Genomic DNA, 57,671 nt, shown 5'->3' with positions numbered 1-57,671 from the left:
AGCACTGCAGAGCCCGCAGCGCCTCGACGGCGCGCGACAGTTGGGTGACGGTGGCCACATAGATCATCAGCACGCCGCCGGGGATGAGCAGCCGCGCGACCGACTCCAGCACCTCCCACGGCGCGAGCATGTCGAGCACGGCGCGATCGAAGGATCCATCAGGCAGCTCGGAGTCGGCCACATCGCTGACGATCAATTCCCAGTTGTCGGGCGGCTCGCCGCCGGCGAACACCGACACATTGCGTTGGGCGTGCTCGGCATGGTCGGCGCGCTGCTCGTAGGAGACCACCCGCCCGCCGGGCCCCACGGCGCGCAGCAGCGAACAGGTCAGTGCGCCCGAACCGGCCCCGGCCTCGAGCACCCGGGCGCCGGGGAAGATGTCGCCCTCGTGAACGATCTGAGCCGCGTCCTTCGGGTAGATCACCTGCGGGCCGCGGGGCATCGACATCACGTAGTCGATCAGCAGCGGCCGCAGCACCAGGTACGCGGCGCCGTTACTGGACTTGATCACGCTGCCCTGCTCGAGCCCGATGACCGCGTCGTGCGGGATCGACCCGCGATGGGTGTGGAACTCGGCGCCCTCGGCGAGCACCATCGTGTAATGCCGGCCCTTGGCGTCGGTGAGCTGCACACGCTCGCCCACGGTGAACGGGCCGGTTACGGACACGCGGTCTAGCGTGCCAGTCGACTCGCCCCCACGGGTCCTTGGGGTTGTCGGAGCCCGGTCATAGGCTTTCGACATGATCGTCCAGCCGGAGGCTCCGCAGTCGGTGACGGGCCCGGCGAGGCAGGTGTCCCGCCCGGCGCTGTCACCGTCGCGGGCGGCGGACTTCAAGCAATGCCCACTGCTGTACCGCTTCCGGGCCATCGACCGCCTGCCCGAGGCCCCGTCGCCGGCGCAGCTGCGCGGGTCCCTGGTTCACGCCGCCCTGCAGCAGCTTTACGAGCTGCCCGCCGCGCAGCGCGGCCCCGACACCGCCCTGTCGCTGGTGCAGCCCGCCTGGGAGCAGGTGATGGCCGCGACGCCGGAGATGACTGCGGGATTGGACCCGGCCCAGCGCTCCCAGCTGCTGGCCGAGGCCCAGGCGTTGCTCGCCGGCTACTACCGCCTCGAGGACCCGACGCGTTTCGACCCGCAATGCTGCGAAGAACGCGTGGAGGTCGAACTCGCCGACGGCACGCTGCTGCGCGGATTCATCGACCGCATCGACGTCGCCGCCACCGGAGAGCTCCGGGTGGTCGACTACAAGACCGGCAAGGCGCCACCGGAAGCGCGGGCCCTGGCCGAGTTCAAGGCCATGTTCCAAATGAAGTTCTACGCGGTGGCCCTGTTGCGTTCGCGCGGTGTGCCGCCCACCCGGCTGCGGCTGATCTACCTGGCCGACGGTCAGGTCCTGGACTATTCGCCGGATCACGACGAGCTGCTGCGCTTCGAGAAGACCCTGATCGCGATCTGGCGCGCCATCCAATCCGCCGGCCAGACGGGCGATTTCCGTCCCACCCAGTCACGATTGTGCGACTGGTGCCCCCACCAGCAGCACTGCCCGCTTTTCGGTGGGACACCGCCGCCCTACCCGGGCTGGCCGGAATCGTTTGACCCGCAAAGCGATTCGCGCTCGAGCGAGCCGGCGGCGTAGCGCCTAGTCCAGCGGCGACATCTCCTGCAGCACCGTCGGAATGAGCTCGCTGACCGTGGGATGGATGTGCATGGTGCGGGAGAGCGTGGTGTACGGCGCGTTGGCCGACATGACGTCCAGGATGCAGTGAATGGCCTCGTCGCCGCCGACCCCGAAGACGGCGGCGCCCAGGATCTCCTTGGTTTCGGCGTCGACCACGACTTTCATGAAGCCTTGTGTCTCACCCTTTTCCACCGCACGGCCGACTCTGGTCATCGGCCGCTTTCCGACGAGCGCCTTGCGCCCCGACGCGCGGACCTGCTCGACGGTCAGGCCGGCGCGCCCCAGCGGCGGATCGATGTAGAGCGCGTAGGTGGTGATGCGGTCGCTCACCCGCCGCGGGTCGCCGTCGAGCAGGTTGGCGGCGACGATCTCGAAGTCGTTGTAAGAGGTGTGGGTGAACGCGCCCTTGCCGTTACAGTCGCCCATCGCCCAGATGTGCTCGACGCTGGTCTTGAGCTGGTCGTCGACGACGATGTAACCGCGGGCGTCGGTCCGCACACCGGCGGCCGGCAGGCCCAGGTCGTCGGTGTTGGGGCGCCGGCCCGCCGCCAGCAGCAGATGACTCCCGCGGATAGGCGTGGCGCCATCGCGCGGGATGAGTTCAAATCCGTTGTCAGTCTTGGTGACCCGCACGTCGTCGGCGTCGACGACGATGTCGATGTCCTCGGTCCGCAGGATTTCTTCGATGGTGGCCGAAACATCCTCGTCTTCCCGCGACGCCAGCCGCGGACCCCGCTCCACCACCGTCACCCGCGCCCCGAAGCGCCGGTACATCTGCGCGAACTCCAGCGCGATGTAGCTGCCTCCCACGATGACGAGATGTGTTGGCAGTTCATCGAGTTCGAGGATCGACGCGTTGGTGAGGAAGTCGACCTCGTCCAGGCCCGGAATGTCGGGCACCACGGCGCGGCCGCCGACGTTAAGGAAGATGCGGTCGGCGTGCAGCACGTCTTCGCCGACCCGCACGGTGTGCGGATCGGTGAATACCGCGTGCCCGCGGACGACGGTGCAGCCGTCCATGCCCTCGAGCCAGTCTTCGACACCCTTGCGGTCGTCGAGCATGATCTCGTCCTTGCGGGCCTTGACTTTCGCCATGTCCACGCTGATCTCGCCGGTGCCGACGCCGTAGTCGGCGCCGCGGCGCGCCAGGTGCGCGGCATGCGCGGAGGCCACCAGCGTCTTGGTCGGGATGCACCCGGTGTTGACGCACGTGCCGCCGATCAGTTTGCGTTCGACGATCGCGACGCGCTGCCCGGCTGCCGTCAGCCGCCCCGCCAACGGCGGGCCCGCCTGGCCCGCACCGACGATGATCGCGTCGAAATGTTCTGTCACTTAACCGCCGTCAGCAGGTACTCCGTCAGCACGTGGCCCGTCACGGCCACGATGACGAGTCCCCCGACGATCGCGACCGCGTCCTCGAGCAGCGCGATGGGCAGGTCCCGGCCCGCCGCGGCGGCCAGCCGCTTGCGCGCCTGGTAACCGCCGAGCGTGCCCAGCACCGCGCCGATGACGCCGGCACCGAGCGCGGTAAAGGTCCAGTGCGGCCAGGCGCCCAGCGCCGCGCCCGCGAGGCCACCCATCACGATGCGGCCCGCGAAGATCGGTGCCGCCGTGCGAGGCGGGGTCTTGGGCAGCTTGTCGTTGATCAATTCGCCGACGGCGAGGACCGTGAAGACGACCACCGCGACGATGCTGGCCATCCAGGACGCCCACGTGCCGTGCAGGTCGATCCACCCCAGGAGGGCGGGGGCGGCGGCCCAGGCGACCACCGCGGGCGCCGTCAGCGAACGCAACCCGGCAACGACACCAATCAACAAAGCCAGCAACACAACAAGCGCGTGAGTCACGAAGACCTCCTGGAGGACGAAACAGCCGGCGACCTTTTCAGGGACGGCCCATACGCCAACCCGGGCAGTCCCCCGAGGCGGACGCTAACACAGCCGCGGCGATCGCACCGCGTGTGCAATCAGAACCGGCAAAACCTGATATCGGACGCCAGGATCGCCTTGGCGCCGATGGCGGCCAGCTCATCCATGATTTCGTTCACTCCCCGGCGCGGGACGAGCGCCCGGATGGCAACCCAATCCGGATCGGCCAGGGGCGCAATCGTGGGCGACTCCAGCCCCGGCGTGATCGCGGTGGCCTTGTCCACCACCGAGCGGGGGCAGTCGTAATCGAGCATCAGATACTGCTGGCCGAACACCACACCCTGGATGCGCGCCACCAGCTGATCGCGCGCGGCCTGCGTCCCGGAGTGGCTGGCCTGGTCGCTCTCAATCAGCACGGCTTCCGAATCGCACAGCGGATCACCGAAGGCCACCAGGTTGTGCAGGCTCAGGGTGCGACCGGACCCGACCACGTCGGCGATGGCGTCGGCGACGCCGAGTTGCACCGAAATCTCCACCGCGCCGTCGAGTCTGATGACGGTCGCCTCAATGCCGCGGCCCGCCAAGTCTTTTCGGACCAGGTTGGGATACGCCGTAGCGACCCGCTTGCCGGCCAGATCGGCGATCTTCCAGTCCCGCCCGGCCGGGGCAGCGTAGCGGAAGCTCGACGAACCGAATCCCAGCGCCAATCGTTCCCGCACCGGGGCGTCGGAATCGCCCACCAGGTCGCGCCCGGTAATGCCGAAATCCAGCTCTCCCGAACCCACATAGATGGCAATGTCTTTGGGCCGCAGGAAGAAGAACTCCACCTGATTGGCCGGGTCGATGACGGTCAGATCCTTGGAGTCGGTACGGCGCCGGTAACCGGCCTCCGCCAAGATCTCGGTGGCCGGCTCGCTCAGCGTGCCCTTGTTGGGAACCGCAACCCGCAGCATGGTCACAGCTTCCGATACACGTCGTCGAGGGACAGCCCGCGGGCGACCATCAGCACCTGTGTCCAGTAGAGCAACTGGCTGATCTCCTCGGCCAGCGCGTCGTCGGGTTCGTGTTCGGCGGCCAGCCACACCTCGCCGGCTTCCTCGAGGATCTTCTTGCCCAGCCCGTGGATGCCGCCGTCGAGCGCGGCGACCGTCGCGCTGCCGGCCGGCCGGGTGCGGGCACGCTCGCCCAGTTCGGCGAACAGATCCTCGAAGGTCTTCACGGCCAGCGATTGTTTCACGCGGCGGTCGGCAAAGTCACGGCGGTTTCGTTCAACACTGCCTGGTTCAGTCGAATCCGGCGAGGGTGAGCCGCAGCGCTTGCTCCAATTGCTCGTGAAAAGGCGGACTTTCGCCGACATCGGAGGTCAACCATCCGTCGAGGACGAATTGGACTGTGGCCAAACTGGTGTGGACCAACAACGCGGGTCGAATGTCGGCCATCGCATCGACACCCATCCGGTGAGCGACCTGCTGGATCAGGTTGCCGTGGTCGGTTTCGCTGATCAGCACGGATTTACTCAACAGGTGCGGCGCGGTGGCCACGGCGAGGCGCCAGGTGTCCAGGTTGTCAACGTCGCTGACGTCCCTGGCGTGCGTGACGAACAGTTGGATCAGCGCCTCGACGGGCGACTCGTGTGGCGGTCTCGCACTGTAGGAACCCACGATCTCGGCGGCCGCATCCCGGACAGGGTCGACCAGCAGGCCCTCCTTGGTGGGCGCGTACCGGAAATAGGTGCTGATGGAGATCCCGGCGGCCGACGCGATGTCCTCGGTCGTCACCGCCTCGAATCCCCGCTCGGCGAAGAGCTGGTGCGCGGTCTGCTGGATCTGGGACAGCAGCTCAGCACGGCGTCGGTCCCGCAACGAACCGGTGTTTGCTGAGGGCATGCCATCACCTTCGTCAATCCGACAAAACAACCCCGCGGTGCGTCCAGCGACGAACTCAGATGAGGGACTCTACACTATTGAAAGTCCCTATCAAATAGGCTAGTGTGATGCAGCACACACCGATGAACTGCAGAGACTGGGCGCTTGTTGACACTATTTTAATAAAGTTAGCGTCCAACGGCCGCCCAACGGCCTCTGCTCGGCACTCAGGACTTAGGGGTGGGAAGAGGGCCGATGACAGCGGTAGCTGGTACGCGATGACCTATGCCATGGGTTTGCTAGGCCGACCGCAGGTCGCGCAGCTATGACGACGGCACAGCTTGACGGCGTTGTCGCCATCCGGGACTGGTCCGTCGGATACGTCAAACGTCATCCGGTCGCCTCCCTGACGACCGTGGGCGAACAGTTCGTCCTGGGTGTGCGCACCGTTCAATATTTCTTCGTCGACCTGATCACCGGGCGGTTCCAATGGCACGAATTCGTCCGGCAGGGCGCATTCATGGCCGGCACCGCCGTGCTGCCGACGATCCTGGTCTCGCTGCCGATCAGCGTCACCCTGTCCATCCAGTTCGCACTGCTGGCCGGCCAGGTCGGCGCCACCTCGCTGGCCGGCGCGGCCAGCGGACTCGCCGTCATCCGCCAGGGCGCGTCGTTGGTGGCGGCGGTGCTCATGGCGTCGGCGGTCGGGTCGGCGATCACCGCCGATCTGGGTTCGCGCACCATGCGCGAGGAAACCGACGCGATGGAGGTGATGGGGGTCTCGGTGATCCGGCGGTTGGTCGTCCCCCGCTTCGCAGCCGCCGTGATGATCGGTGTGGCGCTGACCGGTGTCGTGTGCTTCGCCGGATTTTTCGCGAGCTACATGTTCAACGTATACTTCCAGAACGGCGCGCCGGGCAGCTTCGTGTCGACGTTCGCGTCGTTCGCGACGACCGGTGACATGGTCCTGGCGCTGCTGAAGGCGATCGTGTTCGGCGCCATCGTGGCCATCGTGTCAAGCCAAAAAGGGTTGTCCACCAAGGGCGGACCGACGGGCGTCGCGAACTCGGTGAACGCCGCCGTCGTCGAGGCGATCCTGCTGCTGATGATCGTCAACGTCGCCATCAGCCAGCTCTACATCATGCTGTCGCCCAGGACGGGGCTCTGACGTGACGGCCTCGGCGTATGTGCCTTTCGCACCGATTTCGACACCGCTGGTCCGGCTCTACCGCAGGGGCAAAGTGCCGATCATCCGGCTCGGCCATCTGCTGGTCTTCTTCGTCCGGGCGGCGGTCGCCGTGCCGCTCGCCGTGCGCCAGTACAGCGGCGAATTCTTGCGGCTGCTGTCGAACATCACCTGGGGCAACGGCTCGATCGTGGTCGGCGGCGGCACCGCGGGCGTGGCGGTGGTGCTGGGCATGACGGTCGGCGCACTCGTCGGGATCGAGGGGTATAACTTCTTGGACCTGCTCGGTCTGGGGCCCGCCACCGGGTTCGTCTCGTCGTTGGTCAACACGCGCGAGCTGGCTCCGCTGATGGCGTCGCTCGCCTTCGCCATGCAGGGCGGCTGCCGCTTCACCGCCCAACTGGGATCCATGCGCATCGCCGAGGAGATCGACGCGCTGGAGTCGATCGCGATCCGCCCCATTCCCTACCTGGTGACCACCCGGCTCATCGCCTCGGTGGTGGCGATCATTCCGCTCTACGCCGCCTGCCTGGCGATCGGCTACCTGAGCACGCAAGTCGTGGTGGGCATCGGCAGCGGCGGTTCGACCGGGTCCTACCTGCACTACTTCACGCTGATGCTGGCCGGCCAGGACATCGTCTATTCGTTGATCAAGGCCGTCATCTTCGTGTGGATCGCCTCCACCATCCAGTGCTACTACGGCTATTACGCCAGCGGCGGACCCGAAGGCGTCGGGGTCGCCGCGGGACACGGCATGCGGGCCAGCATCACGGTCGTGATCATCGTGAACATGCTGCTCACCATGGCGCTGTGGGGTGTGGACTCCGGCGCAAGGTTCGGCGGGTAGGCCCGTGGCGAGGTCGGTGGAAGATGCCCAATTCCCTTGAGCTGGACGGACGCGGCCCCTCCGAGCGCCAGCTGTTCGGCGTCGGCATCGCCGTGGTGGTGGTCAGCGCCCTGGTGACGGCCATGATGTTGGTCAAATCCACCGGCAGGCTGAACGATTACGTGCGGGTGGTTGCCGATCTGATCAACGTGGGCGATGGCCTTCCGCAGAAGTCGGACGTCAAATACCACGGCGTGCTTGTCGGGATGGTCAATGACGTCGTCCCGGCGGCACACGGCGAACCCAACTATGTCCACATCGACCTCAAACCCGAATACGCCCAGGCGATTCCGGCCGCTGTGACCGCACGCGTGGTGCCCAGCAATGTGTTCGCGGTGTCGTCGGTGCAGTTGGTGGGCTCCCCAAACCAAAAGGGACCGGGGGCGAAAATCCGCCAGGGCGCGCATATTCCGGAGGACAAGCAGTTGCCGACCGTGTTGTTCCAAACCACCGTCAGCAAGTTGCGCGACCTGCTGGCCGCCGCGGGGCGCGGTCGCGACGACAGGTCGGTGGGGATCTTGGCCGCCCTGGGCGCGGCCACCGACCACCGTCGCGTCAGCCTGCTCAATGCCGGCGCGCAATTGAATCGCCTTCTCGACCAGCTCAATTCGATCGTCAGCACCGATACCGGCCCGTCGACGGTGTCCGCCCTGCTGGATGCGACGACGGGGCTCGCGCAGACCGCCCCCGATCTTCTCGACGCATTGCATCAGGCCGTCGAACCGATGCGGACGTTCGCCGAGACGCGCGAGCAGCTGGCTTCACTGGTGTCGGGTGCGGACTACACGGTCGGCACGACGCGCCAGTCGTTCGACAACCACATCGACCAACTCATCCGGATCACCACCGATTTCACGCCGGTGCTCGGCGTGCTGGCGCAAAAGTCGAACAACTTCGTTCCCGCCGTGACCAAGCTGGACAACCTGGCCAACCAGTTCATGGAGCAGGTCTGGAACCCGGAGAAGAACCTGGGCAACATGCACGCGATGCTGACGTTCACGCCCAGTTCCACCTACACACGCGCCGACTGTCCGCACTACGGCGAACTCAAGGGGCCCAGCTGCTTTACGGCGCCGCTGATTCCGGTGCGCCCCGATCTGCCCGAGGTGCTGCTGCCGCAGAATTATCATCCGCCCAAGGATCTGGCGCCCCCGCCGGGCACGGTGATCGGGCCGGACGGAAACCTGGTCGCGGTGGGCCCGCCGCTGATCAACCCGACTCCCAATCTGACCGATCCCAATCCCCCGCTGGCCCCGGGGATCACGCCGTCGCCGCCCGTGCCAGGGAGCGCGAATCCCGACAACCCGTCGCCGGGGGCGCCGGCGACTCCGCAGCCGCACCAGCCGTGGGTCGCCCCGGTGGCGCCCAAGGCGCCGTGGATTCCCCAGTCCGCCTTCGGGGGCTCTCGATTCGGGGGGAACGTGGGGCCCGTCGGGAGCCAGTACGAACGAAACATGTTGGGCGTGATCACCGGAACGCCCGCCTCGCCGGCCACCGAGCTGCTGCTCGGACCGGTCGCCCGTGGCAGCACGGTGTCGCTGGGCCGTCCGGCCGGGGAGGCCCCATGAAGTTTCGCGGTCCACTCATCGCGCTGGCGCTGTTCATGGTCGTCTCGTTGACGCTGACCTGGCTGGTGTATGTGAGCCTGCGCCGTGACGTGGCCGGCGACACCGCACGGTATTCGGCGGTGTTCACCGACGTGTACGGGCTGCGCGAGGGCGACGACGTCCGCATGGCCGGGGTGCGCGTCGGCCGCGTCGAAAAGGTCGAGCTCGACGGGAAACTGGCGAAGGTCTCGTTCGTCGTGCAGCAAGAACAGCGGTTGTTCGGAAACACCCTGGCGTCGGTGACCTACCAGAACATCGTCGGCCAGCGTTACCTCGGACTGTCCTTGGGCAAGGAAGGGAGTCCGGAGCTGCTCGCGCCGGGCAGCACCATACCGGTGGAACGCACCGAGCCGTCGTTCGACGTCACCACGTTGCTCAACGGCTACGAGCCGTTGTTCAGCCTGCTGAACCCGCACGACGCCGACAACCTGACCAAGGGCATCATTCAGTCGCTTCAGGGCGACACCTCGTCGCTGGCCACGCTGGTCGGCCAGACGTCCACGCTCACAGAGACATTCGCGGGCCGGGATCAGGCGCTGGGCAGCGTGATCACCAACCTCAACAAGGTGGTGGGCAACCTCGCGGCCCAGAACGACGATCTCGACGGCGTCATCACCGAGACCCGCAGCGTCGTCGGCGAGCTCGACCGACGGCGCCCCGACCTGGTCGCCTCCGTGGGCTCGCTGGCGCGGGTGACCGGCCGCCTGTCGACCTCGGCGTCCGACGTCTATCCGGCGCTGCGCGAATTCATCGATCGCAAGCCCGGCGTGGCCCGGCACATCATGGACGTCGAGCCGCAGGTGGCGTTCTTCGGCGACAACATCCCGCTGCTGCTGAAAGGACTTGTCCGGGTCGGCAATCAGGGCGCCTACGGCAACGCCTACGTGTGTGACGTGAACTTCCTGGGATTCTTCCCCGGGCTCAACGATGTCGTGCCGATCATCATCAACGCGGCCACGCCGGGAAACAGGGCGTGGCACACCCCGAGATGCAGGAGCACCGTCGATGGCTGACAAGACTGTGCGGCAACGGCTTTCGGGGATGAAGCGACGCCCGCTGGAAAGCTACAACAAGACGTGGCTCGGATTCATCGCGGTCGCGGTGGTGGCGGTGGTGATCGGCGTCATGCTGCTGGTGCACGCCATCGGCGCCGGCTATCGGCACTACACCGCCGAGTTCCTGCAAGCCGCCTCGCTGCGGGCCGGCAATCCGATCGTGGTCGCGGGCATCCCGGTGGGCAACGTCACGAGCATGAAACTCGTCGGCGACCACGTCGAGGCCGGGCTGAAGGTTCGGGACAACATCGCGCTGGGCAAGGACTCCCGCGCCCGGATCAAGGTCACCACCATCCTGGGGTCGCGGTACCTCGCGCTGGAACCCAGCGGCCCGGCGCACCTGCCCCACAACACCTTCGACCTGGCTCACACCGAGGTGCCCTACGACCTGCAAGCCGCGCTGCAGGACGCGACCACGACGTTCGAGCAGGTCGACTCCGACAGGTTCGCCCAATCGCTGGCGGTGCTGGGCAAGCAGCTCGAGGGCCTGCCCGCGGTTGTGCCGCAGGCGATCACGAACATCAACACGCTGTCGTCGATCATCGCGGTGCGCCGTGATCAGCTGGGCCAGCTACTGCGCAGCACCGAGCAGGTGACGAACACCCTGCGCCGCCAGCAGGCCGGCATCGGCAATCTGGTCAACCAGGGCCAAGACCTGCTCGGCCAATTCGTCGCGCGGCGCGCCGTCTTCCACGCGATGATGCAGTCGTTGACGACTCTCGTTGACACCATGAGTCAGGTCGTGGTCAACGACCGGGCGGGTCTGGACGCGCTGATCAAAGACATGCGGGACTTCACCGCCTTGATGTCCGCGCACGACGACCTGCTGCACAGCATGCTGCAAATCAGCCCGATCTTCTTCCGCGAGGCGGCCAACCTCACGGGCGAGGGCAACGCGGTCAACTTCAACGCCCCCAACGTTCCGCTGATCGACTCGTGGATGTGCGCGATCAGCGGTCGCGCCAAGCAGTTCGGCATGATCCAGTACTTCAAGGACTGCAAGTGAAGGGCCGCACGAACAACCCCGGCGCCACGCTCGTCGTCAAGGTGGTGGCCATCGTCGCCGCCGTGGCGGCGATCGCGGTGGTGGCCGTCGCCGGTTGGTGGTTCCTGCGCTCCGACGAGGACACGATCACGGTGACCGCCCAATTCGACAGCGCCTCGGGCCTTTACGAGGGCAACGTGGTCGCGGTGCTGGGCATGCCGGTGGGCAAGGTCACCAAGATCAACGCCAAGGGCGGCTATGTCGAGGTTGACTTCACCGTCGACCGCCACGTCAAGATTCCCGCCGACGCGCAGGCCGTGACGGTGTCGACCTCCATCCTCACCGACCGACAGATCGAACTCACGCCGCCCTATCACGACGGGCCGACCCTGCAGAACCACGACACCATCGGGTTGCCCCGCACCAAGACGCCCGTCGAATTCAGCAGCGTCCTCAACGTTTTGGACAAGGTGACCAAATCGCTCGAGGGCGACGGCCACGGCGGCGGCCCGATCGCCGACGTGCTGAACGGTGGCACCGCGGTGGTCAGCGGCAACGGCGAGAAGATCAAAGCCGCTCTCGGCGAGCTGTCCAAGGCGCTGCGCCTGTCCAGCGACGGCGGGACGACGACCCGCCAGCAGATCACCACGATCGTCAAAAACATCAGCACGCTGTTCGACGCCGTGGCCGCCAACGACACGAAATTGCGCGAATTCGCCTCCACCATCCACCAAGTCAGCCAGATCATGGCGGACGAGGACCTCGGCAGCGGCAGCACCGGACGCAAGCTCGACCACCTGATCCAGCGGGCGGGCGACCTGCTCGACGCCAACCGCGACAACGTCAAGCAGGCCGTCGGCAGCGGCAACACCACGCTGAAGACGGTGGCCGACCAGCGGCGCGACCTGGCCGAGCTCCTGGATCTGGCCCCGCTGCTGGCCGACAACGCCTACAACATGATCGACCGGGCCAACGGCGCCGTGCGGGCCCGCTTCCTCACCGACCGTTTGATCTTCGACAGCCAGTACACCAAGGAGATCTGCAACCTGATGGGTCTTCGGCAACTGGGCTGCAGCACCGGGACCATCCAGGACTTCGGCCCCGATTTCGGGTTGACGTATGTGCTGGACGGTATGGCCGCCATGGGGCAGAAATGATGACCACCCGCGGGCGGGCAATGCCGGCGCTGCTGGCCGCGGTCATGGTGAGCGCCGGATGCGCCACGAATGGCCTTGCCAGCCTGCCCCTTCCGGCGCCGGGGCTGGGTTCGGGCGGCTATTCGCTGAACGCGGTGTTCTCCAACGCGCTCAACCTGCCGATGAACGCCAAGGTCAAGCTCGCCGGCGCCGACGTCGGGCAGCTCGAATCGATGATCGCGCGCAATTACACCGCGCTGACCCGGCTGCGGATCAGGGACGGCGTGCAGCTCCCCCGCGGCAGCACCGCCGAATTGCGCACCGCGACACCGCTGGGCGACGTGTTCGTCGCCCTGAAGCCACCGGCCGCCGGTGATACGGATGCGCCGCTGCTGCGCAACGGCGACACCATCGGCCTGGATTCCACGGCGGCCGCCGCGACGGTCGAGTCGGTGCTGAGCTCGGCGGCGATTCTGGTCAACGGCGGGGCGGTCCGCAATTTCACCAACATCATCAACGGTTTCGGCAAGGCGACCGGGGACCAGGGCCAGGCGTTCGGGGACATGATCCGCAAATCCAACGAGCTGCTCAGGACGCTGGATTCGCGGTCCGATCAGATCAAGAACGCATTGACCCAATTGTCGCACCTGGCCGACGAACTCGACGCCAAGAATCACACCATCAGCGACCTGATGTCGGCCGCCCGTCCCGCCACATCGGCCCTGGCCGACAACACCGCCCAGCTCTCCAATCTGGCCGTGCAGGTGGGCGACACCTCCCGGCTGCTGGCCAGGTTCCCGTCGATCGGCGGAACCGACACCAGCGGCCGCAGCCTGATCCGCGACCTCAACACGGTCGCCGGGGCGGCCAACGATGTGGCGGTGAGCCCCGACACCAGCTGGCTGTCGGTGAATCGACTGATTCCCCCGTTAATCAAATCGACTGCGGGGAACTCAATTTCGGTGAACGTCAGCGTGGACAAGATTCTGCTCGGGTCGCTTCCCGATATCGGATACCCCGGTGACATCGGGCTGCACGGCCCCCACCACTACAACGTGAACCTGCTCGTCGGCACGCTGAAGTACACCCTGTGGCGCCTGCAGGAGCGCGTGGTGGGCCGGGGGCCGGATTCGCCACAGGTTCCGGTGATTCCGGACCCGACCATCCCGGGCCAAATCGACGTCGCCCCCGGTCCCCCGCCTGGGCCCGCCCCGCCACCGGGGCCGCCCGAACCGCCGCCGCCGGGACCCCGCCCATGATCCGCACCATCGCCACGTTCGCGAATTTCGTTGTCCGGGTGGTGCGCAGGGGCCACCGGCAACAGGTTTGGTTGTCGGTGGCCGGATTGGTGCTGATCCTCGTCGTCGCCACCGCCTACCTGCTCGTGGGCGCGTTGCGGGTTAAGCCCTTCGCCTCGTCCTACCGGGTCACGGTGCAGTTGCCGGAATCCGGCGGGCTGCTCCCCAATCAGGATGTCGCGCTGCGCGGGGTGCGCATCGGCCGTGTGGAGTCGCTGCAGATCACCGACGACGGGGTGAACGCCGTCGCCAGCATCACCTCGAAGGTGCGGATCCCCGCGAACGCCGTCGTGCACGTCTCGGCGCTCTCGCCGGCCGGCGAGCAGTACATCAACTTCGAGGCCGCGTCCGACGCCGGACCGTATCTGCACGACGGCAGCCGTATCGCCCTGGACCACACCACCGTTCCCGTCAGCCTGGCGCGGTTACTGGGCGACGCCGACGGGCTGCTGTCCCAGGTCGATCCCCACAAGATCGAATTGATCAAGAAGGAACTGAGCCTGAGCAAGGAGGGCCCGGCGAAGCTGACCGCCATCGTCGACGGCGGCACCTTCCTGTTGTCCACGCTCGACTCGGTGCTGCCCCAGACGACCAGCATCATCAAGACCAGCCGGGTGGTGCTCACCCTGGCAAGCGACAAGAACTCCGGCTTGGGCGCGGCCGCAACGGAACTCAACCGCACGCTGTCCGGCGTGGCCAGGATGCAGGCGGGCTATCGCCGGTTGACTGCGCAGACGCCGCGCACCCTGTCGGCCGTCGACAATCTGTTCGCCGACAATTCCGACACGATGGTGCAGTTGCTGGGCAGCATGGCGACCGTGTCGCAGCTGCTGTATCTGCGGGTTCCGGCGCTCAACGCGCTGTTCCCGGACTACCGTGGGTCGGTGTTGGACGCAGTGACGAGCGCGTTCCACGACAACGGGGTGTGGGCGATCGCCGACCTGTACCCCCGCTACGTGTGCGATTATGGGACACCGTCGCACCCGCCGTCGGCCGCCGACTACTACGAGCCCTTCATGTACACCTACTGCCGCGACGACGACCCCGCCGTCTCGATCCGGGGCGCCAAGAACGCGCCGCGGCCGGGCGGCGACGACACGGCCGGCCCGCCGATGGGGGCCAACCTGGGCCGCCGGACCGATCCGACCCCCAAGGGCCGCTTCACCATTCCGACCCCCTACGGCGGCCCGCAGCTGCCGATCGAACCGCCGCACTAGGCCCCGAACCGTCCGCGCCGATCCTAGGAGATGACCGTGATCGTGACCTCCCAAAAGAATCCGAAATCCGAGGCCGTCAAGACGGAGCCGGACGCCGAATCGACGCAAGACGTGTCTGACGATGTCGACGACGTGACCGCCGACGAGGCCGAGGATCAAGACGAGGGCGGTCTGCTCAGGCGCAAGCGTCCGGACGCCGAGCGCCGCAAGCGGCCTCGGAAACAGGATCTGAGGCAATATCTGCGCCGCAGCATCCTGCCGCTGTTACTCGTTGCCTCGCTTGCCGTTTCGGGATTCCTGGGATGGCGGCAGTGGCAGGACCATCGGGTCAGGCTGGCCGGCGAACAGGCCCAGCAGGCGGCGATCTCCTACGCGCAGGTGCTGACGAGCATCGACTCGAACAAGGTCGACGAGAACTTCCGGCAGGTGCTCGACGGCGCGACCGGCGAATTCAAGGACATGTACACCCAGTCCAGCGTGAAACTTCGGCAGCTGCTGATCGACAACAAGGCGACCGCGCATGGGGTGGTGGTGGACTCGGCCATCCAGTCCGAATCCATGAACAAGGTCGTCGTGCTGGTGTTCATCGACCAGACCGTCACCAACACGGCCGCACCCGATCCGCGCATCGACCGCAGCAGGATCAAGATGACCATGGAAAAGGTCGACGGCCGCTGGCGGGCAAGCAAGGTGCAGCTGTTGTGACGCGCCGGCTCATCGCGGCGTTCGTATTGGTCGCCGCCGCAACGCTTCCCACCACCGCCCGTGCGCACGCCTCGGCGCCGTCGTTCTGCGGCGAGCTCGGCGGGAACTGGGACGGCCAATACTGCCACACCTCGGTCACCTCGGAACGCAACGCCGTGCGCGACATCAAGGTCGCGGTGCCCGAGGACCTGGTCGACAATCCGACCACAGGACCGGTGATCCGCGACTACCTGCACACCCTGGTCAACAACTGGCGAAACGCCAACTCCAGCATGGCCGCCGACAGCTACGGCGAGGAGAACTTCGAAGTCTTCCGGCACGCCAACCTGCTCAGCGCGGTGTTTCACGAGGACTATCACGCCGATGGCCCCCAGTCCAACAACGCCTATCGGACCTTCACGTTTGACATGTCGAGCGGCAGGCGGGTGCAGCTGTCGGACCTGACGACGTCAGACCCGCTGACCGCCATTCCCCCACTGGCTCAACCGTTTGTCCAAACCGCGCTCGATCAGGCGCCGCCGCCGCACGACCCCGGCACCTACCCCTTCACCGTCGACCGCTGGACCCCGGACAAGGTCTATTCCGGGGCGTACAAGGCCTGGGCGGTGACCCCCGACGAGTTGATCCTCTACATGCCGGACTACCCGGTCGGCCACGACAGCCCGATCAACTTCACACCCGGTGTCATGCAGTGGTACATGGACGGCGGCACGGTGCAGGCGCACATCCCGCTGTCGGCGCTCAGTTCCGTGCTGCGCATATGAGCCCCGTGTAAGTCGTTGCGCCACAGGCATACCGCCAGTCACAGGAGTATCTGGACCGGGGTACTGCCGACGTGCCCACCTCCGAGCGACAACCTCAGATGGAGGCGGGCGTTGTCGCTCGGAGGCGGGCAAAAGGTGTGATGCCATTGCGGCCGGACTCTGGCCACAGTCCGAGCCCGCCGGGCGCGCCGCGCGTCAGACGTTGACGTACTCGGCTTCGCGGACCGCGGCACGAAGGCGCCGGAGCTCAGTCCTCCGGGTTGTAGGCGAGGTTGGAGCTGAGCCAGCGCTCACCTTCCTTCAGGGTCCAGCCCTTGCGCCTCGCGTAGTCGGCGACCTGGTCCTGGGCCATCCGGCCGACCACGAAGTACTGCGACTGCGGGTGCGAGAAATACCAGCCGCTGACGGCCGCGCCGGGCCACATCGCCATCGACTCGGTGAGCTCGATGCCGGTGCGCTCGTGGACGTCCATCAACTTCCACAGCGTCGCCTTCTCGGTGTGCTCCGGGCACGCCGGGTAGCCCGGGGCGGGGCGGATCCCCTGGTACTTCTCGGCGATGAGTGCGTCGTTGTCCAAGTGCTCGTCGGGCTTGAATCCCCAGAACTCCTTGCGGACCCGCTGGTGCATCCGTTCGGCGAACGCCTCGGCCAGCCGGTCGGCGAGCGACTCCAGCAGGATCGCGCTGTAGTCGTCGAGGGCCGCCTTGAACTCCGCGATCTTTTCACCGCTGCCGAGCCCGGCGGTGACGGCGAACGCGCCGATGTAGTCGGCCAGGCCGGTGTCCTTGGGCGCGATGTAGTCGCTTAGCGACCGGTTCGGGATGCCCTCCCGGTGCTCCCCCTGCTGACGCAGGTGGTGCAGCGTGGTCAGCACCTCGGTGCGGGTGTCGTCGGTGTAGACCTCGATGTCTTCGATACCCGAGCCGACCGCGTTTGCGGGGAAGAACCCGATCACCGCGTTGGCGGTCAGCCACTTCTCCTTGATCAGGGTGTCGAGCATCTCCTGCGCATCGTCGTACAGCTTGCGGGCGGCCTCGCCGGTGGCCGGGTTGTTGAGGATATCGGGGAAGCGGCCCTTCATCTCCCAGGCGTTGAAGAACGGCTGCCAGTCGATGTACTCGCGCAACTCGGCGAGGTCGTACTCCTTGAACTCCCGCACCCCGAGGCCCTGGGCGGGCACCGGCGGCGTGTAGCCGTCCCACTCGATCGGGGTCCGGTTGGCGCGGGCCTTCTCCAGCGTGAGCATCGGGCGCTCGTTCTTCTGAGCGTGCCGCTCTCGCAGCGATGCGTAGTCCTTCTCGGTGGCTTCCAGCAGGCCCGGCCGCTGCTTGTCATCGAGGAGGGCCGCGGCGACCGGCACCGAGCGGGACGCGTCCTTGACCCACACCACCGGACCGGACCGGCGCGGCGATATCTTCACCGCCGTGTGAGCGCGCGAGGTGGTCGCGCCGCCAATGAGCAGCGGGATCTCGAGGCCTTCACGTTCCATCTCGACGGCGAAGTTGGACATCTCATCCAGGGACGGGGTGATCAGTCCGGACAGTCCGATGATGTCGGCGTCGTGCTCCCTGGCCGCGGCCAGGATCTTCTCGGCGGGCACCATCACCCCAAGGTCGATCACTTCGAAGTTGTTGCACTGCAAGACGACCCCGACGATGTTCTTGCCGATGTCGTGGACGTCGCCCTTGACGGTCGCCATCACGATCGTGCCGTTGGTGTCCTTCGCCGCTGCCGTACCGTTCTGTTCTTTCTCTTTCTCGATGAACGGCAGCAGGTACGCCACGGCCTTCTTCATCACCCGGGCCGACTTCACCACCTGGGGCAAAAACATCTTGCCCGAGCCGAACAGGTCACCGACGACGTTCATGCCGTCCATCAGCGGGCCCTCGATCACCTCGATCGGGCGGCCCCCGGCCGCGGCGATCTCGGCCCGCAATTCCTCGGTGTCGTCGTCGACGTGGGCGTCGATGCCCTTGACCAAAGCGTGGGTGATCCGCTCGCGGACCGGAAGGCTGCGCCATTCGGCCGCGGCGGGGTCTTCGGATTTCTCTGACTTGTTGAACCGCTCGGCGATCTCGAGCAGCCGTTCGGCCGCGTCCTCGCGGCGGTTCAGGACGACGTCCTCGATGCGGTCGCGCAGCTCGGGGTCGATCGAGTCGTAGGGCACCAGCGCGCCGGCGTTGACGATGCCCATGTCCAGGCCGGCCTTGATGGCGTGAAACAGGAACACCGCGTGGATCGCCTCGCGGACCGGGTTGTTGCCGCGGAACGAGAACGACACGTTCGAGATGCCGCCGGAGATGTGCACCCCGGGAAGGTTCTCCTTGATCCAGGCGCAGGCCTCGATGAAGTCGATCCCGTACGTCGCGTGCTCCTCGATTCCGGTCGCCAGCGCGAAGCAGTTCGGGTCAAAGATGATGTCCTCGGGCGGGAAGCCGACCTCCTCGGTCAGGATCCGGTAGGCGCGCCCGCAGATCTCCTTGCGGCGCTCCAGGTTGTCGGCCTGACCCTGCTCGTCGAAGGCCATCACGACGACGGCGGCGCCGTACTTGCGGCACAGCCGCGCCTCACGAATGAATTTCTCCTCGCCCTCCTTCATGGAGATCGAGTTGACGATCGGCTTGCCCTGCACGTTCTTCAGGCCCGCCTCGATGACCTCCCACTTGGAGGAGTCGATCATCACCGGGACGCGGCTGATGTCCGGCTCGGCCGCGATTAGCTTGGTGAACCGGTCCATCGCGGCGACGCCGTCGATCATGCCTTCGTCCATGTTGATGTCGATGACCTGCGCCCCGACCTCGACCTGCTGCAGGGCGACCGACAGCGCGGTGTCGTAGTCCTCGGCCTTGATCAGGTTGCGGAACCGGGCGGAACCGGTGATGTTGGTGCGCTCACCGATGTTCACGAACAGGGAATCGTCGGTGATGTTGAGCGGCTCCAGGCCCGACAGACGGGTGGCCACCTCGATCTTCGGCACCTCGCGCGGCGGATTGCCCTCGACGACCTTGGCGATCTCGGCGATGTGCGGCGGCGCCGTTCCGCAGCACCCGCCGACCAAGTTGACCAGGCCCGCCTCGGCGAAGTCGGCGATGTAGCCGGCCTGACGCTCCGGGGTCTCGTCGTACTCGCCGAAGGCGTTGGGCAGGCCGGCGTTCGGGTAGCACGAGACGAAGGTGTCCGCGATCCGCGACATCTCGGCGATGTAGGGCCTCATCTCCGGCGCGCCCAGGGCGCAGTTGAGGCCGACCGCGATCGGCTTCGCGTGCCTGATCGCGTTCCAGAATGCTTCGGTGACCTGACCGGACAGCGTCCGCCCGGAGGCATCGGTGATGGTGCCCGAGATGATCACCGGCCAGCGGCGTCCGCGGTCCTCGAACAGCGTCTCGACGGCGAACACGGCCGCCTTGGCGTTCAGCGAGTCGAAGATCGTCTCGATGATGAGCAGGTCGGCGCCGCCGTCGACCAGGCCGTTGGCGGCTTCCAGGTAGGCGGCGACCAGCTGGTCGTAGGAGACGTTGCGGGCGCCGGGGTCGTTGACGTCGGGCGAGATCGACGCGGTCCGCGTCGTCGGCCCGATCGCGCCGGCCACGTAGCGGGGCTTCTCCGGGGTGCTGTACTCGTCGGCCGCCTTGCGGGCCAGGGCGGCGCCGGCGTAGTTGAGCTCGTAGGCCAGGTCGGCCATGTCGTAATCGGAGAGCGAGATGGCGTTCGCGTTGAACGTGTTGGTTTCCAGGATGTCGGCGCCCGCCTCGAGGTACTCGCGGTGGATGCCCTCGATGATCTGCGGTTGCGTCAGGTTGAGCAGGTCGTTGTTGCCCTGCAGGGCGGTCGGCCATTCCGTGAACCGATCGCCGCGGTAGCCGGCCTCGTCCGGCCGGTCCCGCTGGATCGCCGTGCCCATCGCGCCGTCGATCACCATGATCCGCTGGCGCAGGGCCGCCGTCAGTTCGTCGGTGCAGTCGGGGCGGATGTTCGGCGCGAAGGCATCCGACGCGGAAGTGTTCGTCGCGGAAGTCTTCGTCTCAACGGCCGTCATGTGCATTCCTTCCGTAGCGGAAGGCGTCCTTGACTCTGCCGAGCGTGGCGGAGACCGGCAGGGGACCAGGCCCCCTCCAGAAACCGTTGCAACGCCTCTCGACCAGAAAAGTCTACGTCGTCACCCGACGCCTGGACGCCCTGGCTCGACCCGACCCGCGCTGCCCCGGCTCGCCAGCGCACGGGTCTTGTCGGCAATGGAGTAGTTACCAAGGTTAACGAGATTGCAGCCGGCCGTATTTCGCCTTGACCGCGGCGACGCCGTTGTGGCGATCGTCCAGCACAAAGTCCACGGCACGGCCTTCGTCAGCGGCAGTCACGCCATAAGAATAGTCGGCCTATGTAAAGCCCCCGGTGAAACGCTCGGCGGGCGCCAATTCACCGCCACCGCGCCCCGAAGATGGGGGCTAGATCCAATTGCCCGACTCCTCATCGAACCGCGCGCGGTCCGCATCGTCGTCGCGCGGAAGGCCGTACGCTAATTCTGTGACCCCGCCCGATGGCCCTCCCTTTGGCCTCCCTAGTGGTAAGGCCGCTCTGCCCGAACTGCATCAGACCATCGTCGTGGCCGCATTCGAGGGCTGGAACGACGCCGGCGACGCGGCCAGCGACGCGCTCGAACACCTCGAGGCCATCTGGGAAGCCGACCCCATCTTGGAGATCGACGACGAGGCGTACTACGACTACCAGGTGAATCGCCCGGTGATCCGGCAGGTGGACGGCGTGACCCGCGAACTGGTGTGGCCGGCGATGCGGATCTCGCACTGCCGGCCCCCGGGCAGCGATCGCGATGTCGTGCTGATGCACGGGGTCGAACCCAACATGCGCTGGCGCACCTTCTGCGCGGAGTTGGTGGCCATCGCGGACAAGCTCAACGTGGACACCGTGGTGATCCTGGGCGCCCTGCTGGCCGACACCCCGCACACCCGGCCGGTTCCGGTCTCGGGCGCGGCCTACTCCCCCGAGTCGGCGAAGCGCTTCGGCCTTGAGGAGAGCCGCTACGAGGGGCCCACCGGAATCGCCGGGGTGTTTCAGGACGCCTGCGTGGCCGCCGGGATCCCGGCGGTGACGTTCTGGGCGGCCGTGCCGCATTACGTGTCGCAGCCACCGAACCCGAAGGCGACGGTAGCCCTGCTGCGCCGCGTCGAAGACGTGCTCGACATCGAGGTTCCGCTGGCGGACTTGCCGACCGACGCCGAGGAATGGGAGCAGGCGGTCACCGAGATGACCGCCGAGGACGAGGATCTCGCCGAATACGTGCAGTCGCTGGAACAGCGCGGCGACGCCGAGGTCGACATGAACGACGCGCTGGGCAAGATCGACGGCGACGCCCTGGCCGCCGAGTTCGAGCGCTACCTGCGCCGACGCCGCCCCGGCTTCGGGCGTTAATGACGCGGTCGCCGAACTTGCCGGCGACCGATCAACTACGGAAACATCGCTTCGCACCCACCGATTGGACGTTTCATGCCCTCGTTGCCCGATGACGGCAACCCCAACCCAGGAGCCGGCGACTTCGGCGAAGACGCCGGCTACCGCAAGGGCCTCAAGCCCCGGCAAGTGCAGATGATCGGCATCGGCGGCGCGATCGGCTCCGGGCTGTTCCTGGGCGCGGGCGGTCGGCTGGCCAAGGGCGGCCCCGGGATGTTCCTGGTGTACGCCGTGTGCGGGTTCTTCGTCTTTCTCATCCTGCGGGCGCTGGGCGAGCTGGTCCTGCATCGCCCGTCGTCGGGCTCATTCGTGTCGTACGCGCGCGAATTCTTCGGCGAGAAGGCCGCTTACGCGATCGGCTGGATGTATTTCCTGGGGTGGTCGATGACGGCCATCGTCGACACCACCGCGATCGCCACCTATCTGCGGCGGTGGACGAGCTTCGAATCGATCCCCCAGTGGGTGTTGGCGCTACTGGCCCTCATCGTCGTGCTGTCGATGAACCTGATCTCGGTGGAATGGTTCGGCGAGCTGGAGTTCTGGGCGGCCCTGATCAAGGTTTTCGCCCTCATCGCCTTCTTGGTCGTGGGCATCGTCTTCCTGGCGGGGCGCTATCGGATCGACGGCCACAGCGCCGGACTGAGCGTGTGGGCCGACCACGGCGGCATGTTCCCCTCCGGCGTGCTGGCGATGCTGCTGACCACCTCGGGCGTGGTATTCGCCTATGCCGCCGTCGAATTGGTGGGCACGGCCGCCGGGGAGACCGCGGAGCCGGAAAAGGTCATGCCGCGCGCCATCAATTCGGTGATCGCTCGCATCGCGATCTTCTACGTCGGGTCGGTCGCGCTGCTGGCGTTGCTGCTGCCGTACACCTCCTACAAGGCCACCGAAAGCCCTTTTGTCACTTTCTTTTCCACGATCGGCTTCCACGGCGCCGGGGACGTGATGAACGTGGTGGTGCTCACCGCCGCGCTGTCGAGCCTGAATGCGGGGCTGTATTCCACCGGCCGCATCATGCACTCGATGGCCTCCAGTGGCAGCGCCCCCGGCTTCGCGACCCGGATGTCCAAGAACGGGGTGCCCTACGTCGGCATCACGATGGCGGCAGCCATCTGCCTGTTCGGCATTGCCCTGAACGCCGTCAATCCCGGCGAAGCCTTCGAGATCGTGCTCAACATCGTGGCGCCGGGCATCATCGCGTGCTGGGCGACCATCGTGCTGTGTCAGCTGCGCGCCTACCGGATGGCCAAGGCCGGGCTGTTGCAACGGCCCCGGTTTCGCATGCCGTGGGCGCCCTATTCGGGCTATCTCACCCTGGCGTTCTTGGCCGGCGTCCTGGTCATGATGGCCTTCGACAAACAGACCGGCACCTGGACCATCGCCACGGTCGTGGTGGTCATCCCGGCGCTGAGCGCCGGGTGGCTTTTGGTGCGCAACCGGGTGGCGGCCATCGCGTCGCAGCGCGCGGCCCAGACGGGTTAGGACTTGCCGAGGCCCTGGTTATAGGCGCTGGTGGAACGGCCGAGCGCGGCGACCTGGGCGTCCAGCTGGGGTAACAGCTCGGCGGTCGATTTGTGCAGGGGCGCTTCGCCCACAGCGCTGGACAACACCGGCTTGACCCACCGGAACAGGGCCACCCAGCGCGGACAGTAGACGCGGGTGCGCCGGCGCCGGATGCCCTTGACGAACGCGGCGGCGCATTTGTCGACGGTCGTCGTCTTGTTCAGCGGCCACGGGAAGCTGGCCAGCAGTTGGTTGAACGCGGACAGGTCGGTTTGGGTGTCGCGGACCAGCGCGGTGTCGATCCAGGACATGTGCGCCGAGCCGACCCGCACGCCGTGGCGGGCCACCTCCAGCCGCAGCGCATTGGCGAACATCTCGACGGCGGCCTTGGAGGCGTTGTACGGCGCCAGCCCGGGGCAGGCCGTGTAGGCGGCCAGCGAGGAGACGATCAACACGTAGCCGCGGCGCTCGGTCAGGGCGGGCAAGGCGGCGCGGACCGTGTGAAAGACGCCGAGCACGTTGATGTCGAGGACCCGCTTGAACGCCTCGGGGTCGACTTGGGTCACCGACCCGTAACTCATGATGCCGGCGTTGGCCACGACGACGTCGATGCCGCCGAACCGCTCGACGGCGCGGGCGGCGGCCGCCTGCATCGCCGACAGGTCGCGCACGTCGGCCACCGCGGTCAGCACCCGGTCCTCGCCCAGCTCGTCGGCGAGCGCCGTCAGGTCGGCCTCGTTGAGATCGGTGAGGACGAGCTTGGCGCCCTCGGCGGCCAGCCGGCGCGCGACCTCGGCGCCGATCCCCCGCGCGCCGCCGGTGATGAAAACGACTTGGTCCCGCAGCGATGTCATGGCCGACAACGTACCGCGCGGTGGACCGGAGTGACTGCGGCCGCCCGCGCGGGACGGTCGCCATCGGCCTCGGCGGCACGGGCCGAGGACGCTGATCGGTCGGTCGAGGCTCTCCGCGGATCACCAGGCGGACGAATTACGCACGAATGGAATTAGCGTCCACGAAATTGATTACAGAAAGCGGGCGGTATTTAGCGCGCGTCTCATAAAGTGTCGCGGGGCGATGGTTATCTCCGCCCACTCTTTGCGGATCGACGAGTCTGTGTAAACACTACGCTAACTTGCCGCCCCCACTACTCTATTCGTTCGCACCTTGCCCGCCGACACCAATGCCGACCGTAGGCTCCGGGCATGACACGCAGTTGCGCATGTCGGCGGGGGCCACGGGATGACAGTCGACAGCTCTGCCCCACCGCCAGTGACCCTTGTAGAAGTCGAATTCGGCCATACCCGATAAGCCACCGGCGCGCGGTGGCCCCGCCAACCCAGCCACCGCGCGCCGGATTTAACAACGCATCCACCCTCGGCCTAGTCGGCTTCAGTAATTGACGGGAGGGATGATGCACAGAAAATCGACTCCATCGAATCTACCCGTGTGGAAATTTGTGTCCCATGCCAGCTTCGGTGACGTGGACACCTATCTCTGGCATCGTCAGGGCAGCAACCTATTCTGCTGGCACCCGGTGGGAAAGACATGGAATGCGGCGACAAAGAAGAACGTCGCGTAATGACGGGCGTAACCAAATTCGCCGGCTAAAAGACGGAGAAATAAGGCGATCAACGCTGTGTCGGCGGCGTGGGTGGTCCCCTACGCGTTCAAGCGGGCGAACTGACCTTGCCGATACTGCTCGACGCACGCCGAGCGCCGCACCTTGCCACTGGTGGTGATCGGTATCGACCCGGGTGCCACCACAACCAGATCCGCGACGCCGACGCCGTGCGAGTGGGAGACCGCGGAGGTGACGTCACGCTCCACGACGGCGAGCGTGTCCACCGCCTCGGCGCGGGACGCGGCCTTGTTCTTGACTTCGGCGATCACGACGAGCTTTTCCATGCCCTGATGCGGAACCGCAATCGCCGCGCACCGGCCCCGGGTGATCTCCTGGACCGTCGCTTCGATGTCGTCGGGCGAGTGGTTACGCCCGTAGACGATCAGCAGATCCTTGATGCGGCCGATGATGAACAGCTCGCCGTCGAAGAAGAACCCCGAGTCCCCCGTTCGCAACCACGTCGCTTCCGGTGCGCCGGCCGACGGAGCGACAAGCCGACCGCCGAAGGCGCTTTCGGTCTCCTGGGGCTTTAGCCAATAGCCCATGGCGACGTTGTCACCATGCACCCAGATCTCACCGACCGTTCCCTGGGGGCACTCAATGTTGGTGTCGGGATCAACGACACGAATCACCGGAGACCGCGGCGCCCCGTAGCTGACAAGTGGTGTGCCGGTTGAACTTTCGCACTGCTGCGCAATCCCGGTGGCCAGTTTCTCGGAGTCGAAGTGGGCGATTTTGGGTGGTTGCGCCGGTGTGCGGGTCAACGCGTACACCGTTGCCTCCGCGAGCCCATAGGCGGGCCGCACCGCTTTGTCGGGCAGATTGAAGCGCGTGAACCGCCCGGTGAAACGCCGCAAGGTCGCCGGATGCACCCGTTCGCTACCACTGAGGATGACCAGTACGTCCCCGAGATCCAGTCCGGCCATGTCCTCGTCTGAGGTTTTGCGGGCCGCCAATTCGAAAGCGAAGTTCGGCGACGCGGAAAATGCGTGACTTTCCTTGGCCAGCAATTGCATCCATCGGGCCGGTCGCTGCAGGAACGACACCGGACTCATCAGCACCGTACGAATACCGCCCAGGACCGGTGCGCACACCCCCAGTACCAAACCCATGTCGTGGTAAAACGGCAGCCACGACACGATGGTCGTATCGGGTGGAGCGACGCCGCCGTACTCCACACAAAAGTCGGACATCACCTGCCCGAAATTGGCCAGCAGGTTCCGATGCGAGACCATGACCCCGGCGGGCTGACGGGTCGACCCGGACGTGTACTGCAGATACGCCAGATCTGCGTGATTCTCGCTCCCGGCGCCGGATCCTGTGCGGGCGTCCAGGCCCAGCAGGTCGACCTCAACCACCGACGGCACGGGCCCGCCGGACTCCGACTTGACATAGTTCGCAACGGTTTCCGCAGCGGCGGACGTGGTGAGGACGACCGTCGGTGACGCATCGCGCAGCACCGAACTGACGCGCTCATCGCTGACGCCACCCAGCGGAACCGAAAGCGGAACCGCGACCCGCCCCGCCTGCAGTGTGCCGAGAAACGCCACGACGTAGTCGAGGCCCTGCGGGGCCATGATGACGGCGCGGTCACCCGTCGACCCGCAATCGTGAAGCTGCCGGGCAAGGTTCACCGTTCGCCGCTGCAGCTGAGACCACGTCAGGCTTTCGGCAATTCCGTTCCAGTCCTGCTCGTAGTCAATGAAGGTGAACGCCGTGTCGTTGGGCTGCAAGCTGGCTCGTTCACACAGCAGGTTCGAAATGGACGTCTCAACCATGATCACTCCATGCCGGCTCGGCCGGGGGTCCAAAAGGGTTTGGTGCATATCTGGCGTCGATCCCAGCCACGTTCGGTGGTCAGGATCTTGCGCAAGGTTTGTATGGTGCGGGCCTCGCCGGCGAGGTAGGCGACGCCGGGATGGGCGGGTAGCGGGAGGCTACGTAGGGCATCGGCGAGCACGGCAGAGTCTGCCGCCGGGGCGTCACCGCGCTCGACCCGGGTCAGGGGGGTGGCGAGGGGAAGGTGGTCGGTGTCGGTCGCGGCCTCGACCACGCCGTAAACCTCGGCGGACGGGTGCAGGGAGCGCAGCATCGCGGCGAACGCGACCGATGCGGTTTCTTCGCCGGCGAACACGTGGTAGGGCGCGTCGCGGCGGATGACGAATTTGCCCTGGGGGCGGGTGAACTGGGCCTGGTCTCCGACGGAGGTGGCCGTCGCCCAGCGTCTGGCGGGCGTCGCGTTCTTCGGGTCGCCGTCGTGGTCGACCATCACGATGTCGAGCGCACCGAGGTCGGGGGCGACGTCGTAGATGGAATACGTGCGGAGCACCGGGTACGGGCGCAGCCGCACAACGGAATCACGCAGGTTCGCGACCTGCAGCCGGACATGCTGACCCGGCGTCCAGGTCAGTCCCTGCAGCCGCGGGCCGCTGAACCGGATGCGGCGCATTCTTGGTGTCAGACTTTCGATCTCGCTGACCGTCGCGGAGAGGAAAACAGCGTCTCGCAGCGTGCTGATCAGTGGGAAACGTTCGATGAGTGTGGCCACAAAGAACTCCAAAACGCTTTCGGTGGTCGAGGGTGGGTGCCGGTCTGCTCAGTAGTTGTTGCAGGTGCCGAAGACGCGCTGGACGAGTTCAAACTGCTGGTCGGCCCCCGGCTGGTCGGCCAGCATCTGGGCCATCTGCTGGCGTTGACCCGGCGGCGAAGCGAGGAACTGACGCAAGAAGGCCCCGCTCTCCGGTGAAGAGTTGAATTGTGCGGCGGCTTGCGGATCCGCCGCCTGCAGCGCCGATATCACCTGTCCGTAATTGCAGGTGGTTTTGACGAACGGACTCAGGTCCCGATCGGCGTCCGCAAGGCCGGCGCCGGCGGTCAACGACAATGCGAGGGCGCAAACGCCGACAGCCACTCGGGTCAACGATTGCGTGGTCAATTGGACACCTCCTGAACGGGTGTGAACTCGAGGTGCAATTCCTTGAGGCGCCTGAACAACAGGGTGCGGTCCCAATCGAGCCGGCGAGCGCCCGGGGGACCGTGCTTGGCCTCGGAAAGCCGAATGTCGCGCATCCGAGCCAGGATTCGTTCCAGGCTCACCCGCACTTCGGCGCGGGCGATGGGCGCGCCCGGGCACGTGTGAACACCACGGCCGAACGCCATGTGATGCAGTATGTTCGGGCGGCCGAGGCGGAATTCGTCGGGATCGTCGAACCGCCGGGGATCGCGGTTTGCCGCACCGTTCATCACCAGAATGCTGGTACCGGCTCGCACATCGACGTCTCCGATCCTGGTGCTACGCCGCGCCAGGCGGAAGTTCGATTTGATCGGGCTCTCGATGCGCAGCATCTCCTCGATGAAGGCGGGAATCTTTGAATTGTCCTCGCGCAGCTGCTCTTGCAGGTCCGGTCGCTCCGCCAACGTGAGCATCGACAGACTCAGCAGGTCGATCGTCGTGCCGTGGCCCGCGGCGTACATGAAGGTGGCAACGCGGGCGACGTCTAACGCGTCGGGGGTCGTGCCGTCGGGAAACTTTGCCAACGCAAGCTCGGTGAGGACGTCGTCGCGCGGATTGCGCCGCCGTTCCTCGATGTACTCCACGAACCACTCCTCTTTCACGCCGACGAAACCGCTGCGGTCGCCTTCGAGCCTGCTGGCTCTCGCCGCGTGGCGGAATCGCTCACGATCGGCCTCGGGTACGTCCAGCAGGTCGGTGATCGCGTCGAGCGTGAACGGGAAGTTGTAGTCGAAGACGATCTCGCACTTACCCTTTGCGACGAAGCGGTTGAGTTGTTCATCGGCAAGGCGCCACAGGAAGTCCTCGTTGTTCTTGAGCTGTTTCGGCGTGAACAACCGGCTCAACAGCGAACGGTGCGCGGTGTGCTTCGGTGGATCGAACGTGATGAAGTAGTCGCCGAACGTAACCTTCTTGCGGTGCCGCTCGATCACGTCCGAGATGTCATCGCTGTCGGTTTTGGTCGGAATCCCCGACCATGGCCCGCTGACGATGTTGCATACCGACAGGGCCTGCTCGGTGTCGCGTTGCACCGCGAGGGCCTCGTCGTACCCCGACACCATCACCACACCGTGCGCCGGCTCACGCCATACCGGGCAACGCCGGATCGCGTCGTAGTAGTCGTAGGGGTCGTCGACGAGCGCCTTGTCGGTGAAGAAGTCGAGGTGCTCGGGTCCGCTCGGAGCGGACTTTCCTGTGACCATGTGATCGGAAGCCATGATGAAATCCTTTCCGCCTCACGCCGCGTCCGCGGGCGCCAGCTTTGAGCACAGCAGTTCCGCCAGACCGCGAATGGTGCCAATGCTGGCGATGTCGGCGGGCGTCACGCGTATGCCCGTTTCGGTCTGGATGCGGGTAAGTAGTTCGAGACCGCCCAGCGAGTCGAGTCCGTACTCGGACAGCGGACGGTCGGGGTCAATGTTGCGGCGCAGGATCAGGCTGACCTGGTCGGAGATCAATCGCCGCAGCCGGGTGGGCCACTCGTCCAGGGTCAGCTCTTCGAGCTCGGCGCGCAGTCTGCTTGTGCCCGTGGCGCTTTGCCCGTTGGAGCGGAACGCTTCGGCGAAGGGGCTGCGTTGGGCGAAAGCGGCCAACCACGGTGTGGCCGTTATCGGGGCGTAGCCGGTGCAGGCGCGGTCGTGGCGCAGCAGCGCTTCCAATGCATAAGCGCCTTCGTCGGGAGCTATAGCAGCGTCGGCGCGGTCGGCCAAGGCGGTGGCGCGTCCTATCTGCGCCCAGGCGCCCCACGCGATCGCGGTGGCCGGCAGACCTCGAGCCCGGCGCCAACGGGTGAAGGCGTCCAGCCAGCTGTTGGCGGCGGCGTAGGCGCCCTGACCGGGCGAGCCGACCAGCGCGGCGGCCGAGGAGAACGAGCAGAACCAGTCCAATGGCTGCGAAGCGGTCGCGGTGTGCAAATTCCATGCACCGTAAACCTTTGGTGCCCAGTCACGCTCGATGAGTTCGTCGGTGATATTGGTCAGCGTGGCGTCCTCGATCACCGCCGCCAGGTGCAGCACACCGCGCACCGGAAGCCCGGTGGCGGTTGCCGTGGCCACCAATCGCCGGGCCGTCTCGGCCTCGGTGATGTCGCCGCAGTCGACGACGACGTCGGCACCGATCGGGCGGATGCGCTCGATCATCTCCAGCGCCTCGGGAGTTGGTTGCGAGCGCGAGGACAGCACGATACGCCCGCAACCGGCGCCCGAACCGGGAGTAGCCATCTTCTCGGCCAGGAACAGCCCCAAGCCTCCCAGCCCACCGGTGACGATGTAAGCCCCGTCGCTGCGGAAGACCCCGACCTGCGCGGGCGGCACCATCACGCGGCTGCGGCCCGTGCGCGGGACATCGAGCACGAGTTTGCCGGTGTGCTGCGCGCCGCTCATCACCCGAATCGCGGTGGCGGCGTCGGCAAGTGGGTAGTGCGTGCTCTGCGGCATCGGTAACGAGCCGTCCGCGGTGAGCCGGTACACCGTGTTCAGCAGGTCTCGCAACCTGTCCGGGTGGCTGAATGACATCAACGCCAGGTCGAGGGCGTAGAACGTCAGGTTTCGCCGGAACGGGAAGAGTCCCAACCGGGTGTCACCGTAGATGTCGCGTTTGCCGATTTCGACGAATCGGCCACCGAACGCCAGCAATTCGACGCCCGCGCGCTGGGCGGCGCCGACGACCGAGTTGAGCACGATGTCCACGCCATAGCCGTCGGTGTCGCGACGTATCAGGTCGGCGAACTCCACGCTTCGCGAGTCGTAGACATGCTCAATACCCATGTCGCGCAATAATTGTCGACGTTGCTCGCTGCCCGCGGTGGCGAAGATCTCGGCCTTTGCGGCCCGGGCAATGGCGATTGCCGCCTGTCCAACCCCACCGGTCGCGGAGTGGATCAGCACCCGCTCGCCGGCTTTGATTCGGGCCAGCTCATGCAGGCCGTAATAGGCGGTGGCATGCGCGGTGGTGACCGCCGCCGCCTGGTCGTCGGCCAGGCCGGGCGGCAGCGTGACGGCCAGGCGCGCGTCGCAGGTGAGGAACGTAGCCCAACAACCGTTGGCGCTCAGGCCGCCGACATGATCCCCCACCCGGTGGCCGGTCACGCCCGGTCCGACCGCGGTCACCACGCCGGCGAAGTCGGTGCCCAGCGCAGGCAGCCGGCCCTCGAATGCGGGGTAACGGCCGAACGCGACGAGGACGTCGGCGAAGTTGATGCTGGACGCGCTGACGGCGACCTCGATCTCTCCGGGTCCCGGTGGAACGCGGTCGCAGGCAACGAGTTCGAGTGACTCCAGGTCGCCGGGCGTACGGATCTGCAGCCGCATCCCGTCGGACTCGTGGTTGGCGACGGCGGTTTTCCGCTCCTCGGCAAGCAGCGGAGCGGGGCACAACCGCGCGGTGTACCACGCGCCATTTCGCCAAGCGGTCTCGTCCTCGTCCGAACCGGCGAGCAGTTGCCGTGCCAGCTGCTCGGCGTCGGTGGTTTCGTCCACATCGATCAGACTGGCGCCCAGATGCGGGTGTTCCATGCCGATTACCCGGACCAGGCCCCGCAGCCCGGCCTGCGCGAGGTCGGGCACGTCGTTGGACACAACCGTTTGGGCGTTGCGGGTGACGACGTACAAGCGCGGCGGTTCGCCGGGAACGTCCACCAGCTCGCGGGCAATGCGCGCCAGATGTTGCACGTAGTCCCGGCCCAAAAGCGCACACTGCTCCTCGGATTCACCGTTGTCCGGCCCGGTGAGGATCACCACTGCGGCGAATCCACCGGTACGCAGATGATCTCCGAGCTGACCCACAGTGGAGCTGTGGTCGGCGTGCCGCGGCCAGGACATGGTCGTGCACTGCATCCCGTGGTTTTTCAACGCGTCGGCGAGCGAGCTGGCGGCCGCGTCCGCGGTGGCGGAAGTGCCGAGCAAAAGCCAGCTTCCGGCGTCGGTGTGGTCCGGCTCCGGCAATTCGCGTTGCCGCCATTCGACGGTCAGCAGCCGCTCGGCCAGCACCCGATCTTTGTTGCCGCTCTCGGATGCGCTGGTGCCCACCCGCAGGCCCTGCACGGTGAGCAGGACTGCCCCGTGCTCGTCGAGCACGTCGATGTCGGCCTCGACCCCGGAAGTGTCGGCCTTGGTCACCCGTGTGTAGCAGTAGTGGGCATTGCGGGCGGCGCCGTAGGCGCGGAGTCGACGAATACCCGACACCAACCCCAGCGCGCCGTCGCCCAGGGCCCGGACGTCCGGATGAGCTTCAACGGACTGGAAACAGGCATCCAGCAATGCGGGGTGTACGCCGTAAAGAGCCTGTTGCGAGCGGATTTGGCGGGGCAGCGCCACCTCGGCCAGGACGGTGCCGGGCGCCTCCTTGCCGGTGTGGACGACACCCAAACCGGCGAATGCGGGACCGTACTGAACGCCACGTCGGTCCATGCGCGCGCGCACCTCGTCGCCATCATCGCTACCCGTATGCGCGGCGAGGAGCGCGCACATGTCGTACGCGGGGGGCCGGTCATCCTCTGCGGCACGGAGGATTGCGGCGGCATGCCGCGCCTGTTCGCCGCCCCGATTCGACTCGACGGTGAACTCGACGACGCCCGGTGAGGACAACGACGCCAAGGCGCCGATCGTGGTCTGCTCATCCAGCAGGAGCGCCTGCTCGAACCGGATGTCGCGAACCTCGGCCGTCTCGCCCAGCACGGTGCGCGCGGCAGCCAACGCCATCTCGCAGTACGCGGCTCCCGGGAGCACAACCACATTGCGGATCTGGTGGTCGGCGAGCCACGGCTGCGCGGCGGTGCCGACCTCGGCCTGCCACACGTGGCGCTCGGGCTCCTCCTGCAGGTGCACGTGCGAACCCAGCAGTGGATGCACGGAAACGGTGCAGCCGCCGTGTGTCGGGGATTCCTGGCCGCCGCCGCTCAACCACAGCCGGCGGTGCGTCCAGGTCGGCAGCGGCGCGTCCACCAGCCGCCCACTCGGGTAGAGCACGGAGAAATCGACCGCCGCGCCCGCGCTGTGTAGATCCGCCACAAAACCACGCAGCCCGTGGGGAAGCGATTGTTGACGGCGCATCCCGGCCAGAGCGGCCATCGGCATCTCCCGACCGCGCGCGGTCTGCTCGAGAGCGCGGGTAAGCAGCGGGTGCGGCGCCAGCTCGGCAAAGACCCGGAAGCCGTCCTCCAAAGCGGCCTGCACGGCCGTGGCGAACCGCACCATACGGCGCATGTTGTTCGCCCAATAGCGGGCGTCGCACACGGGCTGCTCGCGCGGGTCGAACAGGGTCGCCGAGTAGTACGGAACCTCCGGTGTCATCGGCCTGATCTCTGCGAGCATCGCGGTCAGCTCGTCCATGATCGGATCGACTTGAGGCGAATGAAAGGCGACGTCCGTGGGGACCTCGCGGGCCATCACATCGCGCTGCTCCCAGGCCGCGACCAGGTCGCGAACCGTTTGGGCGGCACCGGCAATCACGGTGGACTGCGGCGAGGCCACCACCGCCACCACGACGTCGTTGACGCCACGCGCCGTCAGCTCCGAAAGCACTTGCTGGGCAGGCAATTCCACCGATGCTGTGGCGCCCGCACCGGCGATGCGGGACATCAGCCGCGAGCGGCGGCAGATCACCCGCGCCCCGTCTTCCAGCGACATCGCACCCGCGACGACAGCTGCCGCGGCCTCGCCGAGGGAGTGCCCGATCACCGCGCCCGGGCGCACTCCATATGCCTTCATCGTGGCCGCCAGCGCGACCTGCATGGCGAACAGGGTCGGCTGGACACGGTCTTGGCCGGCCACGGTCTGCGGCGCCGACATGGCTGCGATCACCGAGAATCCGGACTCCCGCGCGATCAGCGGTTCGACTTCCGCGACGGTGGCGGCAAACACCGGTTCGGTCGCCAGCAGGTCTGCGCCCATCGCCGCCCATTGCGAACCCTGCCCGGAGAACACCCAAACCGGCCCGCGGTCGTCCTGTCCGACCGCGGGCTGATACGGAGCATCGCCGTCGGCGACCTCGCGCAAAGCCACGACGAGCCTGGCCCGGCTATCCGCGATGACCGCGGTACGTACCGGGCGGTGGACGCGCCGGCGCGCCAGGGTGTAGGCCAGGTCGGGCAACGCCAGATCGTCATGTGCTCGCACCCAGCCGGCCAGCCGGCTGGCCGTGCGGCGCAGTTCATCGGCCGAGGTGGACGACAGCGGGAATATCAGCGGTTCCGTCGTCGACGATTCATCCTGGGATACAACGGTTTTCAGGACTTGTTCGGGTGCTTGTTCCACGATGGCGTGCACGTTGGTTCCCGACAGGCCGTACGACGAGACCGCCGCCCGTCGTGGGTGGTCCCCGTTGGTAGTCCACGGCGTAGTCTCAAGGGGCACAAAGAGTTTCGTATCGATCTTGGCCAGGTCATCGGGTAGCCGGGTGAAATGCAAATTCCGGGGAACCACACCGTGCTGCAGCGCGAGGATCGCCTTCATCATCCCGAGGGCTCCGGAGGCCGCCTGCGCATGGCCGAAGTTGGTCTTCACCGACGCCAGCGCGCAGGGCCCCTCGACGCCGTAAACGTCGGCCAGGCTGGCATATTCGATCGGGTCACCCACCGGGGTGCCGGGCCCGTGGGCCTCGACCATGGCAACCGTTCGGGCGTCGACACCCGCGGCGGCCAACGCCGCCTGATACACCGCGGTCTGCGCGGTCTTCGACGGGGTGGCGATATTCACGGTGTGACCGTCCTGATTGGCGGCGGTCCCCCGCACGACGGCCAGAATCCGGTCGCCATCGCGCAGCGCGTCGGACAGCCGCTTGAGTAACAGCATGACGCTGCCCTCGCCGCCCACGAACCCGTCGGCCGCGACGTCGAAGGCGTGGCAGCGCCCGGTCGGCGACAGCATGCCCTCGGCCGACCCCGCGGCGAATTTCCGCGGGTCCAACGCCAGCGTGGCGCCGCCGGCAAGGGCGAGGTCGCTTTCGCGCTCGTGCAGGCTGCGGCAAGCCAGGTGGATCGCGGTCAGGCCGGAAGAACAGGCGGTGTCCACGGTCAGTGCGGGACCGTGAACCCCCAGGGCGTAGGCGATGCGCCCGGAGGCCAGGCTGAAGTTGCTGCCGGAAAAGCCGTATGCCCCCTCGACGGAGTGCGCGTCGGCGGCCAGCAGTTGGTAGTCACCATGCGTCAATCCCATGAACACGCCGGTGCGCGAGTCGGCGATTCGCTCCCGCGTAAGACCGGCGTGTTCCATGGCCTCCCACGAGGTTTCCAGAAGTATCCGGTGTTGCGGATCCATCGCGGTCGCTTCCCGCTCGTTGATCCCGAAGAACTCGGGATCGAAGCCGGCGACGTCGTCGATGAATGCGCCCCACCGCGAGACCGACCGGCCCGGCACACCCGGCTCGGGATCGTAGTATTCGTCGGCGTCCCAGCGGTCGGGCGGGATCTCGGTAACCAGGTCGTCGCCGCGCAGCAACGCCTCCCACAACTGCTCCGGGGAATCGATGCCCCCCGGTAGCCGGCACGCCATGCCGATCACAGCAATGGGAGTGACAGGTGTGGCGCCGATCGGGGGCGAGTCGGTCGATGGCCGGCGCTGCATGACGTCGTCGATCGGGTAGGTAGTCATTTCGCGCCCTCACAGCAACGACTGAGTTGGCTGCCAGGGTCGTCGTCGAACGGATTGATACTCACCGGTCCTCCAAATCTCGCGTGGGCAAGGGCCGAACACATCGGTGCACAGCTGTTGCAAGCGCTCTGGGGCATCGCCCGGAACGACTCGACAAGGTGCATGATTCAGAGCGTTGTGGTTTTGCAATCCCGTTGTCAGGCTTATCAAGTCGGTAGCGTAGTCAGGACCCGCACATAGAGTGGTCGACGCGAGCCAACAGAGTGGTGGCTGCGCCGGCGGCGGGCAGTACTCCACCAGAAACCGGATCGCTGCTCGGATCACGCTCTGCAACAGCATTTTTCGTCGACGCCGCACACTTCGGCCGTGGCCGCGACGAGCTAGATCTCCCCCGCGTCGACGGCTTTCCTGACTTCCTGCGCGCGGGCCACCTGCGCTGCCGTGTACCCGATCAGCAGCGCCACCGCGCCGAGCAGCACGACGACCCCGGCCAGCCACAACAGGCCGTAGGTGTAGCCGCGGTCCAGCGCATGCAGTTGCGCGGCGTTCATGGACTTCACCGGACCCAGGGTGCCGCCCAGCCGCAGGGTGTGCGATGTGATGGCGGCCTGGATGATGACCAGCACCAGCGGTCCGCCCAAGGTCTGCAGCATCACGGCAATCGCCGAGGTGGGCCCGATCCGGTCGGAGCCGACGCTGGCGATCACCGACAGCGTGAGCGGGACGAAGATCGCGCCGATACCAAGGGCGCCGATGCTGAGCGGCACAAGCAGGTTCGGGAAGTACGGGATCCCGGCGTTGAGTGTCGCGCCGTACAGCGTTGCGATCAGAATCAGGCCGCTGCTGGCGAGCACCACCACCCGCGGCGGGAACCACATCACCAGCTTCGACGCCGCGCCGACCCCGATGGCCACCCCGATGCCGAACGGGATGAAGGCGACACCAGCGCGCAGCGGGCTGTAGCCCATGACGGTCTGCACATACATGCCGACCAGCACGGTCAGGCTGAACAGCACGCCACCGCCGAGGAACATGGCCGCGAACGCGGCCAGCCGGTTGCGGTCGAAGAACAGGCCGAACGGCACGATGGGGTTCTCGGCGGTGCGCTCCGCCACGACGAACGCCACGAGGGCGGCCAGGGCCACCAGGCCCGAACCGATCGTGATGGCCGACTGCCACCCGTGCTCCGGGCCCATCGACAGGCCGAACACCGCGGCGGTACAGCTCAACGTGGCCAGCGCGGCCCCGGTGGCGTCGAGCTTCATCCGCTCCTTCTGGGTTTCCTGCAGCATGATGACGGCCAGGCAGATCACCGCCAGCCCGATCGGCACGTTCACCAAAAACGCGAGCCGCCACGACACGTCGGTCAGCGCGCCGCCCACCACCAGGCCCAGCACCCCGCCGAGACCGGACATCGCGCCGAACACCCCAGTTGCGACGTTGCGTGCCGATCCCCTCGGGAACGTGGTCGCTATCAGCGCCAAATTGGTCGGCGCCATGATCGCGGAAGCCGCGCCGTGCAACAGCCGCGCCGCTATCAGGGTCCCCCCGTCCCAGGCGATGCCGCACAAGGTCGAGGCGAAAGTGAACAACGCGACCCCGACGATGAAAGCGCGCTTGCGGCCGATGGTGTCACCCAGGCGGCCACCCAGCAGCATCAGGCCACCGAAGGTCAGCATGTAGGCGGTGATCACCCAGCTCCGCCCGGCATCCGACAAGCCCAGCTCGTTCTGGATCCTGGGCAGCGCGAAGATCGCGACGGGGCCGTCCATCGCCACCATCAGTTGCATGCCGCCGATCGCGACAACGACGGCGACGAACGGGCGAGACCGCAGCAAAGGGGGAAGGCGCCTCTTCACGGGGCGCGGCGCGCTCGGTTTGACGGCCATCATTCTGTGCGCGCACCTTCGAGTTCTAATAGAACTTTGAGTTGTTGGCCATACTGGATGAGCGATTCTGTATTCAGCATTTCTTGATGCCTGGAATCGACCGCGTAGCAATGGATTTCGCCAGTAATGTGAGGTCGCCAACTTTGCAGCGGAGACGAACTCTGGTCGTCGTCATCCCCCACGGCAGCGAAAACGTCCACGTCACCGTTGAAAACCCCTGGTTCATGGTCTCGGGCCAACGCCAGATTCGTGTCGTCGTTGCGGACGATCGAATCGAGGAGCGGCTTGTATCGAGCCAATTCGACGATTCCTCGTTCGCGGAGTAGTTCTTCTGCAAGCTCGTAGGTGAGCGGCTCATCGGGAATGTCGATGCGGCAGAACCGCAAAACTTCTTCCAACGCCTTCTCGACCAACACATCGCTGTTCAGGACGTCGCTGTTCGGGACGGTCAGGAGGGCGTCGAGAAGGATCAGGCGTGCGATCGAGCATCCGCGTCGCTGAAGCTCGATGGCGATCTCATGGGCGACGACGCCTCCGAAAGACCAGCCGAGAAGGTTGTAGGGCCCGGTCGGATCGACCCCCTGAATCCGGTCGGCATAGTTTTTCGCCATGTCGCGGATTGAGGCGGGTTCGGCCTCGCCGTTTTGCGGGGCTTGCTGAATTCCGATGACCGGGCAGTCCAGGTAATTTCCGAGGGCGTGATACGGCCAGCTCAGCCCGCTCGCGGGATGGATGCAGAACAGCGGAATACCGGTGCCCTCCTTGAGGAACTCGACGGGCACGACTTCCACCTCGCCGGCATCTTGGCCCAATTCCCGGCTCAAGCTCCTGACGGACGGCGCGTGGAACAGCGTGCGCACCGCGAGGCCGGCGTCCAGGGATTTGTTGATGGCGGCGATGACGCGCATCGCCGACAGGGAATCCCCGCCCAGGTCGAAGAAGGAGTCGTCGACCCCGACGCGCTCGAGCCCGAGCACCTGGGCGTAGATGCCGGCCACGATCTCCTCGGTGGGCGTGGCCGGGGCCCGGTAGCGATCGCCCTCGCAGTACTCGGGCGCCGGAAGCGCCCGGGTGTCCAGTTTGCCGTTGACCGTCAACGGCAGCGCGTCGATCACCACCACCGCCGCCGGGACCATGTAGGCCGGCAGCCGCTGACCCAGCCGGGCCCGAACATCGGCCGGGTCAGCGGTGCCGGTGAGATAGCCGACGAGGCGTTTGTCACCGGGGCGGTCCTCGCGGGCGATCACCGCCGCCTGCTCCACCCCATCCAGGGCGGCCAGCGCCGCGCGGATCTCACCGAGTTCAATGCGATACCCGCGGATCTTGAGCTGCTCATCGGCCCGACCCAGATAATCCAGCTGCCCGTCGCGCCCCCAACTCACCAGATCCCCGGTGCGATACATCCGTTGTCCCGGCGCGCCGAACGGGCACGCCACAAACCGCGACGCCGTCAACCCCGGGCGGCGCACATATCCGACACCGACCCCGGTACCGGCCACATACAACTCCCCGACCACCCCGACCGGCACCGGACGCAGCCACCGGTCCAGCACGAAGAACGCCGCGCCGGGCACCGGCGAACCGATCGGCACGACATCCGACCCGGCGGTCAGCGGCGCGCTCAAGGCCACCCACATCGTCGTCTCGGTCGGGCCGTATTCGTTGATCATCACGCGCCCGGGTGCCCACCGTTCGGTCAGCTCGGCCGGGCAGGCCTCGCCGCCCACCAGCAGGGCCACCGACTCCAGCCCCTCCGGCGACAACGTCCCCACCGCCGAGGGGGTTTGGCATAGGACGCTGACCTGTTCGGTGATCAGCAGCGCGCGGAAGTCTTCCGGTGCGGCCGCCACCGACTCGGGCACCACCACCAACCGCCCACCGTGCAGGAGGGCGCCGTAGATCTCCCACCCCGAGATGTCGAAGCTGTAGGAGTGCCACTGCGACCACACCTGCTCGGGCCCAGCCAAACTCGGATCAAGAGACCCGAGCAGCTCGGTGACGTTGCGGTGGGTGATGGCGACGCCTTTGGGAACCCCGGTAGTGCCCGACGTGTAGATCACGTAAGCGATGTCATCGGGATCCGGCGCCGGCAAACCCGTGTCGGGGAAGCCGTCAATGCGGGGATCGGCCACATCGATGACCGTTAGGTCGCACCCATCCAGCCGCCCGGCCAGCGCCGCGGTGGTGATCGCGGCGATCGGCGCGGCATCGGCCACGACGAAGGCGATCCGCTCCGCCGGATGCGCGGGGTCGATCGGCAGGTAGGCCGCTCCGGTCTTGAGCACCGCCAACATCGCTACGACTGCCTCGGCGCAACGGTTGAACAGCAGCGCCACGCACTGTCCCGGACCCGCGCCTTGGGCGGTCAGCAGGTGCGCCAGCAGGTTCGACGCCTCGTCGAGCTCCCGGTAGGTCATCGACCGGCCGTCGGAGCTGACCGCCACGGCCTCTGGAGCGCGGGTGAGCTGCGCGGCGAACACCGCCGGAATCGACGGCGAGGGTGACGCCGTCGGGGTCAACGCCGCCCGGTTGCCGATCTCATCCAACCGAGCGTGCTCGCCCGCGTCCAGCACGTCCACGGACGACAGCACTCGGGACGGCTCGGCGGTGACCGCGATCAGCACTCGCTCCAGCCGCTCGATCAGCGCCTCGATGGTGGCCGCGTCGAACACGTCGGTGCGGAACTCCACCGAGCCGCCGATGCCTGCGGGATCACCGGCGGTAGTCCAGCGTTCGCCCAACGTGAAGGTCAGGTCCATCCGGGCAACCCGGGTGTCCGCCGCCAGCGGTGTGACCTGCAGATCACCCAGGGCCAACCCGGCGGGGACGCCGTCCTCCCGCGCGAAGTTCTGCCAGGCCAATACCACCTGTATCAGCGGGTGGTGCGCCAGGCTTCGGGTCGGGTTGAGCCGCTCCACGAGCACCTCGAAGGGCACGTCCTGGTGCTCGTAGGCGGCCAGACTGCGCGCGCGCACCTGATCCAGGGATTCGGTGAAGCTCGGGTCGCCGGCCAGGTCGACCCGCAACACCAGGGTGTTGACGAAAAAGCCCACCAATCCATCGAGTGCGGGATCATCGCGCCCGGCGATCGCGAATCCGACCGCCACGTCGCTGCTGGCGGTCACCTTGGCCAGCAGTACGGCCAGGGCGGCCTGGATCACCATGAAGCTGGTCGCGTTGTGCTCGCGGGCCACCGCGCGCACCCGCTGCTGCAGCTCGGGCGGCCACTCCACCATGACGCTGGCGCCGCGGTAGTCGGCCATGGGCGGATAGGGCCGGTCGGTGGGCAGCGCCAGGCGCTCGGGCACCCCGGCCAGCTCCTGCTCCCAGTACGCCAGCTGGGCGGCGATCGGGCTGTCGCTGTCGGTGACATCACCGAGCTGCGCACGCTGCCACAGCGTGTAATCGGCGTACTGCACCGGCAACGGCGCCCAACCGGGTGCCTGCCCCGCACACCGGCTGGCGTACGCCACCGCCAGATCAGCCACCAGCGGCGACATCGACAAGCCGTCGGCGGCGATGTGGTGCACCACCGCCACCAGCACGTGTTCGTCGTCGGCGATGCGGAAAAGCCGTGCCCGCAAAGGAATCTCGGTGGCCAGATCGAACGAGTGACGCACCGTCGGGTCGATGGCCTCCTGCAGCCGGGTTTCCGGCCAGCCGGTGGCATCGACGACCCGCCAACCGAAGTCGGCCTGCTCGATCGGGATAACCACCTGTTCGGGTATCCCGTCGATCGCCGGGAAGAGGGTGCGTAGGGTCTCCTGGCGGGCTACCACATCGGCGAGCGCCGCCCCTAACGCCTCGGCATCCAGCCGTCCGCTGAGCCGCAACGCCACCGCCATGTTGTAGATCGGCGAAGGCCCCAGCAACTGGTCGATGAACCACAAGCGTTGCTGGGCAAACGACAACGGCACCACCTCAGGCCGCTCAACCGCCACCACCGGCTGGCGTCGACCGCCACCTCCGCCGACACGGAGCGCCAACTGGGTCACCGTGGGCGCCTCGAACACGGTGCGCACCGAAAGCTCTGCCTTCAGACCCATCTCGATCGCGGCGACCAAGCGCATAGCCAGCAGCGAATCCCCACCCAGATCGAAGAACGACTGGTCGACCCCGACGCGCTCAATCCCGAGGACCTCGGCGAACGCGCCGGCCAGGATCTCTTCGACCGGGTTGGCCGGCGCGCGATATCCGGCATTTTGGTATTCGGGTGCCGGCAGGGCGCGGGTATCGAGTTTGCCGTTGACCGTCAACGGCAGCGCGTCGAGCACGACCACCGCGGCCGGCACCATGTATTCCGGTAGCCGCTCGCCCAGCGCGGTACGCAGGTCGGCCGGGTCCGCAGTCCCAGTGACGTAGGCAACCAGGCGCTTGTCGCCGGGGCGGTCCTCGCGGGCGATGACCACCGCCTGATCCACCTCACTCAGCGCGGTCAGGGCGGTCTGGATCTCCCCGAGCTCGATGCGATAGCCGCGGATCTTGACCTGCTCATCGGTGCGCCCCAGGTAATCCAGCTGCCCATCGGCGCGCCAGCGCACCAGATCCCCGGTGCGATACATCCGTTGGCCCCGCGCCCCGAATGGGCAGGCGACAAACCGCGAGGCGGTCAATGACGCACGACCCGCATACCCGGCCGCCACCCCGGCACCGGCCACATACAACTCACCGACCACCCCCGCGGGCACGGGATGCAACCAGCCGTCGAGGACGAACAGTGCCGCCCCGCCGACCGGCGCACCGATTGGCGGCGTCCCGGATCCTTGCGTCAGCGGGGCGCTGATCGCCACACACATCGTGGTCTCGGTCGGGCCATAGGCGTTGACCATCACCCGCCCCGGCGCCCACCGATCCACCACCTCGGCCGGACACGCCTCACCCACTACCGCCAAGGCCACCAACTCCAAACCGTCGGTGGGCAACGCGGCCACCGCCGACGGGGTCTGGGTCAACACGCTGACGCCTTCGGCGACCAGCACCCGATGCAGATCCTGCGGTGAGGCGCTGACCGCCTCGGGCACCACCACCAGCCGGCCACCGCGCAGCAGGGCACCGAAGATCTCCCACACCGACACATCGAACGCCAACGAATGACACAGCGCCCACACCCCCGCGGCCGGCAGGCCCGCCCGCAACGACCCCAACAACTGGGTCACGTTGCGATGGGTGATCCCAACACCTTTGGGCACCCCGGTGGTGCCCGAGGTGTAAATCACATACGCGATGTCGTCCGGGGCCGGCCCCGACAAATCCGTGTCCGGTTGCGCGTCGATGGCGGGATCGTTGACGTCGATGACCGCCACGTCATGGCCGTCGAGCCGTTCGGTCAGCGCCGCGGTGGTGATCGCCGCGATCGGCGCGGCATCGGCGAGCACGAAGCCGATCCGCTCCGCGGGCAGACCCGGGTCGATCGGCAAATACGCCGCCCCCGACTTGAGCACCGCCACGATCGCCACCACCGCCTCGACCGACCGCGACAACACCACCGCCACAGTCCGCCCCGGCCCCGCCCCCCGCCCAACAAGCAGATGCGCCAACCGATTCGAGGACTCATCCAGCTCGCGGTAGGTCATCGACAAGCCATCACCGACCACCGCCACGGCATCCGGAATCCGGGCCACCTGGGCGGCGAACAACTCCGGCACCGACACCGCAACGCCGTGCGGGCTGGCCAAAATCGCCTTATTACCAAGCTCTTCCAGGCGAGCGCGCTCACCCTCACCCAGCACATCCACCGACGACAGCCGCCGGGCCGGGTCGGCGGCCATTGCCACCAACACCCGCTCCAACCGACCGATCAACGCCAGGATGCTGTCCGCGTCGAACACGTCGGTGCGAAATTCGACTTGCCCGGAAATCCCGGCGGGCTCACCGGCGTCGGTCCAGCATTCTTTGAGGAAGAAGACGAGATCCATTTTCGCGGTCTGGGTGTCGCCGAGCAGCGGCGTGACCTGAAGGTCACCCAAGCTCAGCCCGGTCTCGGGGACGCTGACCTGTCCCGGGAAATTGTTCCAGCCCAACATCACCTGGACCAGCGGGTGGTGGGCCAACGATCGGGTGGGGTTGAGCCGCTCGACGAGTACCTCGAACGGCACGTCCTGGTGCTCGTAGGCGGCCAGGCCGCGTGATCGCACCTGCGCCAGCAGCTCGGCGACGGTGGGATCGCCGGCAAGATCGACGCGCAGCACCAAGGTGTTGACGAAGAATCCCACCAGCTCGTCCAGCGCGGGATCGCGGCGCCCGGCGATCGCGAATCCCACCGCCACATCGCTGCTGGCGCTGAGCTTCGACAGCAGCACCGCCAGGGCGGCCTGCGTCACCATGAATCCGGTCGCGTTGTGTTCGCGGGCCATCCGAGCAATCTGCTGCTGCAACAACGCCGGCCACTCAACGGTCACCCTGGCGCCGCGCTGATCGGCCACCGGCGGGTAGGGCCGGTCGGTGGGCAGCTGCAGCCGCTCGGGCATCCCGGCCAGCGTCTGCTCCCAGTAGGCCAGTTGCGCTGCGATGCGGCTTTCACTGTCGTCGAGATCGCCGAACTGCGCGCGCTGCCACAGCGTGTAGTCGACATACTGCACCGGCAATGGGGCCCAGTCGGGGGCCCGGCGCGCGCACCGGCTTGCATAGGCCACACTCATGTCTCGCACCAGGCGGGTCGTCGACCAACCGTCGGCGGCGATTTCGTGCAGCACGGCCACCATCACGTGTTCATCGTCGGCGACGCGGAAAAGCCTTGCCCGCAACGGGATCTCGGTGGCCAGGTCAAACCCGTAGCGCACCACGGCGCCGACGGCGTCCTCCACCTGGCCAGCCGGCCATCCGGTGGCATCAACGACGTCCCAGCCGAAATCGGCCTGGTCGGCGGGCACCACCAGTTGCTGCGGTATCCCGTCGACCGCCCTGAACAGGGTGCGCAGGCTCTCATGGCGGCCGACCACATCGACCAGCGCCGCACCCAGCGCGTCCGCATCGAGGCGCCCACTCAGCCGCAACGGCACCACCACGTTGTAAAGCGGTGAAGGCCCTTGCAATTGGTCGATGAACCACAACCGACTCTGGGCAAACGACAACGGAATCACCGCCGGCCTCTCCGCCGGCACCAGCGGCTCCAGGCCCCCGCCCTGACCGATACGGGGCGCCAATTCGGCAACCGTGGGGGCCTCGAACACGGCACGCACCGACAGGTCGGCATCCAGAACGTTGTTGACCGCGGCGATCAGCCGCATCGCCGACAGCGAATCCCCACCCAGGTCGAAGAACGAGTCGTCGGCCCCGACCTTGTCGATCGCCAGCACCTCGGCGAACAGGCCGGCGACGATCTTTTCGGTCTGGGTCTGCGGCGCTCGGAAGACTGTGGTGGCAAAAACGGGCGCCGGCAAGGCCTTACGGTCGATCTTGCCCGAGGACGTCATCGGGAACTCGTCGAGCACCACGATGTGCGTCGGCACCATGTACTCGGGCAACCACGCGCTCAACTGCTGACGCACGGCGGTGATTTTGGTGTTGGTCTGCGGGTCGTTGGCGTGACTGGTGACTCGGTGGGCCGCGTCGGGCGGCAGATACAGATCGGTCAGCGCCCAGGTCCGCTCAGCGTCGGCGGCAGTGACGAACACCGCGTCCACGGTGCCCGGTTGGGCTCCCCAGGTGACCGCGACGCGGTATCCGGCACTCTCGCCAAGGCGGTGGAGCTGTTCGGGGACAACGGCGTCCGCGCTCTCGGCCAGGGCCAGCGCGTCGGACAGAGCGAGCCCGTCGGCGAGGGCGTGTTCGACGTGCACGTCGCTGATCACTCCCGCGCGGGGGATCTCGGTGACGCGAACAATGGCGGGACGCTCGGCCACCAACCGGTCGTGCAGCCCGCCCAGGCCCGCGCACTGGGCCCACGCCCAGCTGTCTGCGCCGGCCAGTGAGCGCACCGGTGCCGGGGTTTTGAAGACGACGAGGTCGTAGCGATACCGGTTGAGTTCGTTGTCGGCCGTGCCGCGCTTGACTTCAATATCCAGCCCGGCCACCGATGCATGGCCAGCGGCCCAGGCGGTGAAAAACTCTGGGGCCAATAGTAATTCGGCTTCGCCGAGCATGGCGCGCTGAACTCGTTGGCGAATCTCGTCAACGTCGGCGGTGTCGTTGGCGGCCCGGACAAGCGCGACGCCGGTTTGAAACGCGCCCTGCAGACTGTGATTACGCACGTCGCCGACGAACAGTGCCCCGCCTGGTGCCAGCAATCGCATCGCGACCGCCAGCACGTCGGTGAGATAGCGCGCGCTCGGGAAGTACTGGACCACCGAGTTGAGCACCACCACATCGAAATGGCCCTCCGGCAACGCATCTGCCACATCGGCGGGCTGCACCCGCAACCGCACCCGATCCCCCCACGGCTGCCCGGCCACGGCGGCCTGCAGCCTCTGGATCGTCGGCGCGGAGAAGTCCGTGGCCCAGTACTCGGCACAGACCGGCGCCAACTGGGAAAGCAATAGCCCCGAACCCACGCCGATCTCCAGCACCCGCGCGGGATGCAACTCGAGGATCCGATCCACCGTGGCCGAACGCCACTCGATCATCTCCTCGAGCGGGATCGGATCGTCGGTGTAGCTGCTGTTCCAGCCGCGGAAATCCATGCCGAATTCCGGCGCGTCCACGTCGGCGCCATACGCCTCGTCATACAGGTGTTGCCACGCTTGGACGGTTTCGGCGTCGTGCTCGGCGGTGGTGGCCTGCTCGAGGGTGACATAGGCGACGAGGTGCGAGCCGGTTCTGCTCTCGTGCACGGTGGCGGCCGCCCGGGCGACCTGCGGGCAGCCCAGCAAGGTGTTTTCGATTTCGCCCAGTTCGATGCGGTGCCCGCGCAGCTTGATCTGAGCGTCGGCACGGCCGAGGTAGTCCAGGGTTCCGTCGAGCGTCCAGCGCGCCAGGTCGCCGGTGCGATACAGCCGCGCGCCCGCGGGCCCGTAGGGATCGGCCACGAACCGTTCCGCGGTCAGATCCGCGCGGCCCAGGTAGCCGCGCGCCAGCGCCGGTCCGCCCAGATACAACTCGCCGATCACCCCGATGGGGGCGGGGTTCAGCCGCGCGTCGAGCACCAGCGAGCGCATCCCCGGGAGCGGGCTGCCGATGCGGACCGGCTGCCCCGCCACGAGCGGCACCGTGGTGGCCCAGATTGTGGCCTCGGTCGGGCCGTAGCCGTTGAACATGCGCCGCCCCGGCGCCCACGCGGCCACCAACTCGTCGGGGCAGGCCTCACCGCCGACGATCAAGGTGGACAACACATCCAGCCGGCTTCGATCCAGCGACGACAGCAACGTCGGGGTCATCACGGCCGCGTTGACCCGTTGCTCCTGCAGCAATGCGGTCAGCGCCTCGCCGGCATACACCTCCGGCGGCGCGACCACCAACGCGCCGCGCGATCCCACCGCGACCAACAACTCACCGAGCGCGGCGTCGAATGTCGGGGAGAGCACCGCCAGCATTCGGGTGTCCGCGCCGAGCCCAAACGCCTCGCGGTGCGCCGCGGCGACCCCGGGCAGACCGCCGTGGGTGACCGCCACGCCCTTCGGGGTGCCGGTGGACCCCGACGTGAAGATCACATACGCGGTGTTGTCCGGTCCCAACTCCGCCAGTCGGTCGGCGTCCGTGATCGGTTCGGCGCACCGCCCGGACAGGTCCAGGCCGTCGATGCGCAGCACCGGGCGCGACCCGGCGCCGGCCACCGTGTCTGCGTCGCGGGTCAACACGCACACCGCGCCGACGGCGTCCAGCACCGTCGCGATCCGCTCGACCGGGTGAGCGGGATCCACCGGCACATACACGCCGCCGGCTTTCTGCACCGCCCACCACGCCACCACGAGTTCCGTGGACCGGCCCATCGCCACGCCCACCGCGCGTTCGGGGCCCACCCCCGCCTCGATCAGCACCCGCGCCAGCCGCGTCGACCACGTGTCGAGCTCGCGGTAGGACAAGCTCCGGGCCCGATCGACGATCGCCACCGCGTCCGGGTCGGCGGCCACCGCGGCGTCCAACAACTCCGGCGCCACCCCCGCCGGCGCCCCAACTCCGGCGCCAGACCACCGCGACAGCACCAGATCACGCTCGTCGCGATCCAGCAGCGCCAGGTCGCCCACCACCACCGACGCATCCGCGACGACCGCTTCGATCACCCGCGTGAACCAGGTGACGAAGCGCTCGATGGTGGCCCGTTCATACAGGTCCGTGGCATAGGTCACGACCCCGGCGGCCATCGGTGCGGCCGGGTCGTCGGAGGGCACCTCCCGCAGGTCGACATCCAGATCGAATTTGGCGGTGCGGCTGTCCACCGCCAGCGGCTCGACGCTGAGCCCGTCGAGCGCCACCTCGGGGCGCACATTGTTCTGGAAGGCCAGGGCCACCTGAAACAGCGGATGGTGCGCCGTGGAGCGCACCGGGTTGAGCTGCTCGACCAGTCGCTCGAACGGCACATCCTGATTGGTGTAGGCGTCCAGCGCCTTCTGGCGCACCTGCTCGAGCACATCGCTGAACCGGTGCGCAGGCCTCACACCCACCCGCAGCACCCAGGTGTTGACGAAGAACCCGACCAGCTCATCCAGCGCCGCATCCATCCGCCCGGCGATCGGGGTGCCCATGGTCACGTCCTCGCCGACCCCGGCCCGGTGCAGGACCACCACCATGGCCGCCTGCAACACCATCGAGGCGGTCGCGTTATGCGCCGCCGCCAACGCCTTGATCCCCGCCCACAGCCGCGGGTCGAGGTGCATGTCCACCGCATCGCCGCGGTAGCTGGGCACCGGCGGGCGCGCCCGATCCGCCGGCAGCGACACCACCTCGGGCAAATCGGCCAACTCCTGTCGCCAATAGGCCAGCTGCCCGGCGATCACACTGTCGGGATCGGACTCGACGCCCAACCAATCCCGTTGCCAGAGCGTGTAATCGGCGTACTGCACCGGCAACGGCGCCCATTGCGGGGCCCGGCCCCCCCGCCGCGCCAGATAGGCCTCGCCGATATCCCGGGCCATCGGAGCCAGTGACCACCCGTCAAATGCGATGTGGTGCACCACAATTCCCACGACATGCTGCTCGGGGCCCACCTCATAGATCTGCGCGCGAATCGGGATCTCGGTTGCCAGATCGAACCGATATCCCGCCAGTTCCACCAACTCGCCGAGCAGATCCTGTTCGGTCAACGACACCACTGCCGCGTCGCCGCGACGCCACATCCCGGCCTCGGCCGGCAGCACCTGCTGGAACGGCACACCGTCCATGTCGGGAAATATGGTGCGCAGCGCCTCGTGGCGGGCGATGACGTCATCGACGGCCGCCGTCAACGCCTCGACGTCCAGCGCCCCGCTGATCCGAAACGCGGTCGGCATGTTGTAGGTCGCCACCCCGCCCTCGAACCGGTCGAGGAACCACAACCGGCTCTGCGCATACGACAACGGCACCATCGGCGGCCGCGTGCCGGCCACCAACGGCTGACGCGTACCGCCGTCCCCGCCGATACGGGGCGCCAACTGGGCAACGGTGGGTGACTCGAACACGGTGCGCACCGCGAGGCCGGCGTCCAGGGATTTGTTGATGGCGGCGATGACTCGCATCGCCGATAGCGAATCCCCGCCCAGGTCGAAGAAGGAGTCGTCGACCCCGACGCGCTCGAGCCCGAGCACCTGGGCGTAGATGCCGGCCACGATCTCCTCGGTGGGCGTGGCCGGGGCCCGGTAGCGATCGCCCTCGCAGTACTCGGGCGCCGGAAGGGCCCGGGTGTCCAGTTTGCCGTTGACCGTCAACGGCAGCGCGTCGATCACCACCACCGCCGCCGGGACCATGTAGGCCGGCAGCCGCTGACCCAGCCGGGCCCGAACATCGGCCGGGTCAGCGGTGCCGGTGACATAGCCGACGAGGCGCTTGTCACCGGGGCGGTCCTCGCGGGCGATCACCGCCGCCTGCTCCACCCCATCCAGGGCGGCCAGCGCCGCGCGGATCTCACCGAGTTCAATGCGATACCCGCGGATCTTGACCTGCTCATCGGCCCGACCCAGATAATCCAGCTGCCCGTCAGGCCCCCAACTCACCAGATCCCCGGTGCGATACATCCGTTGTCCCGGCGCGCCGAACGGGCACGCCACAAACCGCGAACCGGTCAAAGCGGCCCGGCCCAGGTATCCGTACGCCAGCCCGCCGCCGGCCACATACAACTCCCCGACCACCCCGACCGGCACCGGACGCAACGACGCGTCCAGCACAAAAAAGCCAAGGTGCACCAACGGCACCCCGATGGGGCTGACACTGCGGTCGACGTCGGCGACGCTGATCTCGCGGAACGAGGCATGCACGGTCGTCTCGGTGATGCCGTACATGTTGATAAGCCGCGGTGACCGGCGGTGGCGGTCCAACCAGGTTCCCAGGCGCTGGGGTTCTAGCGCCTCGCCGCCGAACACCACCGTCTCGAGCTTCAGCTGAGATCCCCGCTCGGGTGCCCGCGCATCGGCGGTTTGCAGCGCATAAAACGCCGACGGCGTCTGGCTCAATACGCTGACCTGTTCGGCGATGAGCAACGCGTGCAGGTCTTCGGGTGAGCGCGTCACGGACTCCGGTACCACCACCAGCCGCCCGCCGTGCAACAGCGCACCGAAGATCTCCCACACCGAGTAGTCGAAGGCCAGCGAATGGCACTGCGTCCACACCTGCTCCGGCGACAGCTCCAGGTCGGCGCTCAGTGCCGTCAGCAGGCGGGTCACGTTGTGGTGGGGAATGGCAACGCCTTTGGGAACCCCGGTGGTGCCCGACGTGTAGATCAGGTAGGCGATCTCCTCGGCAGCCGGCGTCGGCAGGCCCGTGCACGGGCAGCCCAGGATGCGCGGATCGTCGACATCGATGACCGGCAGGTCACGGCCGTCGAACCGGTCAACCAGCCCTGTGGTGGTGATCGCCGCGATCGGTCCGGCATCGGCAACCATGAACTCCATTCGCGCCGTCGGGTGCGCCGGATCGATCGCCAGATACGCCGCCCCGGTCTTGAGCACCGCCATTACCGCCACGACCGCCCCGGCCGACCGTGGCAAGAGCAGCGCCACACACTGTCCCGGGCCGGCGCCCAGGGCGGCCAACAGGTGCGCCAACCGGTTCGACGCCTCGTCGAGCTCCCGGTAGGTCGTCGACCGGCCTTCAAAAGTGATCGCCGCCGCCTCCGGCGTGCGCGCCACCTGAGCGGCGAACACCGCCGGAATCGACGCCGCGGTTGGCACCGGCCGGGCCAACACCGCCCGGTTACCGATCTTGTCCAGGTGTGCGCGCTCAGCGGCATCCAGGACATCCACCGACGACAATCGCCGGCTGGGATCGGCGGTCATCGCCGCCAGCACCCGCTCCAACCGCTCGATCAATACCTCGATGCTGGCCGCGTCGAACACGTCGGTGCGGAACTCCACATCCCCGGCGATCCCGGCGGGCTCACCAGCCTCGGTGAACCGTTCGGCCAGCGTGAATGTCAGATCCATGCGCGCCGACTGAGTGTCCACCGGCAAACGCGTGACCTGTAGCTCACCCAAGTCCAGCCCGGCGGCGGGATCGCTGGTGTGGCCGGGGAAGTTCTGCCAGGCCAACACCACCTGTATCAGCGGGTGGTGCGCCAGGCTTCGGGTCGGGTTGAGGCGCTCCACGAGCACCTCGAAGGGCACGTCCTGGTGCTCGTAGGCGGCCACGCTGCGCGCCCGCACCTGAGCGAGCAACTCGGCCACGGTGGGATCCCCGGCCGCATCGACCCGCAGCACGAGGGTGTTGATGAAAAACCCCACCAGCTCGTCGAGCGCCGGGTCGCGCCGCCCGGCGATCGCGAACCCGACCGCCACATCGCTGCTGGCGGTCAGCTTGGACAGCAGTGCGGCCAGGGCGGCCTGGATCACCATGAACCTGGTCGCGTTGTGCTCACGGGCCACTTGAGCAATCCGCAGCTGCAGCTCAACCGGCCAGTCCACGACCACGCTGGCGCCGCGGTAATCGGCCACGGGCGGATAGGGCCGGTCGGTGGGCAATGCCAGGCGCTCGGGCAGCCCGGCCAGCTCCTGCTCCCAGTACGCCAGCTGCGCGGCGATCGGGCTGTCGCTGTCGGTGACGTCGCCGAGCTGGGTGCGCTGCCACAGCGTGTAATCGGCGTACTGCACGGGCAATGGCGCCCAACCGGGTGCCTGCCCCGCATACCGGCTGGCATAAGCCAGTCCCAGATCACGCACCAGAGCGGTGATCGACCAGCCGTCGGCGGCGATGTGGTGCACCACGGCCACCAGCACGTGTTCGTCGTCGGCAACGCGGAAAAGCCGTGCCCGCAAAGGAATCTCGGTGGCCAAATCGAACGTGTGGCACGCTGTGGCTTTGACGGCCTCACTCAGCCGGCTTTCCGACCAGCCGGTGGCATCAATGATCTGCCAGCCGAAATCGACTTCTTCCCTTGGGATAACCATCTGCTGCGGTGTTCCGTTGGGCGCCGCAAAGAGCGTGCGGAGGCTCTCATGGCGGGCCACGACGTCGGACAGCGCCGCCCCTAACGCCTCGGCATCCAGCGGTCCGCTGAGCCGCAACGCCGCCGGTATGTTGTAGATCGGTGAAGGCCCTTGCAGTTGGTCGATGAACCACAAGCGTTGCTGGGCAAACGACAACGGCACCACCGCGGGCCGCTCAACCGCCACCACGGGCTCGCGTCGACCGCCATCCCCGGCGACGCGGAGCGCCAACTGGCCAACCGTGGGCGCGTCAAACAGGGCGGGTACCGAAAGCTCGGCATCGAGGCTGGTGTTGATTACGGCGACCAGGCGCGTCGCCAGCAGCGAGTCGCCACCCAGATCGAAGAACGACTGGTCGACCCCGACGCGCTCAATCCCGAGGACCTCGGCGAACGCGCCGGCCAGGATCTCTTCGACCGGGTTGGCCGGCGCGCGATAACCGGCGCTCTGGTATTCGGGTGCCGGCAGGGCGCGGGTATCGAGTTTGCCGTTGACCGTCAACGGCAGCGCGTCGAGCACGACCACCGCGGCCGGCACCATGTATTCCGGTAGCCGCTCGCCCAGCGCGGTACGCAGCTCGCCGGGATCGACGGTGCCGGTGCCGGATTCGGTGACGTAGGCGACCAGGCGTTTGTCGCCGGGGCGGTCCTCGCGGGCGATGACCACCGCCTGATCCACCCCACTCAGCGCGGTCAGGGCGGTCTGAATTTCGCCGAGCTCGATGCGATAGCCGCGGATCTTGACCTGCTCATCGGCGCGCCCCAGATAATCCAGCTGCCCATCGGCGCGCCAACGCACCAGATCCCCGGTGCGATACATCCGTTGGCCCGGCGCCCCGAATGGGCAGGCCACAAACCGCGACCCGGTCAACCCTGGTCGGCCCACATAGCCGCATCCCACGCCGCGACCGGCCACATACAGCTCGCCGACCACACCGGCCGGCACCGGGCGCAACCACCCATCGAGCACGAACAACGCCGCCCCCGCCACCGGCGCACCGATGGGCACCACACCCGAGCCGGCCTTTAAGGGCGCGCTGATCGCCACGCACATCGTGGTCTCGGTCGGACCATAGGCGTTGACCATCACCCGCCCCGGCGCCCACCGATCCACCACCTCGGCCGGACACGCCTCACCGACCACCGCCAAGGCCACCGACTCCAGCCCCTCGACCGGCAGCGCCGCCACCGCCGACGGCGTCTGGGTCAACACGCTGACGCCTTCGGCGACCAGCACCCGATGCAGATCCTGCGGTGAGGCGCTCACCGCCTCGGGCACCACCACCAGCCGGCCACCGCGCAGCAGGGCCCCGAAGATCTCCCACACCGACACATCGAACGCCAACGAATGACACAGCGCCCACACCCCCGCGGCCGGCAGCCCGGCCCGCAACGACCCCAACAACTGAGTCACGTTGCGATGGCTGATCCCAACACCTTTGGGCACCCCGGTGGTGCCCGAGGTGTAAATCACATACGCGATATCCTCAGGCTCCGGGCCCCGCAACCCCGTACACGGTTGCGCGTCGATGGCGGGATCGTTGACGTCGATGACCGCCACGTCATGGCCGTCGAGCCGCTCGGTCAGCGCCGCGGTGGTGATCGCCGCGATCGGCGCGGCATCGGCGAGCACGAAACCGATCCGCTCCGCGGGCAGACCCGGGTCGATCGGCAAATACGCCGCCCCCGACTTGAGCACCGCCAGGATCGCTACCACCGCCTCGGCCGACCGCGACAACACCACCGCCACAGTCCGCCCCGGCCCCGCCCCCCGCCCAACAAGCAGGTGCGCCAACCGATTCGAGGACTCATCCAGCTCGCGATACGTCAGCGACTGGTCCTCGCACACCACCGCCACGGCATCCGGAATCCGGGCCACCTGGGTGGCGAACAATGCCGGCACCGACACCGCAACACCGTGCGGGCTCGTTAAAACAGCTTTATTACCAAGCTCTTCCAGGCGCGCGCGCTCACCCTCACCCAGCACATCCACCGACGACAACCGCCGACCCGCATCGGCGGCCATCCCCACCAACACCCGCTCCAACCGACCGATCAAATCGCGGATGTCACAACGAGAAAGCCACTGCCCAGCACCGCCGAACCCACTCGTCTTCGCGCCGGGTTGCAGGCCGAGGAAGAGCCGATCGTGGTCGCTGAAGAAGTCCAGCCCACATTGATCGACGAGATTCGTATGGGTCAGGGTGCCAGAAATCTTGGCACCGGCGATATTCGCCAGATTTGTAGTCGGGATGAAATTGAGGATTACGCGATTCGACCTCTGCGCGGAGCCGCGGGGTCGCCTGTACTCGATGAGATGCACCGGGAACCGCTGATGGTCCAACGCTTCTCGCAGTCGCCTGTCGACATGCTCACAAAAACTGGCAATCGTGGATTCCGGCGAAGCCTTCAAGACTAATGGGACGAACCCGGTAACCATTCCGGGCACCGTCTGTGTCTCCGGACGGACCCGCCTGCTTACCGGAAAATCGAAAACCACCTCCGAGCCCTCGACGTCGCACCCTCCCACCAGGAGCGCGCATGCCGCGGCAATCACCGACGAGCGACGCACCCCCAACGCCTGCGACAACTCTCGGATCCCAGAGACAGCAACAGGGTCCAATTCCACCGGTGCAGAAGATTCGTAGGGTTCACGGCCGTCCGCGGCGGGCGCCAACCCATAAGGCGGTTCGCTTTCGGCCGGCAGGTTCTTGGTCCAATAGGCCTGATCGTCGAGATAATCGGTGGACGCTTCGTATTCCGCCTCGCAAGCAATCAGATCACTCAGCGATCCGAAAAAAGCGGGGGGAATCGGCGCGCCCGACGCCATGGCATTGTAGACATCGCCGATCCGATGACAAATAAGAGCGAGGCTGATTCCGTCCGCCACTATATGGTGGCAGCAGACGAACAAATAAAATTCATCTGCCCGCGTCTGCAACAACGCGAATTTGAACAGCGGCCCGCTGAGCGGCATCACCGTGCGCTGAATCGAGGATGCCAGCCGATAGGCTTCCTGGACAGGATCCTGCGAGCCCATCCGCTCATAGCGAGCAAGCTCGACATCCGGGTAATCAACCGCCGCTTGGAACACCTGGCCATCCACCTGGAAAAAGGCGGCTCTAAATGGTTCGGCCTCGCGCACCACTTGACGGATCGTGTGCTCCAGCAACCAAGGGTCGAGCGTGCCCTCGATTCGCAGAAGATAGCCCAGTTGCCACCTCGCGCCTCCGCGATCCGTTTCCTGCGCAAGCCATATATCCAGTTGCCCGCGCGTCAGAGGGAATGGCCCACCGTCAGATTCCGTCAGTCGTTCGCGCCCAACCGACAGCGCCCGGTCATCGATCGTCATCGGATTCCCTTTGCCGTCTACCTGTCAGAAGCCTGGCGCGCTGCCGCCAGCCTGTTCCGCAGCGTCTTCGGCCGGATATCGGGCCAGTTCTGTTCGATGTACTCCAGGCACGCGGCGCGATCCGCTTCGCCATAAACCGTCTGCCAGCCGGCCGGAATATCGGCGAACGCCGGCCATAGGCTGTGCTGCTCTTCGTCGTTGATCAAGACGAAAAAGCTGCAAGTGTCGTCGTCGAACGGATTGGTACTCACCGGGCCTCCAAACGTCGTTGTCGCATGGGTCGCGCACTTCACTGCACGTGCTGTTTTGGACCGGGCGCCAGGGGGCTTGACCCAGCATCGGTCTCGACATGACCGGGAGCGTATGGGTTTCAATCCTGTTGTCGGCCTTATCAAGCCGGGTAGCGTAGTCCGGACGCGCACATAGAGTGGTGAGCGCGATTTACGAGAGTGACCCTTGGTAGCGGCAGGCAGAGTTCGCCGAGAATTCGCGTGGTAGCGCGGATTTGATTCTGCTGCAGCGTGTTTCGCGATATTGCTGCCTTTGTTGTTCGGCGGAGACGCGGGCGCCGGCCTGTGTTGACGGCCGCAGGAGAGACGTGCCGCAGACGACGGGCTACGGCTCCCCCGCGGCGATGGACCCGCAAATGCGGTAGCCGGGCCGGGAAAGGTCGGCTTGAGCGGCCAGCGCGGCCTGTTCGATGGCCATCCGCCGGCGCGGAACCGTCGTCATGACGTGCTCGAATCGTCGTCGTGCGTCGCGGACCAATCCAGGTTCAGTAGCTGAACGAGCTGGTCGCGATTGTTGACGCCGAGTTTGGTGAAAAGCCGGTACAGGTGTCCCTCGACGGTGCGCACCGAAATAACCAGCCGGTCGGCGATCTGACGATTGGACAATCCGGCCGCGACCAGCAGCACGATCTGACGTTCACGCCCACTGAACGGAAGGGGGCGCGCCGCGGCCTCGAGCGCCGGTGTACGCACGCCGCACTGGCCCGCCAAAGCATGGGCCCAGCTCGACGACTCGACCTCCTTGCGCCGCTCGCCGCGCCGGGCATGCTCGCCGGCCGCCTGGGCCGACGCGTCGGCGGCAAAAGCCAACGCACCGAGATCGGCGAATTTGTGCGCGGCGACATCGAGCAGATCACCGTCGTGCTGCGCCAGACCGCGGGCTTGGTCAGCGACCGCTTGCGCCGATGAAGAGCCCAGCATTCGGGCGAGCTCATCCACCCGGGTGGCCTGTGACCGGTCCCCGAAGCGAACGGCGGCATGGCGCGCCCGCATCTCCGCCACGTGCATCGCGGCCGCTCGCGCGATCTGCGCCGCCTGCATCGCATGCGATTGGGCGGCCGACGTGTCACCGGCAGCTGCCCGCTCCCAGGCCCGGGCCAGCTCGAGTTCGGGCAAAAACACCCCGACGTGGGGTCCATACGTTTCCTCCGCACGCCGCAACGCCGCGCCGGCCGCCGCGCCGTCGCCCCGCGCCCCCTCGGCCTGGGCCAGCAGGGCAGCCACCACCAGCAGCCACGGCGACGGAAAGCCTTGGGACAGCTGCGAAATGGATCGGTCAAGTGTGGCGCACGCCGACGACAGCTCGCCGCGGCTCACCTGCACGAGCCCGAGCATGGCGTCAACCATGGCCTTCGCCGCGGGGAGACCGGTGGCCAGCGCGGCGTAGCGCCTATGGATTCGGTCGGCCGCCGGGTAGTCGCCGGCCGCGGTCGCGACCATGACCTCGGCCATTCCGATGGCGAATCGCTGCGCGCCCGCCCTGCAGAGTGCCGTCGCGCGCACACCGGCAGCGGCGATGCGGCTGACTTCGGAAAAGCGCCCGGCCGCCATCAAGGCGCCGCATGTCGCGACGGCCGCCCACACGGTCGCCATCGGCACTACGTCGGCCTCGCACAGACGCGGCCCGAGCTCGATCGTCGTCTCAATGTCGCCGCAGAAGAACCCGATTGATATCTCCAGCGCGGCGAGCAGCTGGAGGGCGCCCTCGGCCACGAGGCGCTGCCTCGCCTCGGCCACTACGCGCGTCGCGGTTTCGGCGTCACCGCATCCCCACGCCAAGTTGGCGGCGCGCAGGCAGCCCCACCGCGCGATCAGCCAGTCGTCGGCGTCACTGAGGTCGACGTCCAGCAGAATGGATTCGGCCTCCTCGCCGCGCCCCTGCCAACTCACCGCCTCGGCAAGCACCAGAGCGGCCGGCAGGCCACCACCGCGTTCGACCGCGAACTTGGCCAGTTCCTCACCAAGCGCCACGTTCGACATCGCCAGTGCGCTGGCCGCCGCATCGATGACCACCTCTAGGTCGGGCTCCAGGTCGCTGCGCAACATGAACTGAGCCAACCGGATTCGGCCTCGCGGATCGGCGAAGTGCGAGCGCCGCCCGCCCGCCCTCAGGTGCCTCCGAAGGGTTTTCGCCAGGATGCCGTTGAGCTGCCGCGAGCGCACTATCCCCGCGTGGCGGGTGGCCGCTTCACCGAGCATGGGGTGATTGAGTTGCGCC

Annotated in this window: 30 protein-coding genes (2 of these 30 only partly in view); 13 read left to right on the top strand and 17 right to left on the bottom strand. The window is 67.1% G+C overall.

Features of this window, described 5'->3' with window-relative positions:
- Nucleotides 1-667: the 5' portion of a tRNA (adenine(58)-N(1))-methyltransferase TrmI gene (gene trmI, locus OCU_RS36620; protein WP_009953383.1), read on the bottom strand. Its footprint begins 179 nt before the window's first position; only the first 667 of its 846 coding nucleotides appear in the window; it begins with the start codon at nucleotides 665-667; its stop codon lies off the left edge, out of view.
- 73 nt (nucleotides 668-740) lie between these two features.
- Here trmI and OCU_RS36615 point away from each other — a divergent pair, with 73 nt between their 5' ends.
- Nucleotides 741-1,637 carry a RecB family exonuclease gene (locus tag OCU_RS36615; RefSeq protein WP_009953385.1) on the top strand — a complete coding sequence of 299 codons (897 nt, stop codon included), beginning with the start codon at nucleotides 741-743 and terminating at the stop codon, nucleotides 1,635-1,637.
- Nucleotides 1,638-1,640: 3 nt separating this feature from the next.
- On the opposite strand, the gene OCU_RS36610 is transcribed toward OCU_RS36615, so the two are convergent.
- From OCU_RS36610 to OCU_RS36590, 5 genes are all read right to left on the bottom strand, one after another.
- Nucleotides 1,641-3,011: an FAD-containing oxidoreductase gene (locus tag OCU_RS36610; protein WP_009953386.1), complete on the bottom strand. Its 1,371-nt coding sequence runs from the start codon at nucleotides 3,009-3,011 to the stop codon at nucleotides 1,641-1,643.
- Nucleotides 3,008-3,526: a membrane protein gene (locus tag OCU_RS36605; protein WP_026071592.1), complete on the bottom strand. Its 519-nt coding sequence runs from the start codon at nucleotides 3,524-3,526 to the stop codon at nucleotides 3,008-3,010. Before OCU_RS36605 ends, OCU_RS36610 begins: the two co-directional genes overlap by 4 nt.
- Nucleotides 3,527-3,645: 119 nt before the next feature.
- On the bottom strand, nucleotides 3,646-4,500 hold the full coding sequence (gene hisG / locus OCU_RS36600) for an ATP phosphoribosyltransferase (RefSeq protein WP_029384399.1): 855 nt from the start codon (nucleotides 4,498-4,500) through the stop codon (nucleotides 3,646-3,648).
- Nucleotides 4,501-4,502: 2 nt separating this feature from the next.
- Nucleotides 4,503-4,784 (bottom strand): phosphoribosyl-ATP diphosphatase, encoded by a 282-nt coding sequence (locus tag OCU_RS36595; protein WP_009953388.1) that lies wholly within the window; start codon nucleotides 4,782-4,784, stop codon nucleotides 4,503-4,505.
- 46 nt (nucleotides 4,785-4,830) lie between these two features.
- The gene (locus OCU_RS36590) at nucleotides 4,831-5,433 is read right to left on the bottom strand and encodes a TetR family transcriptional regulator (protein ID WP_014380032.1); all 603 of its coding nucleotides are present in this window, start codon (nucleotides 5,431-5,433) and stop codon (nucleotides 4,831-4,833) included.
- Between the two features lie 304 nt (nucleotides 5,434-5,737).
- Here OCU_RS36590 and OCU_RS36585 point away from each other — a divergent pair, with 304 nt between their 5' ends.
- The 10 genes from OCU_RS36585 to OCU_RS36540 are packed head-to-tail and all read left to right on the top strand — an operon-like array spanning nucleotide 5,738 to nucleotide 16,251.
- Nucleotides 5,738-6,580, top strand: coding sequence for an MlaE family ABC transporter permease (locus OCU_RS36585; protein WP_008256279.1), 843 nt, complete (start codon nucleotides 5,738-5,740; stop codon nucleotides 6,578-6,580).
- 1 nt (nucleotide 6,581) lies between these two features.
- On the top strand, nucleotides 6,582-7,445 hold the full coding sequence (locus OCU_RS36580) for an ABC transporter permease (protein WP_014380031.1): 864 nt from the start codon (nucleotides 6,582-6,584) through the stop codon (nucleotides 7,443-7,445).
- A 23-nt stretch (nucleotides 7,446-7,468) separates the two neighbouring features.
- On the top strand, nucleotides 7,469-9,052 hold the full coding sequence (locus OCU_RS36575) for an MlaD family protein (protein ID WP_009953392.1): 1,584 nt from the start codon (nucleotides 7,469-7,471) through the stop codon (nucleotides 9,050-9,052).
- Nucleotides 9,049-10,104, top strand: a complete 1,056-nt coding sequence (locus OCU_RS36570) for an MlaD family protein (RefSeq protein WP_009953394.1) — start codon at nucleotides 9,049-9,051, stop codon at nucleotides 10,102-10,104. The genes OCU_RS36575 and OCU_RS36570 overlap by 4 nt, the downstream gene beginning before the upstream one ends.
- Nucleotides 10,097-11,152, top strand: a complete 1,056-nt coding sequence (locus tag OCU_RS36565; protein ID WP_026071590.1) for an MCE family protein — start codon at nucleotides 10,097-10,099, stop codon at nucleotides 11,150-11,152. The genes OCU_RS36570 and OCU_RS36565 overlap by 8 nt, the downstream gene beginning before the upstream one ends.
- The gene (locus OCU_RS36560; protein ID WP_014380029.1) at nucleotides 11,149-12,288 is read left to right on the top strand and encodes an MlaD family protein; all 1,140 of its coding nucleotides are present in this window, start codon (nucleotides 11,149-11,151) and stop codon (nucleotides 12,286-12,288) included. Before OCU_RS36565 ends, OCU_RS36560 begins: the two co-directional genes overlap by 4 nt.
- Nucleotides 12,285-13,526, top strand: a complete 1,242-nt coding sequence (locus tag OCU_RS36555) for an MlaD family protein (RefSeq protein WP_014380028.1) — start codon at nucleotides 12,285-12,287, stop codon at nucleotides 13,524-13,526. Before OCU_RS36560 ends, OCU_RS36555 begins: the two co-directional genes overlap by 4 nt.
- Nucleotides 13,523-14,782: an MlaD family protein gene (locus OCU_RS36550; protein ID WP_014380027.1), complete on the top strand. Its 1,260-nt coding sequence runs from the start codon at nucleotides 13,523-13,525 to the stop codon at nucleotides 14,780-14,782. Before OCU_RS36555 ends, OCU_RS36550 begins: the two co-directional genes overlap by 4 nt.
- 30 nt (nucleotides 14,783-14,812) lie before the next feature.
- Complete coding sequence (locus OCU_RS36545) at nucleotides 14,813-15,487, top strand: YfgM family protein (RefSeq protein ID WP_009953402.1); 675 nt, start codon at nucleotides 14,813-14,815, stop codon at nucleotides 15,485-15,487.
- Complete coding sequence (locus tag OCU_RS36540; protein ID WP_009953403.1) at nucleotides 15,484-16,251, top strand: mannan-binding family protein; 768 nt, start codon at nucleotides 15,484-15,486, stop codon at nucleotides 16,249-16,251. The genes OCU_RS36545 and OCU_RS36540 overlap by 4 nt, the downstream gene beginning before the upstream one ends.
- A gap of 247 nt (nucleotides 16,252-16,498) precedes the next feature.
- Here OCU_RS36540 and metH read toward each other — a convergent pair whose 3' ends face one another.
- On the bottom strand, nucleotides 16,499-20,293 hold the full coding sequence (metH, locus tag OCU_RS36535) for a methionine synthase (protein ID WP_014380026.1): 3,795 nt from the start codon (nucleotides 20,291-20,293) through the stop codon (nucleotides 16,499-16,501).
- 479 nt (nucleotides 20,294-20,772) lie between these two features.
- On the opposite strand from metH, the gene OCU_RS36530 reads away from it, so the two are divergent.
- Both OCU_RS36530 and OCU_RS36525 read left to right on the top strand, forming a co-directional pair.
- Nucleotides 20,773-21,675 carry a PAC2 family protein gene (locus OCU_RS36530; protein WP_014380025.1) on the top strand — a complete coding sequence of 301 codons (903 nt, stop codon included), beginning with the start codon at nucleotides 20,773-20,775 and terminating at the stop codon, nucleotides 21,673-21,675.
- 75 nt (nucleotides 21,676-21,750) lie between these two features.
- Complete coding sequence (locus OCU_RS36525) at nucleotides 21,751-23,196, top strand: amino acid permease (protein ID WP_014380024.1); 1,446 nt, start codon at nucleotides 21,751-21,753, stop codon at nucleotides 23,194-23,196.
- On the opposite strand, the gene OCU_RS36520 is transcribed toward OCU_RS36525, so the two are convergent.
- The 10 genes from OCU_RS36520 to OCU_RS36475 form a co-directional block, all read right to left on the bottom strand.
- Complete coding sequence (locus tag OCU_RS36520; RefSeq protein ID WP_014380023.1) at nucleotides 23,193-24,071, bottom strand: SDR family oxidoreductase; 879 nt, start codon at nucleotides 24,069-24,071, stop codon at nucleotides 23,193-23,195. The two genes, OCU_RS36525 and OCU_RS36520, sit on opposite strands and share 4 nt — an antisense overlap.
- An 808-nt stretch (nucleotides 24,072-24,879) precedes the next feature.
- On the bottom strand, nucleotides 24,880-26,619 hold the full coding sequence (locus OCU_RS36515; protein WP_041787058.1) for an AMP-binding protein: 1,740 nt from the start codon (nucleotides 26,617-26,619) through the stop codon (nucleotides 24,880-24,882).
- A 2-nt stretch (nucleotides 26,620-26,621) separates the two neighbouring features.
- Nucleotides 26,622-27,389 carry a siderophore-interacting protein gene (locus tag OCU_RS36510; protein ID WP_026071587.1) on the bottom strand — a complete coding sequence of 256 codons (768 nt, stop codon included), beginning with the start codon at nucleotides 27,387-27,389 and terminating at the stop codon, nucleotides 26,622-26,624.
- Between the two features lie 48 nt (nucleotides 27,390-27,437).
- Entirely contained in the window at nucleotides 27,438-27,776 is a 339-nt protein-coding gene (locus OCU_RS36505; protein ID WP_193375140.1) for a hemophore-related protein, read from the bottom strand.
- On the bottom strand, nucleotides 27,773-29,071 hold the full coding sequence (locus OCU_RS36500) for a cytochrome P450 (RefSeq protein ID WP_014380018.1): 1,299 nt from the start codon (nucleotides 29,069-29,071) through the stop codon (nucleotides 27,773-27,775). Before OCU_RS36500 ends, OCU_RS36505 begins: the two co-directional genes overlap by 4 nt.
- 18 nt (nucleotides 29,072-29,089) lie before the next feature.
- Complete coding sequence (pks2, locus tag OCU_RS36495) at nucleotides 29,090-35,440, bottom strand: sulfolipid-1 biosynthesis phthioceranic/hydroxyphthioceranic acid synthase (protein WP_014380017.1); 6,351 nt, start codon at nucleotides 35,438-35,440, stop codon at nucleotides 29,090-29,092.
- 380 nt (nucleotides 35,441-35,820) lie between these two features.
- Entirely contained in the window at nucleotides 35,821-37,329 is a 1,509-nt protein-coding gene (locus tag OCU_RS36490) for an MFS transporter (protein WP_044059212.1), read from the bottom strand.
- Complete coding sequence (locus tag OCU_RS36485) at nucleotides 37,329-55,163, bottom strand: non-ribosomal peptide synthetase (RefSeq protein ID WP_168162061.1); 17,835 nt, start codon at nucleotides 55,161-55,163, stop codon at nucleotides 37,329-37,331. Before OCU_RS36485 ends, OCU_RS36490 begins: the two co-directional genes overlap by 1 nt.
- Before the next feature lie 17 nt (nucleotides 55,164-55,180).
- Nucleotides 55,181-55,414: an MbtH family protein gene (locus OCU_RS36480; RefSeq protein ID WP_008256233.1), complete on the bottom strand. Its 234-nt coding sequence runs from the start codon at nucleotides 55,412-55,414 to the stop codon at nucleotides 55,181-55,183.
- 477 nt (nucleotides 55,415-55,891) lie between these two features.
- Nucleotides 55,892-57,671: the 3' portion of a helix-turn-helix transcriptional regulator gene (locus tag OCU_RS36475; protein WP_014380013.1), read on the bottom strand. The gene runs 836 nt beyond the window's last position; 1,780 of the gene's 2,616 nt are visible here — the last part of the coding sequence; its start codon lies off the right edge, out of view — the gene reads right to left on this strand; the stop codon is at nucleotides 55,892-55,894.

The organism is Mycobacterium intracellulare ATCC 13950 (genome assembly GCF_000277125.1).
In the GTDB taxonomy this organism is placed as follows: Bacteria; Actinomycetota; Actinomycetes; order Mycobacteriales; family Mycobacteriaceae; genus Mycobacterium; species Mycobacterium intracellulare.
Note: the sequence above shows the minus strand (reverse complement) of the source record. Positions and strands in the feature narration are given on the sequence as shown.

Excerpts from the sequence above, each read along its gene's own strand:
- OCU_RS36615 (WP_009953385.1), top strand. The coding sequence starts at position 741 with ATGATCGTCCAGCCGGAGGCTCCGCAGTCGGTGACGGGCCCGGCGAGG.
- hisG (WP_029384399.1), bottom strand. The coding sequence starts at position 4,500 with ATGCTGCGGGTTGCGGTTCCCAACAAGGGCACGCTGAGCGAGCCGGCC.
- OCU_RS36590 (WP_014380032.1), bottom strand. The coding sequence starts at position 5,433 with ATGCCCTCAGCAAACACCGGTTCGTTGCGGGACCGACGCCGTGCTGAG.
- OCU_RS36585 (WP_008256279.1), top strand. The coding sequence starts at position 5,738 with ATGACGACGGCACAGCTTGACGGCGTTGTCGCCATCCGGGACTGGTCC.
- OCU_RS36575 (WP_009953392.1), top strand. The coding sequence starts at position 7,469 with ATGCCCAATTCCCTTGAGCTGGACGGACGCGGCCCCTCCGAGCGCCAG.
- OCU_RS36570 (WP_009953394.1), top strand. The coding sequence starts at position 9,049 with ATGAAGTTTCGCGGTCCACTCATCGCGCTGGCGCTGTTCATGGTCGTC.
- OCU_RS36565 (WP_026071590.1), top strand. The coding sequence starts at position 10,097 with ATGGCTGACAAGACTGTGCGGCAACGGCTTTCGGGGATGAAGCGACGC.
- OCU_RS36555 (WP_014380028.1), top strand. The coding sequence starts at position 12,285 with ATGATGACCACCCGCGGGCGGGCAATGCCGGCGCTGCTGGCCGCGGTC.
- OCU_RS36550 (WP_014380027.1), top strand. The coding sequence starts at position 13,523 with ATGATCCGCACCATCGCCACGTTCGCGAATTTCGTTGTCCGGGTGGTG.
- OCU_RS36545 (WP_009953402.1), top strand. The coding sequence starts at position 14,813 with ATGACCGTGATCGTGACCTCCCAAAAGAATCCGAAATCCGAGGCCGTC.
- metH (WP_014380026.1), bottom strand. The coding sequence starts at position 20,293 with ATGCACATGACGGCCGTTGAGACGAAGACTTCCGCGACGAACACTTCC.
- OCU_RS36525 (WP_014380024.1), top strand. The coding sequence starts at position 21,751 with ATGCCCTCGTTGCCCGATGACGGCAACCCCAACCCAGGAGCCGGCGAC.
- OCU_RS36520 (WP_014380023.1), bottom strand. The coding sequence starts at position 24,071 with ATGACATCGCTGCGGGACCAAGTCGTTTTCATCACCGGCGGCGCGCGG.
- OCU_RS36515 (WP_041787058.1), bottom strand. The coding sequence starts at position 26,619 with ATGGTTGAGACGTCCATTTCGAACCTGCTGTGTGAACGAGCCAGCTTG.
- OCU_RS36500 (WP_014380018.1), bottom strand. The coding sequence starts at position 29,071 with ATGGCTTCCGATCACATGGTCACAGGAAAGTCCGCTCCGAGCGGACCC.
- pks2 (WP_014380017.1), bottom strand. The coding sequence starts at position 35,440 with ATGACTACCTACCCGATCGACGACGTCATGCAGCGCCGGCCATCGACC.
- OCU_RS36490 (WP_044059212.1), bottom strand. The coding sequence starts at position 37,329 with ATGGCCGTCAAACCGAGCGCGCCGCGCCCCGTGAAGAGGCGCCTTCCC.
- OCU_RS36485 (WP_168162061.1), bottom strand. The coding sequence starts at position 55,163 with ATGACGATCGATGACCGGGCGCTGTCGGTTGGGCGCGAACGACTGACG.